Raw genomic sequence first — 57,259 nt, 5'->3', positions numbered from 1 at the left:
ACGTGGTCACCGCCGCCATCGCGGTGGTGGACCTGGCGATGGACCTCGTGGGCGGCCGGTCGTACTTCCGCCGCTCCCCGCTCGAACGCGCCTACCGCGACGTCCGGGCCGGGAAGTTCCACCCGCTCACCCCGGAGACGACTCTCACCTACGTCGGCAAACTGACGCTGGGCGATCCGGGTGTCACTCAGTGACGTCACATCTCAGGCGGGTGCGGCGATGTAGTCGGCGTGCCGTTGCCCGGGAGAGAGGCGTCCATGATCACTGTCGCCGAGAGTGTGTTCGCCGCCCAGTTCGATTCGCCGACTACGTTGGGACGCAGGCTCGCCGCGTTGGGGCGGGAGTTGCCGGTCGTGTTCGACCAGCGGATGGGGGCACCGCTGGTGTTGCGCCACAAGGACGTCTCCGCCGCGCTGCGCGACACCGGGACGTTCGGCACCCAGTTCTACGGGATGGGGCCGATGGCGGCTTCGATGATCGCGCATGACGGGGCCGAGCACACGCGGCAGCGGCGGATCCACAACCGGTTCTTCAGCCCCGGAGTCAGCAGGCGGTACGAGGAGCGGATCGTTCCCATCGCCGTGCGGACGTTCGGGTCATTGCGGGGGGATCGGGCCGAGCTGGTCGAGGACGCCATCGCCCGGTATCCGATGCAGGTGTTCCTGGAGTTGTTGGGGATTCCCGACGAGGTGGGCGACCAAGGGCTGGCGTGGGTGCGGACCATCGTGAGCTGGCTCGGCTCGCCGATGGAGGAAGCGCTTGCGGCACCGGGAACGCAGGCCTACCAGGAGCTCAGCGACTACACGCGGACGCTGGTCGAGGCCGAGCTGGCCGACCCGAGGGACAACCTGCTCGGCGAGATCATCCGGGCGCACCTGGACGAGGACCAGTTCTCCCTGGAGGCGTGTGTCGTCGCGGTGGTGGGACTGATCCTGGGCGGGTTCGAGACGACCATCCAGATGATGACGGCGACCATCAGCTCGCTGCTGCTCAACCCCGACGCCCTCGATCAGGTGCGCGCGGACCGGTCGCTGATCGAGCCCGCCATCGACGAGGCGTTCCGGTGGGCCAACCCGTCCGCGGGGCTGTATCGGTTGGTGCTCAAGGATGTCGAGATCGCGGGGACGCCGATCGCAGCCGGGAGCATGGCGTACTTCTGCATCGCCGCGGCGCACTACGACGAGGAGGCGTTCCCGGAGCCGGAGGTGTTCGACGTGCGCAGGCGGCCCGCGCAGCTCGGGTTCGGGTTGGGACCGCACTACTGCGTGGGCGCGCCGCTGGCCAGGATCGAGGTCCGGGCGGCCGTCGGCGCGTTGCTCGACGGCTGTCCCGGGTTGCGCCTCGACCCTGACCGGCCGATGTCGTTCCGTTACGGGGCAAGGGGATTCGTTCAGCACGGCACGGACGCCGTGCCGGTGGTGTGGTCACCCCGGAGCTGAGGTCACCGCTTCACGACCGGGACCGGGATCCGCAGCTGCCGCCATTGCAGCCCCAGCCGGGACGCCCCGGCGGGGGCTGAGCGGCGCAGCGCGATGGTCCGGGCGGCCTGGGCGGCGACCAGGGCGATCAGCAGGGCGGCCAGCACGATGGGGCCGTAGGACAGGCGGCGCGCGGTCTCGGTCAGCGGGACCGCGCTGCCCGTCGTCCGGTTGTCCGCGGCCGTGTCGCCCTGCCCCGCCAGGCCGAACTGCGGAACCGGGCTGTTGCCCGCCGGGGCGGTGAGGACGGCGACGGCCTCGGGTGGCAGGCCTAGGCCCGGCGCCCTGGTCTTCCACTCGACCGGGTACTCCAGCGCCTGGTTCGAGCCTCCCGGTGAGCCTGCGGCACGGTCTGGGGTGACACCGGGCGCAACGGCCGGGCCTGACTCGTGGTACGACGGCGGGGCACCGGGAGTACTTGGAGCGCCTGGCTTTCCGGGGGTGGGACGCGCTGTCGTCGTCGGCGCCGGGCCCGGGTTTCCGGGGGCGGGCGGTGGGGTTCCCGGACTGCCGCCGGTGGCGGTGCCCGCGACCTCGCCGACGACACCGCAGGTCTGGGCGATCGTGCTCCACACCGTCGGCAGCAGGGTCCCGATGACGGGGGAGAGGACCGGCAGTCCCAGCAGCTGTGTGGTGACCGCGTTGGCGATCACGTCGCCGTTGATCATCGCCTGGCCGGTGTCGGGCACCGCGCCGATCGGGATCGGCGGCAGGGTCGACCACGCCTGTCGGAACAGCACGCGGGTCACGCCAAGCGGATCCAACGGCGCCAGCGCGGCGAGGATCGGCGGTTCGACGGCTGAGGGCCGCAGCGCGATGGGCTGGCCGGGCGGGCCGACCACGCGCGCGGAGCAGCTCTCCAGCACGACAGTCTCGGCGGCTGACGAGACGCCCGCGCCCATCAGTAGACCGCCGGACACCATGGCGACGAGACTCAGCAGCACGCCGAACCGCCGGGCACGCGCGGGTACGGACGACGCGGCTGTCCCGGTGCGCGGGTCGGGCGACAGGTGAACTCCACCGCGTGAACGCGACAGGTACCGCATGTCCGTGCTCCCTTACTTCGGGTTGGGGCGGATCACCGCGGAGCAGGCCACATTGGAGTACTGGCCGGGCGCCACACCCTGGTTGACTACTTGGCCGTCGACGCTGACCGAGCAGGAGATCGAGTCCGCGTCGGCGTTGGCCGCGAGGAGCTGCGCGATGCCGATGCCGGGACCGACGGTGATCTGGACTTCCTTGCGCCACGGCAGGTCCACACCTTCGACCTTCTCGGTCTGCGCGGTCCCGTCGACGACATACCGGATCTCCGGGGACTTGCCGACGCCGCTGACCTCGTAGACGACCGTGTGCGTGCTCTTCGGCAGCACGGCCTGCCGGTCCCGGATCTGTTCCTCCGGTTCCGGGTCGCCGTCGAACGCGCCGGTAAGAACGAGCACGGCGACGAAAAGCGCGGCCACCCCCAACAGCCACGGGAGCCACCACGTCTTTTCCGCGAGCTTTCCCGATTTCGTCGTCGGTGGGCTCACCGCGGAATCCGATTCCACTGCTTTCGCCGCGGTGTCCTCGACTTTCTCGGCCGCTGCCGTTTCCTCGGTTTCCTTGCCCACTTCGTCCTCGGCGGCATCGGTTGCCTTCGCTTGGGTTTCACTCACGACTCGGGTCCTCCCTGGGCGACGGCCGAAACGACTGGTCGGATGGTGGCACGCGCGATCCGGGCTTGGCTAGAGGGGTGTATCTCACAAGGTTGTCGATTAACATTCCAGCAATCTTCGCGCGGTCGACCACGCGACCGGCGACCGGGCGGCGCATTTGCCCAGCTTAAGGCTCCTCTTAGGTTGCTCTTAGAGGTCTCTCAGGTGGCTCTCAGGTGAAACCGATGGCGGAAAACCGCATTGCCCGGTAGATAACCGCACGAGCAAATACCCGTCATCTGCTACCGATGAGTCACTTATCAAAGCGCCCTTGACCTGCCTGGATGGTGCCGACTCGCTTTGTTTTGACCCTAGGTGGGGTCGGGACGACAACTGTTCGATCAGGTGGAAAGTGGGCCGAAAATTCTTGCGCTCACCCGCCTGGTGGAGGCCGAGTGATCGGAAGATCGTCTCGTGTTAACAAACCAGAGATTAACCGGACATCCTTCATTGCGGTACTTGGTCCCACTTCTCCGGGATTCCTGAGAAGGCGGTACCGTCCACCCCTGGGAGCTCGCATTGGCAGACGCCCGCCCCGATGTCCGATCACTTCGCCGCCAGGATTCGCACGGCAAGGACCCGCCAATAGGCACCCCCGTGCCCTGGTGAGTTCTCGTCGGGTCTTTGTCGATCGGCAGAGGCAGCAATTCGCACCACCTCCCCGGTTCGGGTAGCGCGATCCCACCCTGCGCGGGATCGCGCTGCCCGAACCCGATAAGAAGGGAATGGCATGCGCTCGTCGCGTCATTATTCGCCGCGTATGTTCCCGTCCGGGAGAGGCGCTCCACGCCGCTCTCGGACGACACGGTTCATCGCCGCGTCGTCAGTCCTCGCGCTCGGTCTGCTGGGCGCCGCGGTCCCGTCCCCTGCCCTGGCGGCGACCTACTCGGTGACACTGCAGAACCTGCAGTACAACCCGGCGTCGATCACCGTCGCCGTCGGGGACACCGTCACCTGGTCCAACTCGGACTCGGTGATCCACAGCGTGACGGGCGGACCGCTCAACTCGCCGGACCTCGGTCCGGGAGCGTCCTACTCGTTCACCTTCACCGGCCCGGGCACCGTCGACTACCGGTGCAAGTTCCACCCCGACATGGTGGGACGGGTAGTCGTCGAGAGTGGTGGCCCCTCACCCACCACGACCACGGCGCCCCCGACCAGCTCGACGTCCACGCCGTCACCGACGGCCACTCAGCCCCCGACGGCCACCCCGCCGCCCGGTGGCGGCGGTGGCACCGCGACCAGCGCCCCTGGTGGCGCCCCGGTCGGGGTCGGTCCGCTGCCGGTGTCGTTCGACCTGACCGACGCCAACGGCTCCTGGTTCGACACCAACCTCAACCTGGGCCCGTCGATCGGCCAGTCGCTGGCCGTGGCGGTCCTGCCGCGCGTCAACCTCGGCTCCGTGCTCAACGGGGTCCCGTCGGTGAACCCGTCGGGCATCCCGCTGCTCGGTGGCGGCGGTCTGCCGGACGTGGGCGGCCTGCTGCCCGGTGCCGGTGGCGGCGCGCTCCCGGGTCTGCCCGACCTCGGCGCGGGCCTTCCGGGCCTGCCCGGTGGCGGCGGTGGTCTGCCGGGTCTGCCGGGTCTCCCCGGTGGCGGCGGCGGAGCCCTCCCCGACGTCGGTGGCCTGCTCCCGGGTCTCGGCGGCGGTCTCCCAGGCACAGGTGACATCCCGCTGCTCGGCGGCGGCAGCCTCCCGCTGCTGGACGGCACCACCGTCCCGCTGCTCGGCGGCGGCCTCCTGGCCGGTCTCGACGCGGCCAAGACGCTGAACCTGGACAACATCACCCAGGTCAACAGCGTGCTCGGCAAGGGCGGCCTGCCGCTGCTCGGCGACCTCGGGGTCGACCCGAACTCGCTGTTCAACCTCGACGCCATGCGGCAGGCGATCTTCCAGCTGCTCCCCACGGGCGACCAGCGGATCAGTAAGGCGAACTCGCTGCTCGACCAGCTGACCAGCCAGGTGAAGGCCCTCCCGGCCGACGCCCCGATCTCGCTGGACAGCCTCCCGGTCGGCCCCGAGCTGGAGGACCTGCTCGAAGACCTCCGGACCTTCGCCGAGAACGACGTCCAGCTGCCGGTCACGGTGAACTTCAACATCGAGAGCCCGGACGCCGAGTCGGCGCACACCCCCACGAGCCTCATCTGGCCCGAGGGCGCCAAGGGCTTCCCGGCGGACGTGCCGGGCGCCTTCGTCGGCGCGACGAGCTACCAGCTCACCGAGCCCGGCCTGTACGCGTTCACCTGCAAGATCCACCCGTACATGCTGGGTGCGATCGTGGTCGACGACCCGCTGACCCTGGGTCTGGACTTCGGCAAGAAGCTCGGCGTCAACGCTCGCGGTCTGAGCGTCCCGTCGAACGCCGACATCATCGCCCAGCTGGTGCAGAAGTTCTTCGTCATCACGGTGAAGGACAACTGGCAGACCTTCAGCGACACCGAGGAGCGGACCTGGAACCCGCAGTTCCCGCCCGCCCCGATCCTGATGTACGACGACAAGGGCAGGCCGGAACTGGTGCCCAGCCTCGACTCGTACCTCAAGAGCAAGTTCGGCTTCCCGAAGAAGCTGCCCGCCCTGGGCAAGAAGCCGTCCACGCCGGGAGTCGGTGACGTCTGGATCGCGACTCAGATGGAGGAGTACGCGGAGAAGTCCAAGACCGGCTCGATCACCAAGGTCGACACCGCGACCTGGAACGTCGAGCAGAAGATCTCCGCGCCGGAGATCAACCAGAACAACATCCACAACATGTGGACGGACAAGAACGAGACTGTCCTCTACGGCAATGAGTGGTTCGGCGACGAGATGAACACCTACGATCTCAAGACCGGCAAGTTCATCCGCCAGCTCGAAGTCGGCCCCGACCCGTCGCACGTGATGAGCCGGACCGACACCGACCAGCTCCACGTGGCCATCAACGGTGGTGGCTCCGTCCTGGAGATCGCGCCGGGCGGCACCCGGATCGATCGACGTCTTCCGGTGCAGGCGCCGGGCGGCAAGATCGCCCACCCGCACGCCCACTGGATGACCGGTGACGCCAAGATCATGGCGACGCCGAACGTCAACACCTACAACGCGACCCTGGTCGACATCCCGACCGGCAACATCAGGCACGAGAAGACCGGCGAGATGCCGATCGCCACGGGCATGACGCCGGACGGCAAGAAGACGTACATGGCCGACTTCCTCGGCGCGACCGTCTCCTGTATCTCCAACTACGAAGACGCTTGTGTCGACGGCAGTGCGAAGGCCAAGCACAAGAGCATCAACCTGTGGGGCAGCTACGACCCGGTGGCGGGTGGCACCGGACCGTTCGGTGGTCTGCCGATCCAGCTGCCGGTGGCACCGGACAACTCGGCTCTCCTGGTGGCGAACACGTTGACGTCCAACATCACCGTGATCGACCCCAAGACCGACGAGATCGTCAAGTGGCTGCCGTGTGACGCCGGATGTCACGGCATCAACTTCGGGGCGAAGAAGGGCGGCGGCTACTACGCCTACGTCTCCAGCAAGTTCGCCAACACCCTGTCCGTTGTGGACACCGACCCCAACGGCGATGGCAACCCCGAAGACGCCGCCGTGGTCGGAAAGATGGTGCTCGACGGCAACAAGGGCACCGTCAACGACGGAACCATCACCAAGTGGGCCGGTTTCGGCGGACAGGGCGTGCTGCCCATTCCGCTGGCCTACGAGGGCTGGGTCCAGAACGCGCCCAGCAACCCGGTCAACGACCAGTTGACCTGCCGCCAGCGGCACCCGGTCACCTACGCGACCGATTGTTCATAACCGCCGGATAGCGGGTCGGGGAGTCGTCGCCGGACGGCTCCCCGACCCACCGGCCGACGGAAGAGGAAAGCCATGAGTTCTCCGCAATCGCCGCGCGGGTTCGCCAGCAAGCCCGCTCTCACATTCGCTCTGGTCTCGGTGATCGCCCTTCTAGGCACGCTGATCTCGAGTTCCTCCGCGCCCACAGCCAAGGAGTCGCTTCCCGTCGACGTGTCCCCGGTCGCCGCGGCGGCGCAGGCGCAGTCCGGTGGCGGCGAGGACCTCGGTGACGGCACCCGTCTCGCCGAGTGGCGCATCGTCGACGGGGTCAAGGTGTTCGCCCTGAACATCGCACCCAAGCAGTGGGAGACCAAGCCGGGCGTGGTCAAAGCGGGCTATGCCATCAACGGTCTGATCCCGGGCCCGGTGATCCGGGTCAACGAGGGTGACCGGGTGCGCTTCGTGGTCAAGAACGACATGCCCGAGGAGACCGCGCTGCACTGGCACGGGATGGACCTGCCCAACGACCAGGACGGCGTGCCGATGCTCACGCAGCCGCCGATCGAGCCGGGGACGACCTACACCTACGAGTGGACCGCGATCAGCACCGGGAGCCACTGGTACCACTCGCATCACCACGGAGAGCAGGAAAGCAAGGGCGTGTACGGCTCACTGGAGGTCGTGCCGCGCCTCGGCGACATCCCCGCCGACCGCGACTACCGGATCATGACCGGCGACGGCGCGCTCGGGTTTGTCATCAACGGCAAGAGTTTCCCGGCGACGGCCCCGCTGCGCGCCCGGGTCGGGGAGCGGGTGCGGTTCCGGCTCATCGGCACCGGCCCGGAGATGATCCACCCGATGCACCTGCACGGCGGCTTCTTCGAACTCGTGGCCCAGGACGGGAAGCGGCTGCCGTTCCCGCAGCGGATGGACACCCTCCTGCTCGGCGTCGGGCAGACCTTCGACATCGTCTTCGTGCCCACCAAGCCGGGGAAGTGGATGCTGCACTGCCACATCTTCTCCCACTCCGAGACCCACGAAGGCATGAGCGGCCTGGTCTCGATCCTGCACGTGGACCCCGCCGCTGTGGCCCTCCCCGAACTCGGCAAGCTGCCGACGGCGGCGCCGAACCTGCCCGTGCCAAGGCTTCCGCTGCCCGCACTCCCGCTGCCCGCGCTGCCCGCATTGCCGCTTGTGCCAGGCGTTCCCGCGCCGGTGGAGCCCCTGGGCGGTCCGGCTCCCGCCCACGCCCACCCACAGAGCTGACCCGTTCGCCCGCGTAGGAAAGGGAGTCCCATGTCACGTTCCATATCGTCGGCGATCCGCGTTCTCGCCGTGGCGATCGTCGCGGGCGCCGCGATGCTCCTCGGCGCGCACACCGCGTTCGCCCACGTGTCCGTCTCCGCGGACGGCGCGGTGGCGGGTAAGTACACCAAGGCCACTTTTCGTGTCCCCAACGAGAAGGAGACCACGTCGACGGTCCGGCTGGAGGTGACCTTTCCGGCCGACCACCCGTTCGGCCGGGCGTCGGTCGCGCCACCCGCGGGCTGGACCGCGACGGTGAAGACCCGCAAACTCGATGTCCCGGTCAGCCACCACGGCGGCGCCAAGCTGACCGAGGGCGTCGAGTCCATCACCTGGGAGGGCGGGCAGATCAAGCCCGGCGAGTTCGCTGAGTTCCCGGTGTCCTTCGGCCCGCTGCCCGCCGACGCGGACCGGTTGGTGTTCAAGGCTTTGCAGACCTACTCCGACGGTGAGGTCGTGCGGTGGATCGAGACGCCGACCGGCGGCGCCCCGGAGCCGGAGTACCCGGCCCCGGTGCTGTCGCTGGCCGCCGCCCCCGCCGCGCCTGCCGACTCGGGCACCGACGTGCTCGCCCGGGTGCTCGGCCTGGTCGGCGCGGTGACCGCCTTCGGCGCGCTCGCCGCGTGTGTGGCGGTGCTGCCCGTCGTCCGACGCCGGACGGCCCCGCCGAGGTCGCAGATCCCGGCCGCCCGCGTTCCCGCCAAGGAGAAGGCGCAGGTCTGACCATTCCTGGAGTCGTGATGCCCGTGCTGTCGCCATCCCGTGTGCGGCTGGTGTTCGCCGCGTTCCTGACCGCCCTGTTCGCCATGCTCGTCAACCCGGCGCCCGCGTCGGCGCACGCCGTGCTTGTCTCGTCCACGCCCGGCGGGTGGCAGCTGCTGGGCGACTCGCCCAAGGAGGTGTCGCTGCGGTTCACCGAGTCGGTCGATGTCGGCCTGGCCACGATCCGGCTGATCAGCCCCCGCGGCAACGAGATCGCGGGACTCGGGGCGGCGACGCACCCCGAGGGTAAGCAGGACACGGTGTCCGTGGGGATACCGGAGACGCTCGCCAACGGCACGTACACCGTGTCGTGGCGGGTCGTCTCGGCCGACACACACCCGATCCAGGGCGCCTTCACCTTCAGCGTCCGCGAGGCCACCGCGCCCGCGTCGGCTGAGGCGACGGCGGCTGGGAACGGTGTGGCGGCGGTGTTCTACGGCGTTGCCCGGTGGCTGTCCACCGCCGGTTTCGCGCTGCTGGTCGGCACCGCGTTCGTCATCGCGGTGTGCTGGCCGGGAGCGCGGGCGCGACGCGGGGTCCGACGCCTGGCGGTGGTCGGCGCGGGAACGGCGACCGCCGCCTCTGTGGCGGCCCTGGGGCTCTACGGGCCGTACGCGAGCGGCGGGTCCCTCGGGGGGATTGTCGATCCGGCTGTCCTCGGCGCGACCGTGGACAGCCGGATCGGCCTCGGGCTGGTCACCCGGATCGTGCTGCTGGGTGTCGCTTCGGCGCTCCTGGTGCGTTTCCTGCGCCGCGACGAGACAGCGGACGACCTGCCCACCCGACAGCGGATGCGCCGCGGGATCCTGGTGTTCGCGGGTGCGGGAGTCCTCGCCGCGACCTGGAGTCTCGTGGCACACGGCGCCGCGGACACCCTCGCGCCGCTCACCGTGCCCATAGGACTGGTCCATCTCGCGGCCATCGGCGTCTGGCTCGGCGGGCTGCCCGCGATCGCGGTGCTGCTGCGCTCCGGTGACATCACGGCGATGCGGACCGCCGTCCCGAGGTTCTCCACGACCGCGGGGATCTGCGTTCTCGTGGTCGCGGTGACCGGGCTGTACCAGGGCTGGCGGCAGGTCGGCACGTTCGCAGCGCTGTTCGGCACCACCTATGGCTGGTGGCTGCTGGGGAAGCTCGCTCTCGTCGGCCTGCTGCTGGGTTCCGGCGCGGTCGCCCGTCGCTGGGTGCACCGGCATTACGGGTTCGAGGTCACCACGGTGACCGAGAAGCGACGGGCCAAGCGCGGACCGGAGACCGTCGAGGTGGGCCGGTTCCGCAAAGTGGTCCTCGCCGAGATGGCGCTCGCGGTGGCACTGCTCGGTGTCACCGCGACTCTGGCCGCCGCCGAGCCCGCGCGGGCTGAGCAGGAGCGGCTGACCAACCCACCCAAGGCGGCCGCGGGTCCGCTGTCGGTCGCGGTGCCGTTCGACGCGGGCGGGTTCCACGGCAAAGGGCAGGTGGCGATGGTGCTGACCCCGTCGAAGGTCGGCAAGAACGAACTGCACCTCGCGGTGCTCGACGCCGTCGGCAAACCCAAGACAGTGCCGGAGGTACGCGTCGAACTGCGGCTGGCCGAGGCGGGAATCGGGCCGATCGCGGTCAAGCTGGTCCCCGCGGGGCCCGCGCACTACGCCGCGCTCGACGTCGGCCTGCCGATGCCGGGGGAGTGGGAACTCGCTGTCGTGGTGCGCACGTCCCCGATTGACCAGACCACGGTTCGGGTTCCGGTCACCGCCAGGTGATCGGTAAACACCACGTGACTTGCCACCGACAGTACGAGACCCCCTGCCCGTGCCGTCGTTGACAGGTCATCCTCAAAGGAAGGCGGAGGCGGATGGGTTCGGTGCCACTGGTGACCGGAGATCCCCGGGCGTTGCCCGCCAACGTGCTCGCGGACCTGCGCAGACGGGTGGTCGCGGCGGTCGAAGCGGGGATGGCCCAGGTGGACGCCGCACGGCTGTTCGGGGTGTCCAGGCAGACCGTCGGGCTGTGGGTGCGCGAATACCGGGACCGCGGGGACAGCGCGTTCGTCCCCGGCAGGCGCGGCCGCAGGCCCGGCGAGCAACTCGCGCTGGGCCCGGCCCAGCAGCTGTGGGTCGCGCGGGCGATCATGCGCCACACCCCGGACGCGATCGGCCTGCGGTACCGGGTGTGGACCCGCCAGGCGGTGACCGAGCTGATCAACCGCGAGTTCATGGTGGTGCTCGGCGCGACGACGGTCGGCAGCTACCTCGTGCGGTGGGGTTTCCCCGCGCCGCAGGACCTGCTGCGCACGCTGCGCGGGCGCAACGCGGTGGCGGTCAGCCGGGCGACTCGGTACTGCGGCGGCGAGCGCCAGACCTGGCTGCCCGGCGCCGAGGTGATCTGGGTGGGACACGGCAGTCCGAAATGGACGACGGAGGCGTCGGGTGGCGGCTGGTTCGACCTGAGCATGCTGCAGGCGGTGTCCAACCGCGGCGCGATGTCGTTCCTGGCGTGCGAGGACCCGTATGACGCCGGGCAGGTGCGCGCGTTCCTCGAACGGCTCGCCGCGCACCTGCGGCGGCGGGCCAACGTGGTGGTGACCTGGCTGCCCGCCCGCGGCTACGACCAGGCCCAGAGCTGGGACCTCGGGGCCGCGGCCGTCCGTTTCGTCGACCTCACGGAAGACCGGTGACCGGTCAGCCCCGCGGCGGCCGCGCCAGCGCGAGCTGCGCGAGGATGTCGCGGCCCTGTTCGGCGGTCTTGGGCAGGCTGAGCACGTCGTAGCGGCGGGCGACGAGCTGGCTGTGCGAGACGAAGTCGCGCTTGCCCTTCGCCGGCCGGTACTTGAGTGCGGCCGAAACCATCCCGAAGGCGAGGCCGGTGACCAGGCCGATGAGGATCGGCGCGAGGGCGCCACCCTCGGTGACCAGGCTGAGCAGCAGGCCGACCATGAGGCCCAGCCACGCGCCGGACGCCGCGCCCGCGCCGAGGACGCGGGCCCACGTCAGCTTGCCGTCCACCCGCTCGACGAGCATCGGGTCGATGCCGACAATGGTCAGCGTCTCGACCGGGAAGTCTTTGCGCGCCAAGTGGTCGACGGCGCGCTGGGCCTCGTCGTAGGTGTCGTAGGAGCCGATCGGCCAGCCCTCTGGCAGCGTCGGAGTGGACACCTTGTTGGTGGGAGCGAACGCAGTCATTTTCTCACCTCTCGCATCCTCGACGGTACACCGTCGGCCATACACGAACGGCCCCCCGACCCATGACGGGTCGAGGGGCCGGTAGTCCGTGGGGATTGCTCAGACGATGCGCACGCCGACGGCCTGCGGGCCCTTGGGGCCCTGGGTGATCTCGAACTCGACGCGCGCGTTCTCGTCCAGGCTGCGGAAGCCGTTGGAGTCGATCTCGGAGTAGTGGACGAACACGTCCGGGCCACCCTCATGCGCGATGAAGCCGAAACCCTTTTCGGCGTTGAACCACTTCACGGTTCCCTGAGTCATTGAATTCTCCTACTTGTGGTGCTGGATCGGGTTCCGCGAACCGCGGTACCCGGGTCGGGTCAGACGACGACATCTCCAGCTTGTCCAACAAGAAGAGAGCGCCCGCAACCATCGTTTCCGCGAGCTTTGACACACGAACACAAACTTTGACGACCACCAGGCACAACCGCCGGCGTCGGCGGTTTGTTCCCGGGAGTGGCGCAGGTCACTGTCCGCCCGGGATCGGCCGTTCGTGCGGGTACTCGGCGGCGCGGCCCTGGAAGGCCAGGATGCTCGGGTTGCGGATGACGCCGTCGCGGATCTCGATGGCCCGGCCGATGGTGGGGTCGGACTCCCAGGCCTCCGGTCCCGACAGCACGGTCCGCAGGTGGGGGAGCAGCGCCTCGCTGATCTCCCAGGTGGCGGCGTCCCACAGGTGCGACGGGCTGTGGTCGACGGCGTAGTACCGGACCCGGTCGCCCACGGTGAACATCGGCTCGGTGAACGTCGTCGGCACGGCCCAGCTGAAGCCCATGCCCTCGTCGCAGGAGACATCGATGATGAGGCTGCGCGGGGGGAACCGGTCGAGGTCCTCCTCCATCAGGAACATCAGCGGCGCGTCGGTGTCCTGCAGCACGCAGTTGACGACGATGTCGTGCTCGGCGAGGAAGTCGGCCAACGGCTTGCGGCCGCTGTCGGTCATCGCGTGGCTGCCGCGCGGGTCGGTGTCGTCGCTCTCCAGGTGCACGATGTTCGCCGAGTGGATCGGCGAGCTGACCGCGGTGACGCCCCGGCCGGTGAGGATGTGCACGTCGTGCACGCCGTGGGCGTTGAGCGCGGTGACCGCGCCGCGGGCGGTGGCGCCGAAGCCGATGACGACCGCGCGCAGCCTGCGGCCGTAGTCGCCTGTGCTCCCGGTGAGCTGCAGCGCGTGCATCACCGAGCAGTAGCCCGCGAGTTCGTTGTTCTTGTGGAACACGTGCAGGTTGAACCGGCCGTCGCTGGTCCAGTGGTTCATCGCCTCGAACGCGATCAGGGTCAGCTTGCCGTCGATCGCCGACTGGGTGACCGCCGCGTCCTGCACGCAGTGCGGCCAGCCCCAGAGCACCTGTCCGTCGCGCAGGGTGTCGACGTCCTTGGCCAGCGGCTTCGGGTTGAGGATGACGTCGCACTCGGCGAGCAGCCATTCGCGCGGGCGGATGCCCGCCACGAGCGGGGCGAGCTCCTCGTCGGGGACGTCGAAGCGCTCGCCGTACCCGGTCTCGAGGTACATCTGGGCGCGCAGGTCGGCGTCGATCCGGTCGAAGTGCAACGGGTGGATCGGCCGCCGGTGTTCGTTCTCCTTGCTGGACTGGGAAAGGATGCCGAGAGTGAGTAGAGCCATCGAGAAGGACTTCCGTTCAGAATGGGGAAATAGCGGTAAGAATGAGGGCTGCGTCGGCGACACAGTCGGCGGCGGCCACCGTGTCCAGCGCCGTGTTCGCGGGGTCCGCGGCGGCGTGCGCGGGCACGACCAGCAGCGTGACCCGGCGGAGATTCGGTCCGATGAGGACGATCGTGTGCGCGTTCATGCCGCGGAAACCTTGCAGCCGCACGGTGTTCTGGCCCACGAGGAGCCGGTCGGGCGCGGTGTCCCATGACCCGCGGCTGTAGCCGATCCGGTCGACCGGGCCGAACCGCTCGGCGAGACTGGAGATCAGCGTGGAGAACTCCGCGACAGGTTCGCGGGACCGGGGCCACCAGCCGCCGTCGAAGAACCCCTTTGTCGCGCCCGCTGGTTTGAGGCTGACCCGGGCGTCGGTGCGCTCGGTGAACGCTCTTGCCGTGGCGCGGTGGTCGAATTGGCCGGACGTCATGCCGGCGCTCCTGTCCCCGGGCTTGCGACCGGCTGGCGCTGCGGCTGGGTTGCCAAGCGTCACTGCGGTGTCATCGCAGTGGCCGACGTGCGCGAGGCACCGGCCCACTCAGTTTACGCTGGTTATCCGAGAAAAGGGTGTCGCCGTGGTCACCGACCGTGCACGGCGTCGTCGCCGTAGCGCGGGACCACCGAGAACACCTCCAGATCGCGGGGTGTGCCCTTCGCGCGGAAGCGGCGGCGGCGCCGGATGGTGTAGCGGTCGGTGTCGACGTTGGCCAGCGCCGGTCCGGACACGAGCACCTCGCCGCCGCCCGCCGCGGCGGCCACCCGGGCGGCCACGTTGACGTCGACGCCGAGGTAGTCGGAGCCGACCCGGCGGGGCCTGCCGGAGTGCAGGCCGGTGCGCAGCTGCGGACGGTAGCCCTCGATGGTGATGGCGCTGATGGCGGTGCACGCCTCGTAGGCGGCGTCGATGGCGGGCCCGGTGTCGCGGAAGACGGCCATCACCCCGTCCCCGAGAGACTTGACGACTGTGCCGCCATGCTGGGTGATGACCTTGTCGCTGGCCTGGCCGACCTCGCCGAGCAGCCGCAGCACCTGGTCGTCGCCCGCCTCCAGCGCCCAGCTGGAGAAGCCGACGAGGTCGGTGAACAGGATGGTGACCTCCGTGCCGTGGGCGGCGGGACCGGAGCCGCTGAGCGCCTGCCACACCTGCACCGCGGTCAGGCCGAGTTCGCGCACGGCGCTGGGCTGGTCGGCCCTGGCCTGGCTGATGAGCCGGGCGATGCGGTCCGATGGCCGGTCGCCGATCGCCGGGGCCATGTGGCCGGGGGCGAGCCGTCGGACCGTCCGCACCGTCTTGAGGACACCCTCGTGCTGGTCCGACGCGCGCAGCAGGCGCCGCAACCGGGTCCACCGGCGTTCGTCGGCCCGCTCGTCTGGTGCGTCGCTCACAGCGAAACCCTACGGGTTCGCGGCGGTTCGGCGATGTGATCCTTACCGGGCCGAGGCGCGCCGGTTGCCGGATACTCGAACCCATGGCTGACGACGACAACCGGGACTTCGCCATCTACCAGGCGCTCAAGGCGGTCGACGAGGTCGCCGCCGCCCTGCAGACCTTCCTGGTCGAGGGACATGGCGCCGATCTTGACCGCGAGGCGGTCCAGAGCACCTCCACCAACTCGCTCACGCTGCTGCGCCAGGCCCGTGAGCGCCTGGGGGAGGGTCTGCGCGCGATCGGCGCCGACCGCATCTCCGACTCGGACGGGATTTCCCTGCGGAATGTCCGCCCGAAGTGACTTGCGGACCGAACCTGTCCGCAAGGGTCGGTAGCTTGGATATGTCAACGAGCGCGACCGAAAGAGGACAGACCATGGACTGCAAGCTGGAACTGGTGGCGGTGCCCGTGTCCGACGTGGACCGGGCGAAGGCGTTCTACACCGAGCAGGTCGGCTTCGTCGCCGACCACGACCACCGGGTCAGCGACGACATCCGCTTCGTCCAACTCACTCCGCGCGGGTCGGCGTGCTCCATCGCCATCGGCAACGGCGTCACCAAGGCGGCGCCGGGTTCGGTCGAAGGGCTTCAGGTCGTGGTGTCCGACATCGAGGCGGCGCGGGCCGACCTGGTCGCGAACGGGGTCGAGGCGAGCGAGATCCAGGACTTCCCGTGGGGCCGCTTCGTGTTCTTCAGCGACCCCGACGGCAACGGCTGGGCGGTGCAGCAGATCGTCAAGCCGCAGGGGTGACGGTGCCGGTTGGTGGCAGCCCGCCCGCGCGAGGGCTATCGGAGATGCGGGCGGGCGCCGGCGCGCCGGCTACCCCCTGCCGGTAGCCGCCGCGCTGCGCCCCGCGAAACGGGCGCACCTCGACTGTAGGACCGATTCGGCGACTTTCACAGTCCGTTACCGGACGATGTCGTGAACAGGACACGGATTGTGGACAGCCGACCGGGGCCGTTTCTCCTACGGTGTGCGCATGGCGTATCTGCTCGAACCGGTCGGGCTCAGCGAGTCCGACAACTCGGTGTACCTGGCCCTGGTCGGGAACCTTGGTGTCCACTGAGGACTGGTTACCCGCATCACCGCCATGTTCCGGATGTACGACCTCGACCCGCACTTCCGTGACTCGACCCTGCACTTCGCCTCGGTGGACGCCGACGGCAAGATCACCCGACGGATCTGTGCTCCGCCGCCATCCACCTCCACCCGTCGGCCGACCCGGACTGGCTGCTCGACGACGCGCCGCCGCCATCCGGCCCGCGGTCGAGCGCCTTGGTCACACACGACTCGCGCAAGGCCGACTTGCTCGCCTGGGCCAGGCGGCGCTCCGCCGAACTGTCCGGATTCCGCTCGTACGGCACCGGAACCACCGGCAGGCTGCTCACCGACCAGCTCGGCCTGCCGGTCACCGCCCGGCGCGGCGCCACCGCCGACGCCATGCTCGCGCAGGTCCCTGCCCCCGTTCCGCCTGACGAAATCAGGTCCGGACCTGCGTTCGGCAGGTCCGGACCTGGTTGCCAGGACTAGGAAGCGCAGCCCGCGACCTCGGGGTAGTCGCACCGCGACTTCGCCGGGTCCGGTCCCGAATCCTGAACGTAGTGCAGACGTTGTCCGTCGTGTCCCATCGCGCACGGCATCTCATAGGCGTGCGTACCCGCGACACAGGCGATGTAATGGTCGCACTTGGTGGGGTGCGGGTAGTTGCCGTCCACCTTGCCTGAGCAGTCGTAGGTGAAGCTCGCGGGGACCACCGCGATCATGCCGCCGTCGCGGGTGGCGCCGGAGCGGTAGCGCCCGGTCGCCGGGGTGAGCGCCTGGTGGGCGGTGAAACCGGGGAATGCCATGGTTCTCCTTGCTCAGCGGTCGTAGTACGGGGCGAGCGGGCTTGCCAGGAACGGGAACTGCTCGGTGACGTCCACCCGCGCCGCGTGCTTCTCCGTGACCGCGGTGGTGCGGTGCGTGTAGGTGAAGACCACGTTGACCAGCGTGCGCACACCGGAGAGCCGCGACGGGGTGACCTCGACACCGGTCAGCGACAGGCTGCGCGCGAACTGCTCGGTGGCGTGGGCGTAGATGGCCGGGTAGCGCATCGCCAGGTAGTTGACCGCGCGGTGCTCGTCGGTGGCGCCCGCGTTGTCCGCCAGCTGCTGGATCCGGGCGAACAGCTCGCGGGCGGCCGCCTGGAAGTCGTTCTCCGCCAGGGCTTGCGGCCTCGGGATCGCCGCGATGAAGGACTCGGTGTCGAACGAGTACACCTGGTCGAAGGCGAGCATCGGCACGATGAGGCCGTTGCACATGTCGGCGGGGGCGAGCCCGGCGGCGGCGCCGATGATCACGTCGATGTCACCGGACACGGGGGCCGGGCGGATCGCCTCGATCACCATGTCCAGGTCGTTGGCGTCGCGGGGGAGCAGCAGGTAGCACTCCTGGCCCTCGATGGAGAACACCCAGCACAGCTGCCGTGCCAGGTAGCGGTTCGCCGGGTCGGAGAGCACCGCGTGGACGGTCTCGCGGTCGGTCAGGCCCGCGGTGTCGGCGCGGCCGGTGGCCTGGGCGAACTCCTTCTCCAAACCCAGGCTGGGGAAGCGGGGTTCGATCCGGCCGATCGCGTACACGTAGCGGACGTTCACCGACGTGGGCCCACCCGCGGCGCGGACTCCGGGTGCGGGCACCGCGGCGGGCACGACCGAGGCCGGGCCGGGGGTGGGATCGAGAAGCTCGGTCATCTGTCCTTCACTCATCTATTTGGTGGTGCGGGGTGCGAACGACACCCAGCGGTTGAGGGCGGCGGCGCGTTTGGCGCAGCCGCCGCAGGGCTTGATCCCGGCCGACGAGGTGGCGTGTTTGATGACGTCGCCGAGTCCGATCTCCTCTTCGACCAGGAACCCGGGCAGTCGGATCTTGCGCGGCGCGCGCTCTTGGCTCATGTCAGCTCCGTGTCACGGCGTCGTGGATGGCGACGGCGTCCAGCAGTGGTGGCACCAGGCCGCGCCCCGCCCGCCCGCGCACCGCCGCCCGCACGGTGGCGGCTTCGACATGCGGCGCGAGGGACCAGGCCAACGCGATCGCGCCGGTGACCACGGGCGCGGCGGCGCTGGTTCCGCCGAACGCGGCGAACCCGCCGGAGCTGCTCAGGCTCACGAGCCGGGCGCCCGGCGCGCGGACTCCGGTGCGGGCGATCGACCCGCCCAGGTTCGACGCGGCCAGCGGCACGCCCGAGTCGTCGCAGGCGGTCACGGGGATGACCCAGGGGTGGGTGGTGAGCGGTGACCCGCCGAGCCGGGCTTCGTTGCCGGTCGCGGCGACCACGAGCACCCCGTTGCGCGCGGCGTGGTCCAGGGCCTCGGTGAGCAGGTGGGCTCCGGTTGGCGCGGCGCCGGTGAAGGCGGCGCTGACATTGATGATCCTGGCGCCCGCCGCGACACACTCGACGATGCCGTCGGCGAGCACGGCCGGGACCGTCGGGGCGCCGTCCTCGGTGAAGATCGGCCGCAGCAGCAGCGGACAGCGCGGCGCCAGCCCGGGGGCCTCGGTTCCCCGCCGGGCGCCCAGCACACCCGCGACCAGGGTGCCGTGTCCGCAGGCGGCGCTGGTCGCGACCGCGCAGGCGCCGGGGCGGATCTCGGTGATCGGGGCCGCGAGGTCGGGGTGGTCGAGCACGGCGGGTCCGTCGAGGACACCGATGCCGATGGCCGGGTCGCCGACGGAGCGGGCCATGAGCCGGTCCAACCCGGTCAGGACGAGCGCGCGCGTGCCTGTGTCAACCCCCGACACGCTGATTGCCTCCCCCTCGGCTGAGTGCCGCGGTGATCGTGCAGCAGCCAGGGGTCGCCGAGCAAGATCGGGTGCGCAAATACGCCTGGACGGCCTAGGACGGTCGCTCATTCGTGAAGGGGGTGGTCGGATTGGCCGAGATGGAGTGCCCGACTTCGTGTGGCCGGACGGCTACCCGGGTAGCCGTCCGGTATGGCGATGCGGCGACCGAACCCTCTGCAGTGGGTCTACTACGCGTATGGCGGCAGGCTGCCCGACGACTACCGGGACTGGGTCCTGCACGACGCGACCACCCGGACCTGGCTGCTGCGCTACGCAAGCCGCATCGTGGTCCAGGCGCTGCCCTGGCTGGTCGCCGGTTTCCTGCTGCTGACCTGGCTGACCCCGGTGCCGGTGCTCCCGACACTGGGCGCACTTGGGCTCGGTCTGCTGTTGAGCCTGTATTTCACCGTGACCAGCGCCGACGAGCTGAGCGAGGCCCGGCTCACCCAACATGGCTTTCCGCCCGGTACCGGCAAGGAGTCGCGTCGGCGCGACACCGGGTCGAGTTGGGGGCGATGGCGGAAGTCCTAGTGGACGTGCTCGCGGAACCAGTCCGCGGCCAGTTCCGCGACTCGGTCGAGGGTGCCTGGTTCCTCGAACAGGTGAGTCGCGCCGGGGATGACTTCGATGCGGTTGGGCGCGGCGAGTGCCCGACTTGCCTGTTCGTTGAGGTTGAGGACCTGGGTGTCGAGTGCGCCGACGATGAGCAGGGTGGGTGCCTGGACTTGGGCGAGGGCGTCCCCGGCCAGGTCGGGTCTGCCTCCCCGGGACACAACGGCGCGCACTGAGTGGTCGTCGGCGGCCGCGACCAGGGCCGCCGCCGCGCCGGTGCTCGCGCCGAAGAGACCCACCGGGAGGCCGCGCACCGCCAGTTGCCCCCGGATCTGTTCCACCGCCGTCGAGATCCTCGAGGCGAGCAGGTCGATGTCGAATCGGAGTTCCCTGGTCCGCAGGTCGACCTGTTCCTCCTCCTCGGTCAGCAGGTCCATGAGCAGGGTGGCGAATCCGCTGTCACGCAGCACTTTCGCCACCGCCCGGTTGCGGCTGCTGTGCCGGGAACTCCCGGATCCGTGGGCGAACACGACGATGCCGCGCGCCTCGGCGGGCACCGCCAAGTCACCGGGCAGCTCACCGCCCGAGGACTCGATGACGACCGGAACTGACATCCCGCCTCCTTCCACGCTGGGTAACCGGTGGCGGCCTCGCCGAAACGCGGCGATTGGCGCCGCGTGGTTCGGGTAATCCACCTCAACCGGAAGGAGGTTCCACCATGCCGCAACCCGGCAGCCACAAGTACGACGTGAAACGCACTCGCCTCCGGGCGGACCGCGAACGGCAGGGTGTGCCCGACGACCAGGCCGACGAGGCCGCCAACGAGGAGTTGCAGCAGGACGACGCGCCTGCCGAACTGGCTCCGACGTCGCTGAGCAAGGGCACCCGGTCGATGGACGATCCGCTACCGGAGAACGTCATCGAGCTCCGCAGTGCCGCGTTCACCGACCACACGCTGATTCCGAACCGGTTCGCGCACGACGGGGACAACGCCTCGCCGCCGCTGCAGTGGACACCGCCGCCAGAGGGCACCCAGGAGCTGGTGCTCGTCTGCGAGGACAAGGACGCGCCGGACGGCACCTTCGTGCACTGGGTCGCGACCGGGATTTCGCCGGACGTCAACGAACTCCCCGAGGGAAAGCTGCCCGACGGCGTCACCCAGGGCCGCAACAGCTGGGGCGGCACCGGCTGGGACGGCCCCGCGCCCCCTGTGGGCGACGACCCGCACCGGTACTTCTTCCGCCTCTACGCCGTCGACGAGCCGCTCGGCCTCGGCGCGGACGCGACGGCGGAACAGGTGCACGACGCGGTTCGCGGCCACAAGCTGGCGGCCGCCACCCTCGTCGGCCTGTTCGGCCGGTGACCGGACTCGATCGGAGGCTCAACGATGGCGACTGACCGGCACCGGCTGCACGAAGCCCTGTCCCAGGCGGACTTCCCGGCCGAGAAGGACTACCTGCTGCGCTGCGCGGAGGAGGCCGACGCCGACCGGGAGACCCTGCGGGAGCTGCGGTCCATCCCGCCGGACACCTACGCGAACCTGGACGAGATCCTGCGCTCGGTGACCACCGAATAGGGGTGACGACCGAATAGGCTTGAAACCCGCGCTCGGCGATCAGCCACTTCGTCAGCTCCGCGTCCGAGCCCGCGCTCAGCTGACGAGAGCTCAGGGGACCGTGACGGCGCCTGACCACGGTTGCCCCGCGTCCGAAGTCGTGGCCGGGGCGGAGTGCTACTGCCGGGAGATGGTGCGCGGCGACCGGCGGTCGTGGAACGTGCGCGACACGCGCACGGCCGACACGCTCGACCGGCTGATGACCGGCTACGGGAAGGGTGCCAAAGCGGTGGTCTGGGCCCACAACACCCATGTGGGTGACGCGCGGGCCACGGGCATGGCGTCGGAGGGGCTGGTGAACCCCGGCCAACTGGTCCGGTAGCGGCGCCCCACCGCGAGGTGGCCATTGTCGGATTCGGCAGCTACCCGGGCGGCGTGATCGCGTCGGACTTCTGGGGCGGCCCGGTCCGGAGCCTGCCCGTGCCACCTGCCCGCGCGGACGGCGTGGAGGCCGTCGCGCACGCGGCGGTTCCCGCGGCGGACAGCGTGTTCACGGCCGGCCCGGACGACGACTGGGCCGACGAGGTTCGGGCGCACCGCGCGATCGGGGTGGTCTACCGGCCGGGCGCTGAGCGGATCGGCAACTACGTCCCAACCCTGCTCCGCCGTCGCTACGACGTCTTCATCCACTGCGATGAGACGGGTCAGCGAGCGCGCGGCTGGTGTTGGCTCTGGAACGCCGGCCGTCCCAGCGCCCGCGGTCGCGGGGACTCGGCCAGTTCCTTCAGTGGCGCGCTGGAGGTACCGGTGCCCGCGCGCATTCCCATGACCAGGTCCCGCAACGCCGATCGCGCGTCCCAGGTCGGGGTCCAGTCCAGTTCGGACCGGGCCCGGGTGGACGCCATGAGCGGCGCGCCGTCGGCCAGCCGCAGCCAGCCAGGGTGCATGGGCTGCAGCCCGGCCTTCCAGGCCGCGGCGGCGAGGGCGCTCAGCAGGGCTCTCGGGAGGGTGACCTCGAAGCCGCCGAGGACGGCGGCCAAGTCGGTGGTGCGCAGGACGGGGTCGGCGGCCAGGTTGAACGCCCCGGTCGCGCCGAGCGTCACCATACGGCGGATCGCGTCGGCCACGTCGTCTGAGTGGACGACCTGCATCCGCAGGTCCGGCCACAGCGGCACCGGCAGCAGCCGGTTGCCCAGGATCCGGCGCGGCACCAGCGGGCTCAGCGCCCAGCGCGCGAGTTGGGCGCCCGCGTCGCGCTGGGCGACGGCGCAGGGGCGGATGCGGGCCACTCGCAAACCCGGGTGGGTCGCTTCGAACTCGTCGAGCAAGGTCTCCACGGCGGCTTTGTCCGCGCTGTACGCGCTTCCCGGGACTCCGCCGATCTGATGGTCCTCGGTGACGCTGTCCCACCGCGGGGCGAGAGAATACGCCGCGACCGACGACGCCGACACCACCTGAGGCACCCCCGCCTGGGCGACCGCCCGAAGGACGGCCGCGGTGCCCGCGCGGTTCGTGCGCGCCATCGCCGGGTCGTGCCGCGGCGGCTGGATCGCCCACGCCAGGTGCACGACCGCGTCGGCGCCCGCGCAGGCGGTGGCGAGCACGCTGTGCGCGCCGGGATCGCCGAGATCGCAGGAGATCCAGCGGGCTCGCTGGTACGGCCGCAGCGGCGGCGGCACCCGCCTGGCCACGGCCTCCCATTGCGGCACCGCGCGCAGCAGCGCGGTTCCGACGTTCCCGCTCGCCCCGGTCACCACGACCTTCACCCGGACACTCCCTCTCTCGGCGTCCACCAGGGATGCCCGCACTCCGGCGTCACCACACACGGGGTTAGTCCCAGCGGGCCAGGGGTACCCACCCGACAGTGTCCGCACGGCGCAGGAGGATTCGATGGCAGTCGTGAGCAAGGAGATCGAAGCCCCCCGGGCCGACGTCTTCGCGGTCCTGGCCGACGGCTGGCTCTACGCGAGCTGGGTTGTCGGCGCGGCGCACATCCGGGCGGTCGACAAGAACTGGCCGGACATCGGCTCGCGTATCCACCACAACATCGCCCCGTGGCCGTTGCGCCTGTCCGACGCCACCGTCGTCCGCCAGATCGACGCGCCCCGGCTGCTCGAACTCGACGCCTGGGCGTGGCCCTTCGGCGCCGCCCTGGTTCGGCTCGAACTCGAAGACCTCGGTCCCGCCCGCACGAGGGTCACCATGACCGAACACGTCTCGGCGGGACCCGCGAAAATCGTTCCCGGTGTCGTGCAGGACCTGCTGCTCACTCCGCGCAACAACGAAGCGCTTGACCGGCTCGCCGACCTGGCCACCGGCCGCGCCGCCGCCGACGTCCCCGGGTCGCGGTGACGGTCGCCGACGCCGTGGTGGTCGGCGCCGGACCCAACGGCCTTGTGGCGGCCAACCTGCTCGCCGACGCCGGGTGGGACGTGCTGGTGCTGGAAGCCGCGGAGGAACCCGGCGGTGCGGTGCGCAGCGCCGAGATCACCGTTGCAGGGTTCCAAAGCGACCTGTGCAGCGCGTTCTACCCGCTCGCCGCCGCGTCGCCGGTCTTCGCCCAGCTCGACCTGGAGCGCCATGGCCTGCGCTGGACGCACGCCCCGGCCGTGCTCGCACATGTGCTGCCCGACGACCGGCACGTCCTGCTCTCCCGCGACGTCGACCGGACCGCGGCTTCCGTCGAGACCTTCGCCCCCGGCGACGGGGCCGCGTGGCGTAGGGAATTCGACTACTGGCAGCGCATCCGCGGCGACCTGCTGCCCGCCCTGCTCGGCCCGTTCCCACCGGTGCGGGCGGCGGGAAGGCTCGCGCGCGCACTCGGCACGGCCGAACTGCTCCGCCTGGCCCGGATGTTCACCCTGTCGGCCCGCCGGCTGAGCCAGGAGCGGTTCGGCGGCGAAGGAGCGGCGCTGCTGTTCGCGGGCAGCGCCCAGCACACCGACCTCGGACCGGACAGCGCGGGCAGCGGCGCGTTCGGCTGGCTGCTCGCCATGCTCGGCCAGGACAACGGATTCCCCGTCCCGGAGGGCGGGGCGCACCGCATCACCGACGCGCTGGTGCGCAGGCTCATGGACCGCGGCGGCGAAGTCCACTGTGGACGCACGGTGTCCGAGGTGCTGGTCGCCGGTGGCCGCGCGATGGGGGTGCGGGCGGGTGAGCCGGTCCGGGCCCGGCGCGCGGTCCTGGCCGACGTGCCCGCGCCGATCCTCTACCGGGACCTGGTCGGCGAGGAGCACCTGCCCGCCCGGCTCGTCGACGACCTGGCCAACTTCCACTGGGACGACAGCACAGTGAAGATCGACTGGGCGCTGTCCGGCCCGGTCCCGTGGACCGCCGCGGCGGTGGGCGGGGCCGGAACCGTCCACTTGGGCGCCGACCTCGACGGACTCGCGCGGGCGCACGCCGACCTGGCGGGCAACCGCCCACCCGAGGCGCCGTTCCTGCTCCTGGGCCAGATGACCACCGCCGACCCGAGCCGCTCGCCGCCAGGGACGGAGAGCCTCTGGGCCTACACCCACGTCCCCCGCGACCGGACCTGGTCCGATGACGACCTGCGGCGGCTCGCCGACCTGGCTGAAAAGACAATCGAACGACACGCGCCCGGGTTCACCGCCCGCGTGCTCGGCCGGGCCGTCCAGGGACCGGCGGAACTGCGCCGACACAGCCTCAGCGTCGTCGACGGTGCCATCAACGCGGGCACCGCGGCCATCCACCAGCAGCTCATCTTCCGACCCGTGCCCGGCCTCGGCCGACCCGACACCCCGGTCGACCGCCTGTTCCTCGCGGGTGGCTCGGCCCATCCGGGTGGCGGCGTGCACGGCGCCGCCGGAGCCAACGCCGCCCGAGCCGCGCTGGCGCGGGCGGGCTGGGCCGGTTCGGCGTACCGACGGGTGATCGGTGGCCTGCACCGGTTGGTTTACCGCTGAGGGTGGGTGCCCCCGGGCGGTGGGCTTGCTCGCGCCCCGTGGCTGCCCGTGCCACCTCCGGGCTACGTCGGCACGGAATCGTTCCTGGACCGGTTGGCTCGGGGCTCGACAAGCAGGGCCACGACGTCATGCTGTTCACCACCGGCGACAGCGAGGCCGTCGTGCCGAACCTGTTCGCCCTCGAACACGCGACGATGAAGCAGTTCCACCACGGGGTCGATCCGGAGCGGTTCCCCTCCGGCGACGGGAGCGGCGGCCACCTGCTTTTCTCGGCCGGATGACCGAGGAGAAGGGCGCCCACGAGGCCGTCAAGGTGGCTCGCGAGGCCGGGCAGCCGCTCAAGATCGCCGCGAAGATGCGCGAGCCCCGCGAGCACGCCTACTTCAAAGAACGGATCGAGCCGCTGCTCGGCGGGGACGTCGAGTACGTCGGCGAGGCGCGCGTGAGCGAGGCGATGGACCTGCCTGCGGGCGCGCGGGCATTGCTCAACCCCATCCAGTGGCCGGAGCCGTTCGGGCTGGTCATGATCGAGGCACCGGCCTGCGGAACCCTCGTCGTGGCCTTGCGGTCGGGCGCCGCGCCGGAGATCGTGGAGGACGGCGCCACCGCGGGCAGGCTCCGGCCCGCTGAGCGCCATGACAGCGGTCACAGCCCGAGGGGAGCGTGACGGCACCGGACCACGGTGACCGACCATCCGCACGGTGGCTGGGGCGGTACCAACAGCTGAAATTCCGGGAGGCGGACGAGTTGACGGCATGGGCCTCGAGTGCCGCACCACCCTTGTCCTCAGTCGGCGGCGTGGGCACCACGACGCTCGTCGACGGCTCGACCTTCTGTCAGTCCGCGATGGACGGCGATATCCACCCGGACCGGCCACACGGCCTGTTCGTCTGCGACACGAGAGTGCTCTCCGGCTGGCGGCTCACCCTCGACGGGCAGGCTGTCGAGTCGCTGGGAACCAGTTCCCAGCAGCCGTTCTCCGCCGAGTTCGTCGGCCGCGCCGCGCCGCGCGGCGGGCTGGCGGACAGCACGCTGCTCGTCGTGCGTGAGCGGTCGCTGGAAGGCGGGATGCGCGAGGATCTGGTCCTGCACAACCTGTCCGGTGAGCCCGCCGGGGTCGCGGTGTGCCTCACCGTGGAAGCGGACTTCGCGGATCTGTTCGAGGTCAAGGAAGGCCGCGTCCAGGCGCAGCCAGGGGTCGAGGTCGAGGCGGGCGCCGACACGCTCACCTACACCTGGTCGGCCGACGACCACACCATGCGGATGGCGCTGAGCGCCACGGGCGGCCCGCAGATCGCGGCGGGCCAGATCAGCTTCCGGGCGGTCGTCCCGGCACGCGGCAGGTGGTCGACCCGGTTCACTGTGCGCACCTCCAGCGGCGCGGACGCGGTCGCCTCCCCGGCGAGCAGGCTCTACGCCTGGCAGATCGCCATCCCGCGAATCGCCACGAGCGACCCCGCGCTGGCCACCACACTGCGCACCAGCGCCGTGGACCTCGGGGCCCTGCAGATCCACGACCCGGACCACCCGGGGCGGCTCGTGGTGGCCGCGGGCGCGCCGTGGTTCATGGCCCTGTTCGGCCGGGACTCGCTGCTGACCAGCTGGATGGCGCTGCCCCTTGACCAGCGGCTCGCGCTCGGCACGCTGCAGACCCTCGCCGACCACCAGGGCACGAAAGTCGACCCGCTGACCGAGGAGGAGCCGGGCCGCATCCTGCACGAGGTGCGTCTCGGCCGGGAGGCCGCGCTCACCCTGGGCGGCGGCAACGCCTACTACGGGACCGCCGACGCCACCCCGCTGTTCGTCGCGCTGCTGGGCGAACTGCACCGCTGGGGGTTGCCGGAAGCCGACCTCACCGCCCTGCTGCCCGCCGCCGACCGAGCCCTGGCCTGGGTCGAGGAGTACGGGGACCGCGACGGCGACCTGTTCGTCGAATACCAGCGCGCCACCGACCGGGGCCTGCGCAACCAGGGCTGGAAGGACTCGTTCGACGGCGTGAACGACGCCGCGGGCAGGCTCTCCGTCGCGCCCATCGCCCTGGCCGAGGTCCAGGCCTACGTCTTCGCCGCCTACACCGCCCGCGCCCGCATCGCCGCGGCCTTCGGCGACTCGGCGACGGCGGCGACGTGCGAAGCCAAGGCGGCGCGGCTCAAGGAGGCGTTCAACGATCGGTTCTGGCTGCCCGAACAGGGCTGGTTCGCCATCGGCCTCGACGCGGACAAACGCCCCATCGACGCGCTGACGTCGAACCTCGGCCACTGCCTGTGGTGCGGCATCGTCGAGGACGACAAGGCGGCCTCCGTCGCCGGACACCTGACCGGGCCGTCGATGTGGACCGGGTTCGGCGTCCGCACCCTGGCCACGACCATGGGCGCCTACAACCCGATGAGCTACCACAACGGCTCGGTCTGGCCACACGACAGCGCGATCGCCGCCGCGGGCCTGATGCGGTACGGGTTCGTGGAGGAGGCGCAGAAGGTCGCGAAGGGCATCCTTGACGCGGCCCGCCATTTCGGCGGCCGACTGCCGGAACTGTTCTGTGGTTTCGATCGGTCGGAGTTTCCCTCGCCGATTCCTTATCCCACTTCGTGTTCGCCGCAGGCTTGGGCGGCGGCGGCGCCGATTTTGCTCGCGCAGACGTTGTTGCGGTTCCAGCCGGATCTGCCTGATGGGACTGTGCGGTTCGCGCCGGTGCTGCCGGAGCGGATGATCCCGCTGCGGATTGAGTCGCTGCCGTTGGCGGGGTTTCGGTTGACGTTGGAGGTGGGGGATGAGTCGTCGGTCGACGGGCTGCCGGACAACCTGACCTTGACCGGAGCCGAGACGGCTCGTTAGCGCTCGTTGTCGAGCACCGTCCATTGTGGATCTACTGCGGCTGTGGCGGCTCGTCGCCGTCTTCCAGAAGTCCGGCTTCGTGGGCGAGGATGGCGGCTTGGACCCGGTTGGCGCAGGCGAGCTTGGTCAGTATCCGGCTCACGTGGACCTTGACCGTGCCCGCGGACAATCCCAGCCGGGTGCCGATGTCGGCGTTGGCCAGGCCGTGTCCGATCCACACCAGCACTTCGCGTTCGCGGGGGCTTAGCGCGACGAGCCGTTCCGTGGCTTGGGTGGCGCGAACCCCAGGTGCGGCAAGGGAACGGTCGATGACCTGGCGGGCGACGCCGGGCGAGAGGACCGCGTCGCCCGCCGCGGCGGCGCGGACCGCGTGGAGGATTTGGGCCGGTTCGGTGTCCTTGAGCAGGAAGCCTGCGGCTCCGGCCCTCAGGGCGCGGGTGACGTAGTCCTCTTCGTCGAACGTGGTCAGCATGATGACCCGCACCGCGGGGGCGATCCGGGTGATCTCCTCGACCGCCGCCAGCCCGTCCACCTTCGGCATCCTGATGTCCACCAATGCCACGTCGATGTGCAGCCGCCTGACCGCATCGATGGCCTCGGCTCCGTCTGCCGCTTCGGCTGCGACCTCGATGTCGGGGGCCTGGCTCAAAAGCAGCCCGGTGGCGGCGCGGAGCATGGGTTCGTCGTCGGCCAGGAGAACACGGATCATGGGGTCAGTCCTCGTAGACGGGGATTTCGAACCAGGTCTTCTCGACCAGCTCGTCCTCGGCGAAACAGAATCGGAAGATGGCCGCGGTCTTCGCGTCCGGCGGGTCGTCGGCGGGCACGTACGAACACCAGGTGTCGTCCGGCCACGGAGGCTCGTGGTCCAAGGCGGCGGCTTCCGCGGAGACGATGTTCGGGCCGAACCAGCCTTCGACGTCCTCCGGCGTCATGCCGAGCTTGATGTCCTCCAACGGATCCTCGTGGTCGGCGGGCGCGGGCGGCGGGACGAACGCCAGGGTGGTGAGCACCATCGCGGCCACCGCGGCCAGGCCCGCGACCGGTAGCAGCGCCGCGGCCAGCCGGACGGTGCGGCGCGGGGTCGGGATGGCGCCCGCGGCGCGCTCGTCCGCCTCGGCTTCGGCGACCGGGCCCTCGCCGGTCAGCGGAATGACGGCGGTGACCGCGAACCCGCCGTCCGCGGTGGGGCCTGCCGTCAGCCCGCCCGCGACCAGCCGGACCCGTTCGCGCAGGCCCACCAGGCCGCTGCCCGTGCCCGCCAGGCGCGGCACGCCGTCGGGGCCGTTGCCGACCTCGACCACGAGCCGCTCGGGCCCGGACTCGACGGTGACCGTGACCGGTGCGCCCGCCGCGTGCTTGTGCACGTTCGTCAGCGCCTCCCGCACCACCCGGTGCACGGCCTGGCGCACCGGCACCCGGGCGTCGGTCAGGTCCGGCCCGCGCCAGTCCAGGGAGACGCTGACGCCCGCGGCCCGGGAGGCCTCCACCAGGCCGGTGACGTCCGCCCGGGTCCCGGTGGCCTCGGTGGACTCCGCCTGCTGTCCGGCGGGCCGCAGCACGCCGAGCGACTGGCGCAGCTCGTTGAGGGCGGTGCGGGCGGTCGAGCGCACCAGGTGCGCGGCCTTCACCAGCTCCGGGTCCTGGTCGGTCGCGGCCACCTCCAGGGCGCCCGAGTACATGGCGATGAGGCTGAGCCGGTGGCCGAGGTGGTCGTGCGTCTCCTCGGCGATCCGGGACCGCTCCCGCTGCCGCGCCTCGGAACGTTCGAGGTCGCGGGTCCTGGCGAGGAACTCGGCCCGCTCGCGCAGCGCGGCGACCAGCCGGGCCTGCTGCGCCTGCAGCGCGCCGACCAGGGCGGGCACCGCGAGGCACAGCACTGTCAGGGTGGTGATCACGATGGTCACGTACTGCCAGCGGTAGGCGGGCTGGGTGATCAGCACGACGCCCAACGGCAGCAGTGCCGCGACGCCGAAGAGCGGGCCCCGCAGAGGTGGCCCGCAGCGCCCGCCCGCGGTGTGGGCGACCACCGCGAGCGCGACGCCGGTCGCCGGGAACACCCCGAACAGGACCGCCGCCCCGAGCAGCGCCACCCACGCCGACCAACGCCGCAGCAGCACCACGACGGCCGTGAGGGCGACCACGGCGGTCAGCACCGGGCCCGTCGCGAACACCACGCCCGGCCAGCCCCACACCGGCAGCACGTCGGCCAGGTACGCCGTCACCGCGGCCACGCAGGCCACGAGGAGCAGTTCGCCGACCACCGCGGGCAGGCGCCACCGCCCAAGGACGTCCCGCATGGCTGAGCTCTCCCGTTCGTCCGACTGACCGACCGGGAGACAGCATCACATGTCAGCTGCCCGCCTTGGTGGCGCACCGGGCGGGTGCGGGCGGCGGGGTCAGGTCGATGAGGTAGCGGTTGACCGCCTCGTCGACGCACGACGACGTGCCGCCGTAGACGGAGTGCCCGACGTCCTCGTTGGTCAGCAGCGCCGCCGAGGGCATGCTCGCCGCCAGGGCCTGCGCCCACCGGTACGGGGTCGCCGCGTCCACCGTGGTCGCGACCAGCAGGATCGTCGGCGCCCCCTCGGCGCGGACCACCTTCGGCTTGCTCGTGGCCGGGGGCAGGAACGCGCAGCTGAGAAGCTCGGTGCCGTCGGCGAGCCGGGAGACATCGCGGAGGCGCTTCGCGGCTTCCTCATACGCGGCGAGGTCGGTCGGGTGCGGTCGGTCGAGGCAGTTCACCACGGACAGCGCGTCGGTCGTGTCGTCCGACGCGGTTTCCTCGGTTTCCTCGGTTTCCTCGGTCGGCTCCTCTTCCTGAGGCTCCGCGGGCCGGTCGGCGTCGATGAGGATCTCCGACAGCTCGTCCCACTCCTCCGGAAAGGTGACCTTGCTTGAGATGTCCCCTCGGATGTCGCCGTCGCCGGACTTGTCGCCCTTGTCGATCACCCGGTTCACCGTGGCGATGATCTCGGCCTCGGTGCGGCCCGGGCACGGTTCGCGGGTGCGGGCCGCGCAGTCGCGGGCATAGGCGTGCAGGGCCTGCTCGATGCTTTCGGCCTGCTGGATCGGGTCGTCGCGCCAGTCAAGGGAGACGTTGTCGACGCCGTCGAGCACCATCGCGCGGATCTTCTTCGGGAACCGGTCGGCGTAGAGCTGCCCGATCCGGGTGCCGTAGGAGTAGCCGACGTAGGTGAGCTTCTCCTGGCCCGTCACGACCCGCAGCACGTCGAGGTCCTGGACCACCTCGGCCGTGCCGAAGTGGCTCAGGATGCTCGCGTCGGTGTGCTTGAGGCAGGCCTCGGCGTACTGCTTGCTCCCCGCGACCATGTCGCCGACCAGCGGCAGGTCCGGGCGCTTCTCGGCGGGCGGCTCACCCTGGGTCTCGCACTTGAGCCTCGGTTCGCTGCCCCCGACGCCCCGCGGGTCGAAGCTGACGACGTCGAAGCGCTCCCGCACCGCGGCGGGCCAGCTTTGCGCGAGGTCCTTCACCATCGTCACCCCGGACTGACCGGGCCCGCCCGCACCCGCGACCAGGACCCCGATCCGCTGCTCCGGTTTCATCGCCGCGGCCTTGATCAGCGGCAGGGTGAACTTCCGGCCGTCGTCGGGCTTCGCGTAGTCCACCGGCACGGTCAGCTTGGCGCACTCGAACTTGCCGCAGGGCTCCCACTTCACCGGCTGCTTGTAGAACGCCGCCAGCCTGCTGTCGGCCTCGGGCTCCGGGGCGGTCGACGGCATCGGGACAGCCTCGCCCGCCGTCCACTGGCACCCGGCCAGCAGCGCCACCACCGCGACCGACATGACCGACACGACAGCCGCGCGGCCCGGCCGGGGTGGACCTCCCGTGCTCGGCCCCTGTCCCCGCGGTGTGCCCATCGTCGCTCCTTGTGCTCGGTGAAACTGTCGGCACAAGGCAACCGTGCGGCGGTCGTCGGGCGCCACCGCCGCCGGTCTTGACTATCCGGCGGGTGTCAGCCTGGGGGACTACCCCGAAAGACATACTCGCCCGGTCAGAGCCAGCCGCGCCGCTGGGCCTGCAGTGCCATCTGGAAGCGGGTCGTGGCGCCGAGGCGGGTCATCAGCAGTTCCACCCGGCGGAACAGGGTTCGTCTGCTGATCCCGATCTCCCGGGCGATGTCGTCGTCGGACACGCCGCCCGCGAGCAGGGCGAGCACCCTGCGGTCGGCGGGCAGCAGCCGCTGCGGCTGCGGTTCGCGGCCGTAGAACGGCAGCGCGTGGAGCCACGACTCCTCGAACAGCGCCACCAGCGCGGAGAACAGCCCGCACGGCTGCACGATCAGCATCGAGTTGTGCACGTCGGCCTCCTTGACCGACAGCGACACCAGGGCGTACGCGTCGTCGATGATCACGAGCTTCACCGGGACCGACGGCAGCACCCTGGCCTGCTCACCCGCCTCGACGCACGGTTCGATGCTGTCGGCCAGGTAGCCCGGGTACTCCAGTGATTCGCGGGAGTACACGACTCGCTGCGTGACGCCGCGGGCGAGGGTGGTGAGCGAGTCGTTGGTGGCGCCCTCGATCGGGAAGTACGGCGGCGAGTCGAACTGGCGGATCTCGGTGCGGGCGCTGGCCCAGGCCTGCCGCATCCGCGGGCCGATGGCGTCGCCGGTGACGACTTCGACGAGGTTGTCGTTGTACTCGGCGAGCCGCAGCCGCCGGAACGACTCGAACGCCCCTGCGATGGCGATCTTCGACTCGTCGAGTTCGGCCGCCCGGTGCCTGCCCAGGATCTCCAGGCCCGCCGCGGGCGGCAGGGGAGCGGCGGTGTCGGAGTCGTCGGCGACGGCCGTGGCCAGCCCGGCGTCGACCAGTTCGGCGTAGGCCGGACCCAGCCGCTCGCGGGCGACGTCCGCGTCCTGCTCGACGGCGATCAGCGGTGTCGGGCCGAGGTCCAGCAGTGCGAGGTAGATCCGGGCCGCCTCGTCACCGATTCCCAGCCGCCGCAGTGCTTCGCCGACCTTCGGGTTCGCCATGGTGTCCAAAGTTAACAGCTCCAGGCGGGCGCATCCCCGGCTCGCGGGAATGCGCCCGCCGTTGTCGCTAGTGCCGATAATCGATCGTGTTGTGGTAGAGGCAGGCCTGCGCCGCGGCCCCGACGTCGTAGCCGTCAGCGGCTCGCTGGGCCCAGAACTGTTGGAAGGTACCGGAGACGTGGTTCAGGAACGTCGTCCACTGTGGACCAAGCGGGTCTTCGGAACAGGTGTCGCCCGGCTCGTTCGCGGTGTCCGCCAAGTCGATCATGGCGCCGAGGACGCGGCCCTCGACGACGTCGCCGTCGTCCCACTCGGGGGTGCCCCAGGTCGGGCCCTCCAGGTCGCGGGTCCGACCGTCGGGCCAGCGGAACGTCGGGTCGTCGAGGATCATCACGCCGTACCAGGTGGCGAATCCCTCGGTCCACGCACAGCCCTGGGAACTGGTGCGGTGGATGTAGTGCGGGCTGCAGTCCGGGGCGGGCGGGAAGTCGTCCTCGTAGACGTCGTCCATGATCGCGTGGCCGAACTCGTGCAGCACCAGGATGTTCGAGTCGGGGTCGGCCGCGGCGAGGTGCACCGCGTTCTCCCGCAGCGAGTAGTAGGTGCCGTCGGTGGAGTCGGGCGCCCAGTTGATCCGGCCCTTGCGGCAGGTGGTGTCGCGGGCGTCCCAGCAGGTGCCGGGCGTCCAGTTCCACGCGGTGTTCATGACGTCGAAGGCCTCCACCCCGCGCATCAGCGCCGGGTCGGCGGGCTTCACCGCACCGAAGTCGGCGGTCGCGCCCGCGGCCAGGTCGGCGCGCACCGGGCTGTCGAAGCGGTAGGACTTCCTGGTGCGGCCGTGCTGGATCATCCAGTGCGCGTTCTCGGTGGCGAACTGCGCGTAGACGTCCTGGCCGGTGCCGTCCTCGTCGGTGTTGTCGAAGCACAGCCGGAAGCGGCCGGTGGCATCGGTGAGGCCGGTGGCGAGCAGGTCGTGCCTGCCGGTGGCGTCGGCGTCATACACCGCCACCTGCGCGTTCGCGGAGACCCGGGTGGCGCCGGTGTGGTCGACGTAGCCCCAGGTGCCGGTGGCGCACGCGGTGCCCGCGCTCGCCCCGGTCGGCCCGGCGGGCTTGTGCGCGAGGTGCGCGTGGGCTCGGGTCCCCTGGTCGGCGGGCGCCGTCGCGTTGGTGTCGCGGGCGGTGATGCCGAAGGTCGAGCGCTGGGCGCCGACGGTGAGGAAGGCGCTGCCCGTGTCGGCGTCCGTCGCGGTGCTCGCCGCCGCCCGGATCTCCGCGGCCCCCTCGGCGACCGCGCGGACCGTGCCGCTCAGCCGCAGCGGTCGGACCCGGTCGGCCCGTCCCGCGCCGACCGCCCGGTGCACCTTGCCGTTGTCGGCGGGAACCTGGGACACGCTCGACTCGGCCCGCAGTCCGGCGGGGGTCTGGACCCATTCCAGCCCGGCGGGCAGGCGCACGTCGAGGGCCAGGTCGGACCGCTCCGCCGTGGTGCGCACCTCGATGTCGACCCTGGCCTGCTTGCCGACCGCGGGCGCTTCGGACAGCCGCACGGCGACGTCGAGGCAGCTGGCCCACTCGCCGGTGCGGTCGGCCTGGGTCGCGCCGAAGGGGCTGCACGCCGCGCCTTGTGGTGTCTCCGAAACCGCGAGGCCGGGAGTCACCAAGGCGAGTAACGCGCCGCATAAGGCGGCCCGCCGCGCGATTCTTGGAACCTGCATCGGGGAGTTCCTTTCGAGCCGGTGAATGCCGAATCGGAAGGAGGGGTCTACCAGACCGGAATGCTCGCGACGGCTGATCTTTGCCAGTGACCGATTTCGGTCACAGCAGAACCCCGAGCCGGACTGGCGTCGGACTCGGGGTTCTTGTGGATCTTGTGGGGCTCAGACTGTGGGCGGCCGGTCGACCGTCTGCGCGAGGTAGAGCTGCTCGCCGAGGCGGTCCATCAGCTCCAGCTGCGTCTCTAGGTAGTCGATGTGGTGCTCCTCGTCGGCGAGGATCTTCTCGAACAGGGCCGCTGTCGTCGCGTCGCCCTTCGAGCGGCACATCGGGATGCCCTTGCGGAGCCGCTCGACGACCTCGACCTCGATGGCCAGGTCGGCGGTGAACTGCTCGCGCAGCGTCTGTCCGATGCGCAGCGGCAGCAACTTCTGGTAGTTCGGCAGACCCTCGAGGAACAGGATGCGGTCGGTGATGATCTCCGCGTGGGTCATCTCCTCGATGGACTCCGCGCGCGTGTGCTCGGCGAGTTTGGTCAGGCCCCAGTTCGCCTGCATCTTGGCGTGCAGGAAGTATTGGTTGATCGCGGTGAGCTCGCTGGTCAGCTGCTCATTGAGCAACGCGATGACTTCTTCGTCGCCACGCACGGGGGGCACCTCCGGTCGAACGGGTTGACGCCCGACCGTAAACCCAGACCTGTGACCTCGCATTGCGGAAGCGGAGCGGTCACCCTTAAGCGGCGTTTGTCGCCGCCATCGTGTGATCTTCGAGCATGTCGTCGATGCGATCGAGGCAGCTGCCGCAGCCGGTTCCCGCCTGGCAGCGGTCGCCGACCTCCTCCGCCGTGCGGGCGCCGGCGAGGATGCAGGCGTGCACCCGGGCCTCGCTGACCGCGGCGCAGATGCAGACGTACATGGCTCTCCTCGATCATTTTATTAGGTGAGCCTATGCTAAACAAACGTCAGTGAATTGGGAAGGGGTGCCGCGCCACATTCCGTGGTTCGTGGTGCCGCCCGATGGGGATGACCAGGGGCGTTCCGCTCACCGGGTCGGTCACCACGCAGCAGCGGACGTCGAAGACCTCGTCCACCAGCTCCGCGGTGAGCAGGTCGGCGGGTGGGCCCTGGGCGACGATCCGGCCGGACTTCATCGCGACGATGTGGTCGGCGTAGCGGCAGGCCTGGTTGAGGTCGTGCAGCACCATCATCACCGTCCGGCCGCGGGTGCGGTTGAGGTCCATGACCAGGTCGAGCACCTCGATCTGGTGGGCCATGTCGAGGAACGTGGTGGGTTCGTCGAGCAGCAGGATGTCGGTGTCCTGGGCCAGGGCCATCGCGATCCAGGCCCGCTGGCGCTGGCCGCCCGACAGCTCGTCGACCGGGCGTTCGGCCAGGTCGAGCATCGAGGTGAGCTCCAGCGCGTGCCGCACGGTCTCCTCGTCGCTGTGCGACCACTGCCGCCACCAGCTCTGGTGCGGCGCACGACCGCGGCCGACGAGGTCGATGACCGTCATCCCCTCGGGGGCCACCGGCGACTGCGGCAGCAGGCCGACCATCCGGGCGAGCTCGCGGGTCGGCATGGCGTGGATCGACTCGCCGTCCAGGCAGACCTGACCCGCGGCCGGGGACAGCAGCCGGGCCAGCGAGCGCAGCAGCGTCGACTTGCCCGACGCGTTGGCGCCGACGATCACGCTGATCTTGCCGGGCGGGACCACCAGGTCGAGGTCGGTGATGATGGAGCGGTCGCCATAGGACACCGCGAGCCCCTCGGCCCGCAGTGTCGGCGCGATCTCGGGTCGCATTCGGTCAGCCTCCAGACCCGACCCGGTTCGCGCGGGTCAACAGCCACAACAGGAACAGTCCGCCGAACGCGCCGGTCACCACGCCGATGGGCAGCAGGGTGCCGGGAATGACGCGCTGGGCGATGAGGTCGGACCCCAGCACCAGGAACGAGCCGGTCAGCCCGGAGGCCACCAGCGGCGGCCAGGCGCAGCCGGTGAGCCGCTGGGCGATCTGCGGGGCGGTCAACGCGACGAAGACGATCGGCCCGGTCGCGGCGGTGGCGAAGGAGACCAGCGCGGCGGCGGTGACGATCAGCGCGGGCTGGGCGAACCGCACCGGCACCCCGAGCGCGGTGGCCACGTCGGTGCCCAACTGCAGGAGGCGCAGCCACCGGGAGAGCAGCAGCACGGCGATGCCGAGGACCAGTACCGCCCAGGCCAGCGGGGTGACGTGCACCCAGTCGGCGCCGTTGAGGCTGCCGATGATCCAGCGCAGGACCTGCTGGGCTTCCCACATGTCGGCCTTGACCAGCAGGTAGCTGGTGAGGCTGGTGCACATCCAGGAGATCCCGATGCCGACGAGGACGATGCGGTAGCCGGTGGTCCCGCCCTTCCAGGCGAGCCCGTAGATCAGCACCGCGGTGGCGATCCCCCCGAACAACCCGAGCGCCTGCGTGCCGAGACCTGCGCCGAACCCGAGCACCATTGCGGCGACCACGGCGGTGGCGGAGCCGGAGCTCAGGCCGATCATGTCCGGACTGGCCAGCGGGTTGCGGGTGAGCGTCTGGAACAGGGCGCCGGAAACCCCGAAGGCGCAACCGACGAGGAGCCCGACCAGGGCCCGGGGAAGACGCAACTCTTCGATGACGAAGAGCGTGGCGCGATCCCCGACCCCGAAGAGAGCGCGGACTACGTCGAGGAGGGGAATGGGGTAGTCGCCGAAGGACAGCTCAACGGCAAACGCCAGCGCGGAGGCGACGGCCAGGCCCAGGCAGACGGCCAGCATGCGGGGCCGGATGACAGCGGAGGTAGGGCCCAGGCGGACGGCGATCCGGCCAGGTTGGCGGGTGAGTTCGAGGAGGGCCATCACAACTCCGCGAGTCGACGACGCCGAATCAGGGCGATGAAGAACGGCGCCCCAAGGAAGGCTGTGATCACACCGACGCCGATTTCCCCAGGTCGCGCCACGACCCGCCCGAGGATGTCGGCGGCCAGGACGAGACACGGTGCCAGGACCATCGTGTACGGCAAGATCCACCGGTAATCCGGCCCAGTGATCGCCCGTGCCACATGCGGGATCACCAACCCGATGAACACGATCGGCCCCACCACCGCCGACACCGTCCCCGCCAGCAGGGTCACCGCGACAACCCCGCCGAGCCGGATCAGGCCGATCCTGCGCCCCAATGCCGACGCCACGTCATCACCCAGGGCGAGGCTGTTCAGGGCGGGGGCCACGGACAGCGCCAATGCCGTCCCGGTCAGCAGGAACGGCACCATCTGGGCCACTATCGCGGTGTCCTGCCCGGTCAGCGAACCCACCGCCCACGAGCGGTACACGTACAGCGCGTTCGGGTCCAGCAGCAGAACGCCGCTGGTCAGCGAGGTCAGCAGGGCCAGCATCGCCACCCCGGCCAGCGCCAGTTTCACCGGGGTCGCGCCACCGCGGCCGAAGCCGCCGAGTGCGTAGACGACCACGCTGGCGATGGCGGCTCCGGCGAAGGCGAACCACACGTAGGAGTAGAACGACGACAGGCCGAACGCCAGGACCGCCAGCGACACGGCGAACCCCGCGCCCGCGCTGACGCCGAGGATTCCCGGGTCGGCCAACGGGTTGCGGGTCACGCCCTGGATGAGCGCGCCGGACAGGCCCAGCGCCACCCCGGCGAACAGGCCCAGCAGGGTCCGCGGCAGCCGCAGCCCGCGCACGATGGCTTCCGTCTCGCCGCCCCGCGGGTCGATGAGGACGCTGAACACCTCGCCGAACGGGATTGTCTTGCTGCCGATCGCCAGCGACGCGACGCACAGGCCCGCGAGCAGGAAGGTGGCCAGCAGCAGGACGAGCGGGCGGGTCGCGGGACGGATGCCGGTGGTCGCCGAACGGACGGTCTGATCCACGAGGCTCCCGTCCCGTCCGCGTCGTCTTAGGTTAGCCATACTTTAGTACGAGGCCGGTCGGGCTCGGAAGACTAGGCCGCTCCGCTCAGCAGCTTCGACCAGTGGGCGGCCGTCGGGTTCTCGGCCAGGTCGACGAACGGCACCTCGACGCCGTGTCGCTGCCAGCGGCTGGCCAGGCCCATCAGCTTGATCGAGTCGACGCCCAGCATGAGCAGGTTGTCCTCCGGTCCGACGCGGTCCACGTCGATGGCCAGCAGCTCCGCGACCGACGCGCGGATTCCGTCCACGGTCAGCTCGTCCGGGGTCGTCATGGCTTTCTCCTCATCGGTCAGCTGGTCGATCACGGTCTTGATCACCTGGCCGCGCAGCGGCTCCAGGTAGAAGTGGCCGCCGGGGAACACTTCCAGGCCGAACCCGGCGTCGGTCGCCTCGGCCCAGTCCGCCGCCTGCGCCACGGTCATCCGCGGGTCGTCCGCGCCCGCCAGCGCCAGGATCGGGATCGGCAGCGGCGCGGCGACGGCGGGACGGTACGTCTCGATCAGCCGGAAGTCGTTGCGGACCATGGGAAGCACGAGCTCGCGCAGCTCGGGCTGGTCGAGTACGGCGAGGCCCGACCCGCGCAGCGTCGCCAGTTCCGCGACGATCCCGTCGTCGTCACACAGGTACACCTCGGTCCGGGTGGCCCGCTGGTGCGAGGGTGACGGCCGGGCGGACACGAACAGCCGCTCCACAGGAGCCCCGCCGCCCAACAGCCTGCGGGTGACCTCGTATCCGACGGCCGCGCCCATGCTGTGCCCGAACAACGCCGTCGGCAGGTCGAGCGCGGGCGCCAGCGCGTCGGCGACCAAGTCGGCCAGCGTCTCCATGTCCGGCACGCACGGCTCGGTGAAGCGGTCCTCGCGGCCCGGGTACTGCACCGCCCACAGTTCGATGTCGGCGGGCAGGGTGTCCACCCACTGCCGGTAGAACCCCGCCGCGCCCGCCGCGTGCGGGAAGCAGACCAGCCGCCGGGTCGCGTACGGCCGCGGTCTGTAGCAGCGGACCCAGTCGCCGCGGAAGATCGTCATCGGCCCATCAGCTCCGCGGCGACTTCAGCCTCCGGCATCCGCGAGATCTCCAGGTACAGCTCGGCGACCTGTTCGATCCGGCCCGGCTGCTCCTGATCGACGACCATCGCGGCGGCGAGTTGGCGGACGGTCACGGTGGACAGCACCGACAGCAGGCCGAGACCCGGCGTGTCCAGCGCCTCGCGCAGTCGGGCGACGATCCGGGTGGCGAGCAGCGAATCCCCGCCCAGGGCGAAGAAGTCGTCGGTGACGCCGACCCGCTCGACCTCCAGTACCTCCGCCCACACCCCGGCGATGACCTCTTCGAGCGGACTCACGTCGCCATCGACCACGGGGTCCACCGGCTCCGCGTCAGCCGACGCGAGCGCGGCCCGGTCGACCTTCCCGTTGCGGGTCAGCGGGAACCGGTCGAGCACCGCCACCGTCGCGGGCACCATGTGCGCGGGCAGCCGCGCCGACAGCGCTCGGCGGATCTCCTCCACGTCGAGCGACTCGCCGACGACGTGCGCGGCGAGCGCCCGGTATCCGGGTCGGTCCGTGTGCGGCACGGCGGTGACGACGGCGTCGCGCACGCCGGGGACCGCGGCGAGCGCCGCCTCGATCTCGCCGAGTTCGATGCGCTGCCCGCGGATCTTCACCTGCGTGTCCTCGCGCCCGGCGAACTCGATCACCCCGTCCGGCAGCAGCCGCCCGCGGTCGCCGGTGCGGTAGAGCCGTTCCCCGTCGTGTTCCACAAAGGACTGCGAGGTGCGCTCGGGGTCGCCGAGGTAGCCGCGGGCGACACCGGGACCGGCGCAGTACAGCTCACCGGTCACGCCCGCGGGTCGAGCACGCCGCCACGGGTCGAGGACGTGGTAGCGCGTGTTCGCGATCGGCGCGCCATAAGGGACGCTGCGCCACGACTCGTCGAACTCCTCGACCGGGTACCAGATGTTCCATAGCGTCGTCTCGGTCGGTCCGCCCACCGACACCAGGCGCAGGCTCGACGTCACCTCGGCGGCCAGCCGCAGCGGAATCCAGTCGCCGCCAAGGAAAGCCAGCCGAAGCGACGACGGCGCCTGCCCCGTCTGCAGGAGCATCTCCATCATGGCGGGCACCGAGTTCCACACCGTGACACCGTGTTCGGCGATCAGGTCGGCCCAGTGCTCGGCGTCGCGGGCGCGCACCGCGTCCGGGATCACGATCGCGCCGCCCGCACCCAGGACGCCGAAGACGTCGAACGTCGACATGTCGTGGTGCAGGGCGGTCACGGCCAGGGCGCGGTCGCCCGGACCGATGCCGAACGTGTCGATGGTGTCGCGCAGGCAGTTGACCATGCCCGCGTGCTCGATCATCGCGCCCTTGGGCGTGCCGGTGGAGCCGGAGGTGAACAGCACGTAGGCGAGGTCCGACGGGGTCTGGACGGTGTCGAGCGGTGTGTCCGGCAGGTCGCTCGCGTCGTCGACGCACAGCACCTGTCGTGCCCCGACACTGTCCACAAGGGACTCGTAGAGCGCACTTCTGGTCAGCACGAGCGAGACACCGGCCGCGTCGAGCAGCGCGGCGATCCGTGCGGGCGGCAGCGCGGCGTCCACGGGCAGGTAGGGCGACCCGGCGAACAGCGAGCCGTAGGCCGCCACCACCTGTTCCCAGCCCTTGTCCAGCACGACCGCCACCGGGGTCTCGGCGCACGCGCCGTGCTCGCACAGCCAGTGGGCGACCTGCCAGGCGCGCGAGCACACGTCCCGGTAGGTCAGCGAGCCGCCGGAGGTGATCACGGCGACATCGTCGGGCCGCTGCTCGGCCTGGTCGAGGAAAAGCTGCTGCACCAACGTCTCGGGCACCGGGCGCTCCGCGCCGGAGAGCGGACCGGCGGACGCGAGCGCGAAGTCGGTGGCCGACCAGCTCTGCGGGTCGGTGGCCAGGCGTGACAGCAGCGCGCCGAACGCGGCGAAGGCGTCGGCGATCAGGTCGGCCGGGAAGATCTCGTCGACGCTGTCCCAGTTGTAGGTCATCGCGCCGGACGGGGACTCCTCGACCTGCACGTCGAGGTAGACCTGCGGGGTCTGCGAGATCGCGAACACCCGCTCGATCTGCCCGCCGAGCAGCGGAGCGGGCCCGGCGTCGAAGCCGAGCGTGCTGGTCAGCACCACGGGCATGGCCGCGCGGTGGACGCCGCCGCGGACCCGGCTCAGCTCGCGCAGCACCTGCACCCCGCTGACCTGCTGGTGCGCCAGATCGGTCCACAGCTGCCGCTGTACGGCCTTGGCCCGCTGGGTGAAGGGCGCCGAGCCGTCGTGGTCGACGGCCAGCAGCGAGAACGACGCGAACTCGCCGAGGATCTCGTTGGCCTGCGGGTGCAGCGCAAGCCGGTTCATCCGCGGCACATTGACGGTGAACCGCGGCTCCTCGGACCACACCGCGAGCACCTCGGCGAACGCGGCGAGCACGAGGGCGGTCGGGGTGAGCCCGGCCCGACCGGCCAGCGCCTTGAGGGCGCGCCACGGTTCGGCGTCGAGAGTGCCCGCCCGGCTGGTCCAGCGCGGGTGGGAGATGGTCGCGGGGTCGGTGCGGATCGGCAGCCTCGGCGACTCCGGCAGGTCCTCGACCCGGCCGCGCCAGTACTCCTCGGCGCGGCGGTAGGACTCGGTGTCCTTCAACGCCCGCTGGGTGTGCACGTAGTCGCGGAAGGTCAGGTCGAGCGGGTCGATCTTCAGGTCCGGGTCGGCGTAGAACCGGGTCAGGTCGGCGACGAGCAACTGCCAGCTCAGGTAGTCGAGGGTGAGCCCGTCGAAGCTGATGTGCGCCCGGGCGCGCTCGTCGGTGAGCCTGCTGACCACGACACCGAACAGTGGGTACCGGTCGGCGGGCCGCACCTCGTGCGACATCCGGTCGCGGATTTCCGTCAGCCGGGCGGAAACCTCGTCCGTGCCCAGGCCTCGCAGGTCGACGACCTCGGGCGCGAAGGGCGGTACGTCAGCGAGGATCACCTGTTGCTCGCTGTCGGGCAGCAGGACGGCGCGCAGCATGTCGTGCCGATCGACGATCCGCTGCCACGCGCGGGTGAACCGGTCCAGGTCGAGTTCGCCCTCGTACTCGTAGTACGCGTGGGTGGACACGTTGCCCAGCTCGAACTCACCGGTCCGGCCGACGAGGTAGGCGTGCTGCTGGTCGGTGACGGGGAACGGCTCGAACCGCGCGTTCGGCGCGGGCTCGACCGTCGGGAATGCGTCAAACACCTGCTGCTGCTCCGTTTTCCTGGGTGGACTCCTGGGCGGCGCCCTGAGCGACACTGCCGAGCATGAACTCGCCGACCGCGCCCTCGGTGAAGTAGTCCCGGCCGGTCGCCGCGGTGAACACCTCGGCGTGGCCGCCCCCGATCGCGCACGCGGCCAGGCCCATCGCCGTGGCCACGGAGTACATGACGTGGTAGAGCACACCGACGTCCTTGAGGATCGCCGCGTAGCCCATCGCCTCGTACTTCCACAGCAGCCTGCCGAAGCGGGCGGCGACGACGAAGACCAGCTGCGGGTCCTTGGCGCCGGTGGCCAGTTCGGCGGCCATGATCAGCGTCTTGGTCGCGTCGTTCTCCCCGCACACCGGCTGAAGCTGGTGGGTGTGCCCGTCGTAGTGGTACATCCCGGGCTCAAGGCCGTCGACGTACCGGACGACCGGGTAGATCTCCAGCTCGTGCAGCGCGCCGCCGGAGGGGTACGGGCGGTCGACGTGCTCGATGCCGTCGAGCAGGTGGGTGCCGCGCACTCGCGTGCAGCGGAACAGGAACTCGCCGAGCTGGTCGACGGTCAGCGGGTTGCCATGATCGTGCTCGCGGATCGAGCGTCGGTCTTCGAGCACGGTGGTAAGGCTGGGATCGTCGCGGCGCAGCGCTTCCAGGTCCGGCCGGAACAAGTCCATCGGTGTGCCGGGGTAGGGCTCGGGGCGCGCGGGCAGCGGCCGGAAAGTCCCGTCGGCCCATGCGGTCAGGCCCCAGGAGGCGTTGAAGCCGCCGGACTCGCCGAGCCTGCTGCGGTTGTGCAGCCACAGTTCGAACGGACTCCACTGGCGCAGGCGTAGCTCGGTTTCCTCCTCCGCGCCGTACGCCACGACCAGCCGGGCCCGCCACAGGTCGGCGATCAGCAGTTCGGTCGCCTCGGCGGGCAGGACCTCCGGCAGCGCCGAGAACCGCAGCGGCGTGGAAAGCGCGCCGATGACCGCCAGCACGGCCGGGTCGTGCACCCGCACGTCACACCAGGCGCGCGGCGACTCGAGGAGCAGTGCGGTGCCCTCGCGGTGGATCACCGCGAACCGGGACAGCACCAGCCCGGCGCCCTCTGGCAGCGGGCCCGGGTCCTCGCCGCGGCGCGCGGGGTAGAGCGCGTAGAGCGGACGCCCGTCGACCGACCGTTCGAGGGGCGTGTCCGCCAGTTCGGCGGTGTTCATTCGCCCATCGCCTCGATCAGGCTCTTGGGCCGCATGTCGGTCCAGTTCGCGCTGATGTGGTCCAGGCAGGCCTGCCGGGTGTCCGGGCCGAACGCGACCGTCCAGCCCGCGGGCACGTCGGCGAACTCCGGCCACAGCGAGTGCTGGCCCTCGTCGTTGACCAGCGCCAGGTACGTGCCGTCGGGGTTCTCGAACGGGTTGGTCACGGTTCGTTCCTTTCCATGATGGCGGCTAGCAGTTCGGGTGTCGGGTTGGCGAACAGGGCGGCGACCGGGACCGGCCTGCCGAATTCCTCGGTGACGCGGGTGCGGAGCGCGACGATCAGCAGCGAGTGCCCGCCGAGGGCGAAGAAGTCGTCGTCGACCGCCACGGACGGCACTTCGAGGACGTCGGCGAACAGGCCGCAGAGGATCTTCTCGGTGAGCGTGCGTGGTTCCCGGCCCACGGTCGTGGTGAGTTCCGGTGCGGGCAACGCCGCCCGGTCGACCTTGCCGTGCGGGGTCAGCGGCAAGGCGTCCAGGACCACGAACGCGGCAGGCACCATGTAATCCGGCAGCCGTTCGCCGAGGAACTCTCGCAGGCCAACCGGTCTGTCCACTGTGGATGGGAAAACGTGCGCGACGAGTCTGCCCGCCAGCTCGGTGACCACGGCCTGGGCCACCTGAGGATGCGCCGAGAGGGTCGCGGCGATCTCGCCCAGTTCGACCCGGAAGCCGCGCACTTTGACCTGCTCGTCGACCCGGCCCAGGTAGTCGATCTTCCCGTTCCCGGTCCACCGCACCAGGTCCCCGGTGCGGTACATCCGCGATCCGGCCGGGCCGAACGGGTCGGCGACGAACCGCTCTGCGGTGAGGCTCTCCCGGCGCAGGTAGCCCCGGGCCAGCCCCGCGCCGCCGAGGTACAGCTCACCGGCCACTCCCGGCGCGACCGGCCGCAGCGAGGCGTCGAGGACGTACGCGCTGGTGTTGGCGGTGGGCGTGCCGACCAGCGGGGTCTCGCTGTCCGCCGCACGTGCCGCGAGAGCGTCCACTGTGGTCTCGGTGGGGCCGTAGAGGTTGTAGCACTGGGTGTTCCGCAGCGTCCGCATCGTGCGCCAGAACGCCGGTGGAACAGCCTCGCCGCCGACACCGAGCGCCAGCAGCGGGCATTCGCCGTCGCCGATCAGGCCCGCGTCGGCGAGCGCGACGGCCAGCGACGGGCTGACCTCGATGAAGTCGAGCCTCTCGACGCGCACCTGCTCGGTGAGCAGCGCCGGGTCGCGCAGTGTCTCCTCGGTGACAAGGTGCAGGGCGTGCCCGTCGAGCAGCCACAGTTGCGGCTGCCAGGAGGCGTCGAACGCGAACGACCAGGTGTGCCCGACTCGCAGCGTCCGACCGCCCGCGGCGGCGACGGTGGGCTTGTACAGCGTCTCCCGGTGGCTGTGGAACAGGTTGACCACGCTGGCGTGCGTGACCACCACACCCTTGGGCACCCCGGTCGAGCCGGACGTGTAGATCACGTACGCCGGGTGCCGGGGTTGCAGGCCGACGTCGGGAGCCGTCTCCCGGAAGGCCTCGAAGGTCTGCTCGTCGAGCAGCATCCGAGGCATGTCCCCGAGTACGTCGGCGACGGCGGTCATGCTGATCACCAGGTGCGGGTCGGCGTCGGCGATCGTGGCCGTGATGCGCGCGGCCGGGTAGGCGGGGTCGATCGGCAGGTACGCGCCGCCCGCCTTGAGCACCGCGAGCATCGCCACCACGAACTCGGCGGTCCGCGGCAGCAGCAGCGCGACGATCCGCTCCGGCCCGACCCCCTGGGCGACAAGGGCGTTGGCGAGCCGGTTGGCCGCGGCGTCCAGCTCGGCGAAGGTCAGCTCGTTGCCTCCGCACACCAGCGCGCTGCCGTCGGGATCGTTGGCGACCGCGTCGGCGAACAGGCTCGGGAGGGTGGCCGCGGGTGGCACGTGCAGCGTGGTGTCGTTCCATGCCCGGAGCACCTGGTGGCGCTCGTCGTCGGTCAGCGGATCCACCGCGGCGACCCGGATCGACGGGTCCGTGAGCAGCCCGTCGAGGACTCGCACGAACCGGTCGAGGACCCGCTGCGTGCCCGCGCGGTCGAAACACTCCGGGTGGTACTCCAGGTGCAGGTCCAGTTCGGCGCCCGGCAGCACGGCCAGGGTCAGCGGGTAGTGCGTCGCGTCGATGCCCTCGGCGGCGGTGACCCGCAGGCCCGGCGCGGGCTCGATCCGGGTCTGCTCGTCGACCGGGAAGTTCTCGAACACCACCAGTGAGTCGAACAGCTGCCCGGAGCCCGCCGCGCGCTGGATGTCGGCCAGCCCGACGTGGTGGTGCGCCATGAGCGCGGCCTGCTCGTCGGCGACCCGACCGAGCAGCCCTTCGACGCTTTCGCTGGGCCGCAAGGCGATCCGCACGGGAACCGTGTTGATCATCAGGCCGACCATGGCCTCCGCGCCGGGCAGCTCGGCGGGCCTGCCGGACACGGTCTGGCCGAACACGACGTCGTCGCGCCCGGTGAGCTGGGCGAGCACCAGCCCCCAGGCCGCCTGCAGCACGGTGTTCTGTGTGACGCCGGTCGTCCGCGCCACCTCCGCGAGCCGTGCGGTCAGGGTGGCCGAGAGGCGGGTGCTGACCCGGGTCCGCTCGATGGAGCCGCCGCGCACGGTCTTGGCGACCAGGCGGGTCGGCTGCTGCAGTCCGGCGAGTGCCTGTCGCCACGCTTCGCGGCCCGCGTCGGCGTCCTGGGCGCTGAGCCACGCCAGGTAGTCGCGGTACGGCGCGGCGGCGGGCATCGGCCCACCCTGATAGAGCGCGAACAGGTCCTGGGCCAGCAACTGGGTGGACCAGCCGTCGAGCAGGACGTGGTGACAGGTGAACACGAGCCGGTGCCGCTCGGATCCCAGGCGCAGCACCAGGAACCGCAGCAGCGGCGGCGCGGTGACGTCGAAGCGGCGGTCGCGCTCCTCGGCGGCAAGCCGGTCGGACTCCGCCCGCTGCGCGCCAGGGTCGAGGTGCGAGAGGTCGATTTCTTGCCACGGCAGGTCCGCGGCGACCGGGATGACCTGCACCAGCTGACCGGCCTGACGGAAACCCGCACGCAGGGTGGGATGCCGGGTCAGCAGCCCCTCGGCCGCACCCCGCAACCTGTCCAGGTCGAGTGGGCCCGCCAGGTCGATGAGGTTCTGCACGGTGTAGATGTCGACGCCGTCGGACTCGCCCGCGGCCATCGAGTGGAACAGCAGGCCCGCCTGCAGCGGCGTCGCGGGCAGCACGTCCGCCGCCGGGCCGATCGCGTCGAGTTGCTCCTGGGTCAAGGAGACCAGCGGGACATCCGATGGGGCAGGCCCACCGGCTTCGGTGTGGACCAGCGCGTCGAGCGCGGCGATCCAGCCGTCGGCGAGGCCGGTCGCCTCGGCTTCGGTGAGCACGCCGGACGCCCAGGTCCAGTGCGCGAGTAGTTCCGGACCATCCGCGGTGTCGCGGACCGCCGCGTTGACCGCGAGCGCGTGCGACAGGGGCGCGGCGCCGACGGACGCGCCACCCAGCAGCGCACCTGTGTCGGCGGGCGCGAACGGGCCGGTCCCGGCGCCGCCGAGCCTGCCCAGGTAGTTGAACTCGACCTGCGGCTTGGCGAGGTCGGCCAGCGCCGGCGCGGTCCGCGGGTTGAGGTGGCGCAGCACGCCAAAGCTCAGGCCGTTGTGCGGTACCGCCCGCAGGGCTTCCTTGACCTGCCGGACAACCTGACCCGGGTCGCCCGCCGCGTCGAGCCGGACCGGGTACCGGCTGGTGAACCAGCCGACGGTCCGGGACAGGTCGACGGGCTCGCCGACGAACTCCTCCTCGCGGCCGTGCCCTTCGAGGTCGACCAGCAGCGACGACCGGCCGAGGCTGAGCGCGAGCGCGGCGAGCAGCAGTTCGGGAACCGAGGCGAGGTGGCGGTTCGCGGTCTCGCCGAGAAGCTCGACGGTGAGCCGTGTCGGCAGAGCACGGATGAGGAGACCGGCGGTGTCGAGGGTGTCGCGAGCCGGGTCGAGCGGCCGTGAACCGAGCGGCTCCTCGGGCTGCGCAAGCGTTTGCTGCCAGTGCGGCAGGTCGGCAGGCACGGCGGGCGCGCTCGCCTGGGTGTTGAGCAATTGCGCCCAGCGGCGGAACGACGTGGTCCGCCGCGGCTCGGCCGTGCCGTGCCCGCACGCGGCGGCCAGTTCGGGCACGAGGATTCGCCAGGACACCCCGTCGACGACGAGATGGTGGGCGAGGACGAGCAGCCTGCCGTCGAGCTCAGGTCCCCGGTCGAACCACACGAACCGGACCATCACGCCGTTCGCGGGCGCCAGCAGGGCAGCCTGCTCCGCCGCGACCTTCGCGACCAGCGCGTCCAGGTCCGACCCGGTGGCGTCCACCCGCGTCACCGCAGGCTTCACCCCGCGCGGCGGGACCTGCAGGGTCCACTGGCCGACGATGTCGCGGCGCAGCTTGGCGCGCAGCACGTCGTGTCGGTCGAGCAGCTCGCTCGCGGCGGTGGTCAGCGTGGACAGGGTCAGGTCGGCGGGCGTGTGCAGCGCGACCGACTGGTGCACCTGGTCGATCGAGCCGGGCATAGCGAGCAGCGCGTGCATGATCGGCGTCAGCGGGACCGCGCCGATGCCCGCGTCGGGGTCCTCGGAGCGCTGCGCGTCGGGGGCGTCGGCGGAGCGGGCGACCGCGGCCAGCGCGCGGGGCGTGCGCTGCCCGAAGACGTCGCGCGGCCGGATCAGCAGGCCCGCGGCCCGGGCCCGGCTGACCACCTGGATGGACAGGATGCTGTCGCCGCCGAGGGTGAAGAAGTTGTCGTCGACGCTCACAGTCCGAATGCCGAGGACGTCCGCGTAGACCTCGCACAGGACCCGCTCGGCGTCGGTGCTCGGCTCCTCGCGGGTGCCGTCCTCGGGATCGGGCAGCGCGGTGGTGTCGCGTTTCCCGTTGACGGTCAACGGAAGCGCGTCCAGCACAACGAACGCCGCTGGGACCAGGTAGTCGGGAAGCCGCTCCGCGAGGTACGCGCGTACCGCCTCGATGTCGATGACGCCGTTGGGAACCAGGTACCCGACCAGTCGGGGGCCGCGGGCGGCGACGGCCGACCGCGCGACGCTGGGGTGGGCGTCGAGCGCGGCCTCGACCTCGCCGGGCTCTATCCGGAACTCGCCGATCTTGAGCTGCTCGTCGGACCGGCCGACGTAGTCGAGCGCGCCGTTCTCCTGCCACCGCGCGAGGTCCCCGGTGCGGTACATCCGTTCCCCGGGTCGCCCGAACGGGTCGGCGACGAACCGCTGGGCGGTGTGTCCGGGCAGGTCGGCGTAGCCGCGGGCCAGCGGAGTCCCGGCCAGGTACAGCTCGCCCACCGTGCCCGGCGGGACCGGGCGCAGCCAGCTGTCGAGGACGTAGGCGCGGGTGTTCGTCAGCGGCCTGCCGACGATCGGGGTCTCGGCGTCGGCGAGCGCGCAGGCCAGAGTGTCCACGGTGCACTCGGTGGGTCCGTAGTAGTTGTAGGCGACCGTGTCCGGCGCGTCGCGGAGCTCGGTCCACAGCGCGGGTCCGACCGCCTCGCCGCCGAGCATGAGCACCCGGGGGCGGTGGCGGGTGTCGGTGAGCAGTCCCGCCGCGACGACTTCCTGGGCGAACGACGGGGTGAGGTCGAGCAAGTCGATCCGCTCGGCCGCGACGTAGTCGACGAGTGCGTGTGGGTCGCCGCGGGTGTCATCGTTGATCAGGTGCACCTCGTGGCCCGCGGCCAGTGCCAGCAGGCCTTCCCACGACGTGTCGAACGACAGGGCCGCGGTCAGCGCGACCCGCAGGCGTCCGCCCACTTCGCTTGCGTGCGGGGAGAACAGCCTGCGCACGTGGTCGCGGTGGAGATTAGCCAGCGACCGGTGCTCGACCACCACGCCGCGCGGGGCGCCGGTGGAACCGGAGGTGTAGAGCAGGTACGCCGGGTTCGCCGGGTCGAGGCCGAGCGGGGGAGCGGTGTCGGGGTACTGGTGCGCGCGGGTCAGCGTGAGTTCGTTCAGCACGAACGCCGGGCGGGTGCTGCCGAGCAGGAAGCTGATGCGCTCGGCGGGCAGGCCGGGCTCGATCGGCACGTACGCGCCGCCCGCCTTGAGCACCGCGAGCAGGGCGACGACGAGGTCGGCCGAGCGCGCCACCAGCAGGGCGACCAGCTTCTCCGGCCCGACACCGGCTTCCACCAGCAGGTTCGCCAGTTGGTTGGCCCGCCGGTCGACCTCGGCGAACGTCCAGCGGACCGGTCCGGCCACCAGCGCGGTCGCGGTGGGCGTGCGCTGCGCCTGCCTGGCGAAGATCTCCGGCAGCAGCGGGCCGGCTGTGTTGTCCGCTGTGTCGCCCACTGTGTTGTCTGCTGTGTCGTTCCACTCGTCCAGCAGCAGGCGCCGCTCGTTCGCGCCCAGCGCGTCGAGCCTGCTGACCGGCTGGTCCGGGTCGGCCAGGAGTGCGTCGACGAACCGCTCCAGCCGCCGGGCGAGGGCGTGGATGTCCGGTTCGGCGCACACGTCGGGGCGGTAGCCCAGGTCGAAGCGCAGCCGCTCGCCCGGCAGGACCGTCAGCGTGAGCGGGTAGTGCGTGGCGTCGCCGCCCGCGACGTCGACCAGCTTCAGGCCAGGTGCGGGCTCGAAGACGCCGTCGGCGTCGAACGGGTAGTTCTCGAAGATGGTGAGGGTGTCGAACAGGTCGCCCACACCGGCGAGCTTCTGGACGGCCGAGAGGCCCAAGTGCTGGTGTGCCAGCAGGTCCGCCTGCTCGCCCTGCACCCGCTTGAGCAGGTCGGCGAACGTCTCGTCCGGGCGCAGCCGCAGCCGCACGGGGACGGTGTTGATGAACAGGCCGATCATCGACTCGACGCCGGGCAGGTCGTGCGGGCGCCCGGAAACGGTGGTGCCGAAAACGAGGTCGTCGCGGCCGGTCAGGGTGTTGAGCAGCAACCCCCACGCCGTGGCGACGACCGTGTTCAGGGTCAGGCCCCGGGCGCGGGCGAACGCGGTCAGCTCGGCCGTGCGCTCCGCCGACAGCTCGACCTTGATCCTGCGTGGGGCGATCGCGATCGGTCCCGCGTGCGGCGCGACCCGCGTCGGGCCGTCGAGACCGGCCAACGCGGCGCGCCAGGCCGACTCGGCGGCGCCGCGGTCCTGACGGGCGATCCAGGCCAGGTAGTCCCGGTACGGGGTCGCCGCGGGCAGCGGGGTCTGGGCGTAGAGGGCGAACAGCTCGGAGACGAGCAGCGGCATGGACCAACCGTCGAGCACGATGTGGTGGTTGGTGATCACCAGCCGGTGCCGGTCCGGGGATTCGGCGAGCAGGGCGAAGCGGACCAGCTTCGGCTGCCCGAGGTCGAACGGCTCACCGCGCTCCTCGGCGGCCACGCGGGCGACGGCAGCCTCCCGCCCGGCCGCGCTCCCGGTCAGGTTCTCCTCGCGCCACACGGGTTCGGCCGCGTGCGGGATGAGGGCGACCGGGGTTCCGTTGGCCCGGTAGCGGAACGCCGCGCGCAGGTTCGGATGCCGCGTCAGCAGCGACCGAGCCGCCCCGCGTAGAGCCTTCCCGTCCAGGGCGCCGTCGAGCGTCAGGATCGTCTGCACGACGTAGACGTCCGACCCCGGCTCCTCCAGCTGGGACTGGACGAGCAGCCCTTCCTGCAGCGGGGACAGCGGCAGGATGTCCGCCAGGCCCGACTTTTTCGTGGTGCTCAAAGGAAGTCCGCCTCGAACTCGTCGATCTCGTCCTGGCTCAGCGAGACCAGGGTCAGGTCGGCTGGGGTGTGCCCGCCCGCGTCCGGCGCGTCCGCGTGGGCCGCCAGCGCTTCCAGGTAGCCGAACCAGCGCTCGGCGAAGCCGGCCACGACCGCCGCCGACAGCACCCCACTCGGCCACGACCAGGTGGCCCGCAGTACCGGACCGTCGGTTTGGTCGAGTGTGACCACGTTGAGCTCCACCGGGTACGCCACGCCGGCGCGGTCGTCGACGCCCGCGGGCAGCGGGCGCAGGTCGACGGCCCAGTCCGCGGTCGGCGCCTGCTCGGCGGTGAGCCTGCCGAGGTAGTTGAACAGCAGCTGCGGCCGGGGCAGTTCCGCGAGGTACGCGCCGGTGTCCGGGTTGAGGTAGCGCAGCCTGCCGAACCCGGCGGTGTCCTCGGGCAGCTCGGCGAGCCGCTGCTTGACCCGCTTGATCGCCTCGCCCGCGGCCCGCCCGCCGACGGCGGCGTCGGGCAGGTCGATCCCGGTCACGTCGAGCCGGGCCGGGTAGACGCTGGTGAACCAGCCGACCGTGCGCGACAGGTCGAGCCGGTCGTCGTCGCGGCCGTGGCCCTCCAGGTCGACCAGGAACTCGGTGTGTCCCAGTCGATCCGCGAGCGCGAGGCCGAGTCCGGTCAGCAGGACCTCGGTCACGCCGGTGTGGAACAGCTCCGGCAGCCGGGTCAGCAGGGCCGTGGTCGGCTCGCTCGCCAGACGCACGGTCAGTCGCTCCACTGTGGACGCGACGTCGACGGTCGGGTCGAGCGGCCGCTCGCCCAGGGGCGGTGTCGGACCGTCCAGGACCGCGGCCCAGGCCGCGAGATCCGTTGGCCGCGCCGCCTCCTCGTGGGCGTGCTCGGCCCAGCGTCGCACCGACGTGCGCACCTCGGGCAACGTGGCGCCGCGCCAGGCGTCGACGAGGTCCGGCCGCAGGACCCGCCAGGACACGCCGTCCACCACGAGGTGGTGGATGACCAGCAGAAGCCTGCCGTGCGGGCCACGGCCCGCGTCGAACCAGACCGCCTGGACCATGACACCCTCGGTCGGGCGCAGCCTGCCGATCGCCGCCGCGGTCTCCGTCTCGATCAGCGCGGCCGACGTGGCTTCGTCCATAGTGGACACGTCGTGCCGGGTCAGGATGTCCGCCGCGGCGACCGATCCGGGTGCGCCGATGTCGAGGGACCAGTCGGCGTCGAGCCGGGCCCGCAGCGCGTCGTGCCGGTCCAGCACCGCCTGCAGCGCCGCGCGGAGCCCGGCTTCGTCCAGGTCGCCAGGGGTGCGCAGCAGCAGCGACTGGCTGAACTTCCCGATCGGGCCACCACGCTCGCGAAGCCAGTGCGCCACCGGGCTCGCGGGCGCCTTGCCGACGCCGTACCCGGCGGGCTCGGTGTCGCGGTCGGCGCTCTCCACCACCGAGGCGGCCGCGGCCAGCGCGGCGGGACTCTGGTGGGCGAACACGTCGCGCGGGGTGATGCCCAGGCCCGCTGCCCGGGCCCGGCTGACCAGCTGGATCGACAGGATGCTGTCGCCGCCGAGGGCGAAGAACCCGTCGTGCGCGCCGACCTTGGGCAGGCCGAGCAGGTCGGCGAACAACTCGCAGAGCAACTGCTCACGCGGGGTCTCGGCCTCGTTGTTCCCGGCCCGGGCGGCGAAGTCGGGTGCGGGCAGCTTCGCCCGGTCGAGCTTGCCGCTGGGGCTGATCGGCAGCGCGTCGAGCGTGACGAACGCGGCGGGCACCATGTGCTCGGGCAGCAGCCGCGCCGCGTGCGCGCGTAGATCGGTCGCATCGCCCACGACATAGCCGACGAGCCGGTCGTCGCGCACCACGACAGCGGACTGGCTGATCGCCGGGTGGCCCAGCAGGGCCTGTTCGATCTCGCCGAGTTCGATGCGGAAGCCGCGCAGCTTGACCTGGCTGTCGACCCGGCCGAGGTACTCGACCGCGCCGTCGCGGTTCCAGCGGGCCAGGTCGCCCGTGCGGTACATCCGGGAGCCCGCCGGGCCGAACGGGTCCGGCACGAACCGTTGCGCGGTCAGGCCGGGCCTGCCGAGGTAGCCCCGGGCCAGCTGGACGCCGGTCAGGTACAGCTCGCCCGCGACCCCCGGTGCGACCGGACGCAGCCCGGAGTCGAGGATGCGTAGCCCGGTGTTCCAGACCGGGCGGCCGATGGGGACAGTCGCCGACGGTTCGGTGCACGCCCACGCGGTCACGTCGACCGCCGCTTCGGTAGGCCCGTAGAGATTGTGCAGGGTCGCCCCGGGCAGGACCTCCGCGCAGAGCGCCACCGCGTCGGCGGATAGCGCCTCGCCGCTGCAGACGACCCGGGTGACCGACGAGCACTCCGCGGCCTTCGGCTCGGTCAGGAAGGCGCGCAGCATCGTGGGGACGAAGTGGACGGTCGTGACGCCCTCGGACTGGATGAGCCCGGCGAGGTACTCGGGGTCCTTGTGGCCCTCGGGTGCGGCGACCACCAGCGTGGCCCCGGTCAGCAGCGGCCAGAAGAACTCCCACACCGAGACGTCGAAGCTCGACGGCGTCTTCTGCAGGACCCGGTCCGCCTCGGTGAGGTGGTAGGTGTCCTGCATCCACAGCAGCCGGTTGACGATGGCGGCGTGGGAGACCACGACCCCCTTCGGCCTGCCGGTGGAGCCGGAGGTGTAGATCACGTACGCGGCGCACTTCGGGTCCACCGCGACCGTGGGCGCGGTGTCCGGATAGGACTGGACCGCCGCGACGATGTCGCCGTCGTCGAGCACCACGGGGGCGTCGATCTCGGGCAGGACGTGCGCGAGGTCGGCGGTGGTGATCACGACGGCCGGGTCGGCGTCGTCGAGCATGTACGCGATCCGGTCGGCCGGGTAGTCCGGGTCGACCGGCAGGTACGCGCCACCGGCCTTGTGCACCGCGTAGAGCGCGACGATCAGCTCCACCGACCGGGGAACCGCGATCGCGACGACCCGCTCCGGGGTGACGCCGCGCTCGATCAGCAGGTGCGCCAGGCGGTTCGCCGCCGCGTCCACGTTCGCGTAGCTCACTCGCCTGCCCTCGAACACCACGGCCGTGGCGTCCGGGGTGCGCGCGGCCCGCGCCGCGAACAGCTCCGGCAGGGTCGTCGCGGGCACCGGGTGAGCGGTGTCGTTCCAGCCTCGCAGCACGGCGTGCCGCTCGGCGGCGGTCAGGAGGTCCGCGCCGCCGATGCGGGTCTCGGGGGCGCGCACCAACTCGGCGAGCAGCCGGACGTAGCGGTCGGCGATGCCCGCGGCGGTCTCCCGGTCGAACAGGTCGGTGCTGTACTCGACGAAACCTTCGATGGCCTCGCCGTCGAGCCCCTCGACGACCGTGACCGTCAGGTCCATCTTCGCGACACCGCTGTCGACCACGACCGGCCGCGCGTCGATCCCGGTGAGCTTCGGACTGGTCGCGGCGGCGTCGTTGTGCACCAGCATGACCTGGAACAGCGGGTGCCGGGCCTGCGAACGCCGCGGGCTGAGCAGCTCGACGAGCCGCTCGAACGGTAGGTCCGCGTGGTCGAACGCGGCGAGGTCCGCGGCCCGGACCCGGCCCAGCAGCTCGGTGAACGTCGGGTCGCCGGAGGTGTCGGCGCGCAGGACCAGGGTGTTGACGAAGAACCCGACCAGCTCGCGCAGCGCCTCGTCGGTGCGCCCGGCGACCGGGGTGCCGATCGGCAGGTCGGTGCCCGCGCCAAGGCGGGTCAGCAGGGCGGCGAGACCGGCGTGGAAGACCATGAACGGGCTGACCCCGGTCGCCTTGGCCAGTTCCCGCACCGCGCGGGCGGCGTCGGTGTCGAGCCGGAACCCGACCAGGTCGCCCGCGTGGGTCGCGACGGCCGGTCGCGGCCGGTCGGTGGGCAGTGCCAGCTCGGTCGGCGCGTCCGCGAGGGTCTCCGCCCAGAACGCGGTCTGCCGGGACTGCTCACTGTGCGGGTACTCGGCGTCGCCGAGCAGTTCGCGCTGCCAGACGGCGTAGTCGGTGTACTCGACCGGCAGGGGAGTCCACTGAGGACTCGCGCCTGCCAGTCGGGCGGCGTAAGCGGTGGACAGGTCCCGGGTCAGCACCTCGATCGAGGCACCGTCACCGGCGATGTGGTGCACCAGCAGCGCCAGCACGTGCTCGTCGGCATCGAGGGTGAACAGGCTGGCCCGCAGCGGGATCTCCGCGGCCAGGTCGAACGGACGGCGGGCCGCGGCGGTCAACAGCGCGTCCACAGTGGACTCGGTGGCGTCGGTGACCTCCAGAGCCGGTCGGACGTCGGTCAGCACCACGCGCTCGGCGTGGCCGCCGGACTCGCCGAACAGCGTTCGCAGCACCTCGTGCCGGTCGGCGACATCGGCCAGCGCCGACCGCAGCGCGCCGACGTCGAGCGTGCCGGACAGCCGGAACGCGGCGGCGATGTTGTAGGTGGGGGTGGGACCTTCGAGCTGGTGCAGGAACCACTGCCGCTGCTGGGCGAACGACAGCGGCGCGGCCTGACCCGCGTCCCGGGCGACCAGCGGCGGCCGGACGGCGACACCGGCCACCTCGGCGAGCTGGGCGACTGTCGGGGTCTCGAACAGCGCGCGCAGCGGCAACTCCATGCCCAGGGCGGCCCGAACCCGGCTGACGAGCTTCGTGGCGAGCAACGAATGGCCGCCGAGGGCGAAGAAGTCGTCGTCGATCCCGACCCGCTCGACCCCGAGCACGTCGGCGAACAGGTCGCACAGCACCTCTTCGCGCGGCGAGCGCGGGCCGCGACCGGCCGGTGCCGAATAGTCCGGCGCGGGCAGGACGCCGCGGTCGATCTTGCCGTTGGGCAGCAGCGGCAACGCGTCCAACACGACGAACGCGGCGGGCACCATGTAGTCCGGCAGCACGGCCGCGAGATGCCCGCGCAGGTGCGAGGCCTCCGGCGCTGAACCAGGTTCGGCCGACAGGTAGGCCACCAGCCGCTTGTCGCCGGGACGGTCCTCACGGGCGATGACCACGGCGGCGGCCACCTGCGGGTGGCCGACCAGCACGGCCGCGATCTCGCCGGGCTCGATGCGGAACCCGCGGATCTTGACCTGGTCGTCGGCGCGGCCGAGGAAGTCGATGCGGCCGTCCGGCGTCCAGCGGGCGAGGTCGCCCGTGCGGTACATGCGCGAACCCGGTGCACCGTACGGGTTCGCGACGAAGCGCTGCGAGGTCAACGCGCCTTGGCCGTGGTAGCCGCGAGCGACACCGCGGCCTGCCAGGTAGAGCTCACCGACGACGCCGACGGGCACCGGCCGCAGACCGGCGTCGAGCACGTAGCCGAACATCCCGGGATCGGGCCTGCCGATCGGCACCGACGCCGCCGCGGCGATCGCGTCGAGGTCGCACTCGCCGAGGGTGGCGTTGACCGTGGTCTCCGTCGGCCCGTA

General features: G+C 71.2%; 49 protein-coding genes and 1 pseudogene (2 of these 50 only partly in view). 20 read left to right on the top strand and 30 right to left on the bottom strand.

The genetic code is table 11. The features are described 5' to 3' along the window. Positions 1–194 carry the 3' end of an acyl-CoA dehydrogenase family protein gene (locus GPZ80_RS12835; RefSeq protein ID WP_187220555.1) on the top strand. It extends 952 nt beyond the left edge of the window, so only the last 194 of its 1,146 coding nucleotides appear in the window; the start codon falls outside the window, past its left edge; it ends in the stop codon at positions 192–194. A gap of 63 nt (positions 195–257) precedes the next feature. Continuing rightward, positions 258–1,439 (top strand): cytochrome P450, encoded by a 1,182-nt coding sequence (locus GPZ80_RS12830; RefSeq protein ID WP_187220554.1) that lies wholly within the window; start codon positions 258–260, stop codon positions 1,437–1,439. 2 nt (positions 1,440–1,441) lie between these two features. Here the strand turns inward: GPZ80_RS12830 and GPZ80_RS12825 are convergent, their stop codons facing one another. Both GPZ80_RS12825 and GPZ80_RS12820 read right to left on the bottom strand, forming a co-directional pair. Beyond that, a complete protein-coding gene (locus GPZ80_RS12825) occupies positions 1,442–2,524 on the bottom strand; it encodes a hypothetical protein (protein ID WP_187220553.1) in 1,083 nt (360 codons plus the stop codon). Positions 2,525–2,536: 12 nt separating this feature from the next. Further along, entirely contained in the window at positions 2,537–3,133 is a 597-nt protein-coding gene (locus GPZ80_RS12820; protein ID WP_312880285.1) for an MmpS family transport accessory protein, read from the bottom strand. Between the two features lie 799 nt (positions 3,134–3,932). On the opposite strand from GPZ80_RS12820, the gene GPZ80_RS12815 reads away from it, so the two are divergent. The 5 genes from GPZ80_RS12815 (at position 3,933) to GPZ80_RS12795 (ending at position 11,658) form a co-directional block, all read left to right on the top strand. After that, positions 3,933–6,956, top strand: coding sequence for a cupredoxin domain-containing protein (locus GPZ80_RS12815; RefSeq protein ID WP_187220552.1), 3,024 nt, complete (start codon positions 3,933–3,935; stop codon positions 6,954–6,956). Between the two features lie 72 nt (positions 6,957–7,028). Further along, entirely contained in the window at positions 7,029–8,201 is a 1,173-nt protein-coding gene (locus tag GPZ80_RS12810; RefSeq protein WP_187220551.1) for a multicopper oxidase family protein, read from the top strand. Positions 8,202–8,231: 30 nt separating this feature from the next. Next, on the top strand, positions 8,232–8,963 hold the full coding sequence (locus GPZ80_RS12805; protein ID WP_187220550.1) for a YcnI family protein: 732 nt from the start codon (positions 8,232–8,234) through the stop codon (positions 8,961–8,963). 17 nt (positions 8,964–8,980) lie between these two features. Then, a complete protein-coding gene (locus GPZ80_RS12800) occupies positions 8,981–10,744 on the top strand; it encodes a copper resistance protein CopC (RefSeq protein ID WP_187220549.1) in 1,764 nt (587 codons plus the stop codon). A gap of 92 nt (positions 10,745–10,836) precedes the next feature. Further along, on the top strand, positions 10,837–11,658 hold the full coding sequence (locus GPZ80_RS12795; protein ID WP_187220548.1) for a helix-turn-helix domain-containing protein: 822 nt from the start codon (positions 10,837–10,839) through the stop codon (positions 11,656–11,658). A gap of 4 nt (positions 11,659–11,662) precedes the next feature. Here GPZ80_RS12795 and GPZ80_RS12790 read toward each other — a convergent pair whose 3' ends face one another. The 5 genes from GPZ80_RS12790 to GPZ80_RS12770 all read right to left on the bottom strand — a co-directional run bounded on the left by GPZ80_RS12790 (position 11,663) and on the right by GPZ80_RS12770 (position 15,254). Continuing rightward, a complete protein-coding gene (locus tag GPZ80_RS12790; protein ID WP_187220547.1) occupies positions 11,663–12,163 on the bottom strand; it encodes a YflT domain-containing protein in 501 nt (166 codons plus the stop codon). 99 nt (positions 12,164–12,262) lie between these two features. Further along, a complete protein-coding gene (locus tag GPZ80_RS12785) occupies positions 12,263–12,463 on the bottom strand; it encodes a cold-shock protein (protein WP_187220546.1) in 201 nt (66 codons plus the stop codon). Positions 12,464–12,668: 205 nt separating this feature from the next. Then, on the bottom strand, positions 12,669–13,826 hold the full coding sequence (locus GPZ80_RS12780; RefSeq protein ID WP_187220545.1) for a N(5)-(carboxyethyl)ornithine synthase: 1,158 nt from the start codon (positions 13,824–13,826) through the stop codon (positions 12,669–12,671). A 16-nt stretch (positions 13,827–13,842) separates the two neighbouring features. Further along, complete coding sequence (locus GPZ80_RS12775; RefSeq protein ID WP_187220544.1) at positions 13,843–14,298, bottom strand: DUF5994 family protein; 456 nt, start codon at positions 14,296–14,298, stop codon at positions 13,843–13,845. 149 nt (positions 14,299–14,447) lie between these two features. Next, on the bottom strand, positions 14,448–15,254 hold the full coding sequence (locus GPZ80_RS12770) for an adenylate/guanylate cyclase domain-containing protein (RefSeq protein WP_312880284.1): 807 nt from the start codon (positions 15,252–15,254) through the stop codon (positions 14,448–14,450). A gap of 83 nt (positions 15,255–15,337) precedes the next feature. Between GPZ80_RS12770 and GPZ80_RS12765 the strand changes: the two genes are divergently transcribed. The 3 genes from GPZ80_RS12765 to GPZ80_RS33350 all read left to right on the top strand — a co-directional run bounded on the left by GPZ80_RS12765 (position 15,338) and on the right by GPZ80_RS33350 (position 16,363). Beyond that, positions 15,338–15,598: a hypothetical protein gene (locus tag GPZ80_RS12765; protein WP_187220543.1), complete on the top strand. Its 261-nt coding sequence runs from the start codon at positions 15,338–15,340 to the stop codon at positions 15,596–15,598. A 74-nt stretch (positions 15,599–15,672) separates the two neighbouring features. Then, complete coding sequence (locus tag GPZ80_RS12760; RefSeq protein WP_187220542.1) at positions 15,673–16,047, top strand: glyoxalase superfamily protein; 375 nt, start codon at positions 15,673–15,675, stop codon at positions 16,045–16,047. 187 nt (positions 16,048–16,234) lie between these two features. Next, a complete protein-coding gene (locus tag GPZ80_RS33350) occupies positions 16,235–16,363 on the top strand; it encodes a hypothetical protein (protein ID WP_281401233.1) in 129 nt (42 codons plus the stop codon). 103 nt (positions 16,364–16,466) lie between these two features. Here GPZ80_RS33350 and GPZ80_RS12755 read toward each other — a convergent pair whose 3' ends face one another. The 5 genes from GPZ80_RS12755 to GPZ80_RS12735 form a co-directional block, all read right to left on the bottom strand. Beyond that, complete coding sequence (locus GPZ80_RS12755) at positions 16,467–16,739, bottom strand: hypothetical protein (protein ID WP_187220541.1); 273 nt, start codon at positions 16,737–16,739, stop codon at positions 16,467–16,469. Positions 16,740–16,823: 84 nt separating this feature from the next. Then, positions 16,824–17,144 carry a chitin binding peritrophin-A domain-containing protein gene (locus GPZ80_RS12750; RefSeq protein ID WP_187220540.1) on the bottom strand — a complete coding sequence of 107 codons (321 nt, stop codon included), beginning with the start codon at positions 17,142–17,144 and terminating at the stop codon, positions 16,824–16,826. 12 nt (positions 17,145–17,156) lie between these two features. After that, positions 17,157–18,026 (bottom strand): cyanobactin maturation protease PatG family protein, encoded by an 870-nt coding sequence (locus tag GPZ80_RS12745; RefSeq protein ID WP_187220539.1) that lies wholly within the window; start codon positions 18,024–18,026, stop codon positions 17,157–17,159. 15 nt (positions 18,027–18,041) lie between these two features. Continuing rightward, positions 18,042–18,227, bottom strand: coding sequence for a hypothetical protein (locus GPZ80_RS12740; RefSeq protein ID WP_187220538.1), 186 nt, complete (start codon positions 18,225–18,227; stop codon positions 18,042–18,044). Between the two features lies 1 nt (position 18,228). Beyond that, entirely contained in the window at positions 18,229–19,074 is an 846-nt protein-coding gene (locus GPZ80_RS12735; RefSeq protein ID WP_187220537.1) for a S8 family serine peptidase, read from the bottom strand. Positions 19,075–19,272: 198 nt separating this feature from the next. On the opposite strand from GPZ80_RS12735, the gene GPZ80_RS12730 reads away from it, so the two are divergent. Then, positions 19,273–19,647, top strand: coding sequence for a DUF5313 family protein (locus GPZ80_RS12730; RefSeq protein WP_187220536.1), 375 nt, complete (start codon positions 19,273–19,275; stop codon positions 19,645–19,647). Here GPZ80_RS12730 and GPZ80_RS12725 read toward each other — a convergent pair. Next, the gene (locus GPZ80_RS12725; protein ID WP_187220535.1) at positions 19,644–20,282 is read right to left on the bottom strand and encodes a dienelactone hydrolase family protein; all 639 of its coding nucleotides are present in this window, start codon (positions 20,280–20,282) and stop codon (positions 19,644–19,646) included. The two genes, GPZ80_RS12730 and GPZ80_RS12725, sit on opposite strands and share 4 nt — an antisense overlap. Positions 20,283–20,386: 104 nt before the next feature. On the opposite strand from GPZ80_RS12725, the gene GPZ80_RS12720 reads away from it, so the two are divergent. The 4 genes and pseudogenes from GPZ80_RS12720 to GPZ80_RS34015 all read left to right on the top strand — a co-directional run. Then, complete coding sequence (locus tag GPZ80_RS12720; RefSeq protein WP_312880283.1) at positions 20,387–21,031, top strand: YbhB/YbcL family Raf kinase inhibitor-like protein; 645 nt, start codon at positions 20,387–20,389, stop codon at positions 21,029–21,031. A gap of 24 nt (positions 21,032–21,055) precedes the next feature. Then, positions 21,056–21,244: a DUF2795 domain-containing protein gene (locus tag GPZ80_RS12715; RefSeq protein WP_187220534.1), complete on the top strand. Its 189-nt coding sequence runs from the start codon at positions 21,056–21,058 to the stop codon at positions 21,242–21,244. A gap of 100 nt (positions 21,245–21,344) precedes the next feature. Beyond that, complete coding sequence (locus tag GPZ80_RS33345) at positions 21,345–21,605, top strand: erythromycin esterase family protein (RefSeq protein ID WP_187220533.1); 261 nt, start codon at positions 21,345–21,347, stop codon at positions 21,603–21,605. Between the two features lie 17 nt (positions 21,606–21,622). Next, positions 21,623–21,913 (top strand): annotated as a pseudogene (locus GPZ80_RS34015) (erythromycin esterase family protein); the annotation flags it as partial. Positions 21,914–21,927: 14 nt separating this feature from the next. On the opposite strand, the gene GPZ80_RS12700 reads toward GPZ80_RS34015, so the two are convergent. Next, entirely contained in the window at positions 21,928–22,989 is a 1,062-nt protein-coding gene (locus tag GPZ80_RS12700) for an NAD-dependent epimerase/dehydratase family protein (RefSeq protein ID WP_187220532.1), read from the bottom strand. 124 nt (positions 22,990–23,113) lie between these two features. Here GPZ80_RS12700 and GPZ80_RS12695 point away from each other — a divergent pair, with 124 nt between their 5' ends. The 5 genes from GPZ80_RS12695 to GPZ80_RS12680 all read left to right on the top strand — a co-directional run bounded on the left by GPZ80_RS12695 (position 23,114) and on the right by GPZ80_RS12680 (position 27,987). After that, positions 23,114–23,575 (top strand): SRPBCC family protein, encoded by a 462-nt coding sequence (locus GPZ80_RS12695; protein WP_187220531.1) that lies wholly within the window; start codon positions 23,114–23,116, stop codon positions 23,573–23,575. Further along, a complete protein-coding gene (locus GPZ80_RS12690) occupies positions 23,572–25,152 on the top strand; it encodes a phytoene desaturase family protein (RefSeq protein ID WP_187220530.1) in 1,581 nt (526 codons plus the stop codon). Before GPZ80_RS12695 ends, GPZ80_RS12690 begins: the two co-directional genes overlap by 4 nt. A gap of 128 nt (positions 25,153–25,280) precedes the next feature. Continuing rightward, positions 25,281–25,433 (top strand): hypothetical protein, encoded by a 153-nt coding sequence (locus GPZ80_RS32100; RefSeq protein WP_222719226.1) that lies wholly within the window; start codon positions 25,281–25,283, stop codon positions 25,431–25,433. Continuing rightward, a complete protein-coding gene (locus tag GPZ80_RS12685; RefSeq protein ID WP_222719225.1) occupies positions 25,430–25,819 on the top strand; it encodes a glycosyltransferase in 390 nt (129 codons plus the stop codon). Before GPZ80_RS32100 ends, GPZ80_RS12685 begins: the two co-directional genes overlap by 4 nt. 131 nt (positions 25,820–25,950) lie before the next feature. Beyond that, positions 25,951–27,987, top strand: a complete 2,037-nt coding sequence (locus tag GPZ80_RS12680) for an amylo-alpha-1,6-glucosidase (RefSeq protein WP_312880282.1) — start codon at positions 25,951–25,953, stop codon at positions 27,985–27,987. Between the two features lie 31 nt (positions 27,988–28,018). Here the strand turns inward: GPZ80_RS12680 and GPZ80_RS12675 are convergent, their stop codons facing one another. From GPZ80_RS12675 to GPZ80_RS12600, 16 genes are all read right to left on the bottom strand, one after another. Continuing rightward, the gene (locus tag GPZ80_RS12675; protein WP_187220529.1) at positions 28,019–28,696 is read right to left on the bottom strand and encodes a response regulator; all 678 of its coding nucleotides are present in this window, start codon (positions 28,694–28,696) and stop codon (positions 28,019–28,021) included. 4 nt (positions 28,697–28,700) lie between these two features. Further along, complete coding sequence (locus tag GPZ80_RS12670) at positions 28,701–30,287, bottom strand: sensor histidine kinase (RefSeq protein ID WP_187220528.1); 1,587 nt, start codon at positions 30,285–30,287, stop codon at positions 28,701–28,703. A gap of 52 nt (positions 30,288–30,339) precedes the next feature. Next, positions 30,340–31,869 (bottom strand): alpha/beta hydrolase, encoded by a 1,530-nt coding sequence (locus tag GPZ80_RS12665; protein ID WP_187220527.1) that lies wholly within the window; start codon positions 31,867–31,869, stop codon positions 30,340–30,342. Between the two features lie 134 nt (positions 31,870–32,003). Then, positions 32,004–32,987, bottom strand: coding sequence for a helix-turn-helix transcriptional regulator (locus GPZ80_RS12660; RefSeq protein WP_187220526.1), 984 nt, complete (start codon positions 32,985–32,987; stop codon positions 32,004–32,006). A gap of 67 nt (positions 32,988–33,054) precedes the next feature. Further along, a complete protein-coding gene (locus GPZ80_RS12655) occupies positions 33,055–34,704 on the bottom strand; it encodes a hypothetical protein (RefSeq protein WP_187220525.1) in 1,650 nt (549 codons plus the stop codon). Between the two features lie 162 nt (positions 34,705–34,866). Continuing rightward, the gene (gene bfr, locus GPZ80_RS12650; protein ID WP_091382980.1) at positions 34,867–35,349 is read right to left on the bottom strand and encodes a bacterioferritin; all 483 of its coding nucleotides are present in this window, start codon (positions 35,347–35,349) and stop codon (positions 34,867–34,869) included. An 85-nt stretch (positions 35,350–35,434) separates the two neighbouring features. Beyond that, positions 35,435–35,617, bottom strand: a complete 183-nt coding sequence (locus GPZ80_RS12645) for a (2Fe-2S)-binding protein (RefSeq protein ID WP_091382978.1) — start codon at positions 35,615–35,617, stop codon at positions 35,435–35,437. A gap of 46 nt (positions 35,618–35,663) precedes the next feature. Then, a complete protein-coding gene (locus GPZ80_RS12640; RefSeq protein ID WP_187220524.1) occupies positions 35,664–36,503 on the bottom strand; it encodes an ABC transporter ATP-binding protein in 840 nt (279 codons plus the stop codon). 4 nt (positions 36,504–36,507) lie between these two features. Next, on the bottom strand, positions 36,508–37,569 hold the full coding sequence (locus GPZ80_RS12635) for a FecCD family ABC transporter permease (RefSeq protein ID WP_187220523.1): 1,062 nt from the start codon (positions 37,567–37,569) through the stop codon (positions 36,508–36,510). Further along, positions 37,569–38,600 carry a FecCD family ABC transporter permease gene (locus GPZ80_RS12630; RefSeq protein WP_312880281.1) on the bottom strand — a complete coding sequence of 344 codons (1,032 nt, stop codon included), beginning with the start codon at positions 38,598–38,600 and terminating at the stop codon, positions 37,569–37,571. Before GPZ80_RS12630 ends, GPZ80_RS12635 begins: the two co-directional genes overlap by 1 nt. 71 nt (positions 38,601–38,671) lie before the next feature. Continuing rightward, the gene (locus GPZ80_RS12625) at positions 38,672–39,667 is read right to left on the bottom strand and encodes an alpha/beta fold hydrolase (RefSeq protein ID WP_187220521.1); all 996 of its coding nucleotides are present in this window, start codon (positions 39,665–39,667) and stop codon (positions 38,672–38,674) included. Next, entirely contained in the window at positions 39,664–42,885 is a 3,222-nt protein-coding gene (locus GPZ80_RS12620) for a non-ribosomal peptide synthetase (RefSeq protein ID WP_187220520.1), read from the bottom strand. Before GPZ80_RS12620 ends, GPZ80_RS12625 begins: the two co-directional genes overlap by 4 nt. Further along, complete coding sequence (locus tag GPZ80_RS12615) at positions 42,878–44,086, bottom strand: SagB family peptide dehydrogenase (RefSeq protein WP_187220519.1); 1,209 nt, start codon at positions 44,084–44,086, stop codon at positions 42,878–42,880. The genes GPZ80_RS12620 and GPZ80_RS12615 overlap by 8 nt, the downstream gene beginning before the upstream one ends. Next, positions 44,083–44,292 (bottom strand): MbtH family protein, encoded by a 210-nt coding sequence (locus GPZ80_RS12610; protein ID WP_091382967.1) that lies wholly within the window; start codon positions 44,290–44,292, stop codon positions 44,083–44,085. Before GPZ80_RS12610 ends, GPZ80_RS12615 begins: the two co-directional genes overlap by 4 nt. Beyond that, positions 44,289–51,818 carry a non-ribosomal peptide synthetase gene (locus GPZ80_RS12605; RefSeq protein WP_187220518.1) on the bottom strand — a complete coding sequence of 2,510 codons (7,530 nt, stop codon included), beginning with the start codon at positions 51,816–51,818 and terminating at the stop codon, positions 44,289–44,291. The genes GPZ80_RS12610 and GPZ80_RS12605 overlap by 4 nt, the downstream gene beginning before the upstream one ends. After that, a protein-coding gene (locus tag GPZ80_RS12600; RefSeq protein WP_187220517.1) for a non-ribosomal peptide synthetase crosses the window boundary here: on the bottom strand, positions 51,815–57,259 show its 3' portion. Its footprint extends 5,361 nt past the window's final position; 5,445 of the gene's 10,806 nt are visible here — the last part of the coding sequence; its start codon lies off the right edge, out of view — the gene reads right to left on this strand; the stop codon is at positions 51,815–51,817. The genes GPZ80_RS12605 and GPZ80_RS12600 overlap by 4 nt, the downstream gene beginning before the upstream one ends.

It is taken from the genome of Actinokineospora xionganensis (assembly GCF_014323725.1).
GTDB classification, from domain to species: Bacteria; Actinomycetota; Actinomycetes; order Mycobacteriales; family Pseudonocardiaceae; genus Actinokineospora; species Actinokineospora xionganensis.
The sequence above is the reverse complement of the archived record's forward strand: the minus strand, read 5'-3'. Positions and strand labels throughout refer to the sequence as shown.

Coding starts and splice junctions, on each gene's coding strand:
- GPZ80_RS32100 (WP_222719226.1), top strand. CDS start 25,281: ATGCTGTTCACCACCGGCGACAGCGAGGCCGTCGTGCCGAACCTGTTC.
- GPZ80_RS12760 (WP_187220542.1), top strand. CDS start 15,673: ATGGACTGCAAGCTGGAACTGGTGGCGGTGCCCGTGTCCGACGTGGAC.
- GPZ80_RS12635 (WP_187220523.1), bottom strand. CDS start 37,569: ATGGCCCTCCTCGAACTCACCCGCCAACCTGGCCGGATCGCCGTCCGC.
- GPZ80_RS12810 (WP_187220551.1), top strand. CDS start 7,029: ATGAGTTCTCCGCAATCGCCGCGCGGGTTCGCCAGCAAGCCCGCTCTC.
- GPZ80_RS12825 (WP_187220553.1), bottom strand. CDS start 2,524: ATGCGGTACCTGTCGCGTTCACGCGGTGGAGTTCACCTGTCGCCCGAC.
- GPZ80_RS12725 (WP_187220535.1), bottom strand. CDS start 20,282: ATGTCAGTTCCGGTCGTCATCGAGTCCTCGGGCGGTGAGCTGCCCGGT.
- GPZ80_RS12715 (WP_187220534.1), top strand. CDS start 21,056: ATGGCGACTGACCGGCACCGGCTGCACGAAGCCCTGTCCCAGGCGGAC.
- GPZ80_RS12695 (WP_187220531.1), top strand. CDS start 23,114: ATGGCAGTCGTGAGCAAGGAGATCGAAGCCCCCCGGGCCGACGTCTTC.
- GPZ80_RS12645 (WP_091382978.1), bottom strand. CDS start 35,617: ATGTACGTCTGCATCTGCGCCGCGGTCAGCGAGGCCCGGGTGCACGCC.
- GPZ80_RS12795 (WP_187220548.1), top strand. CDS start 10,837: ATGGGTTCGGTGCCACTGGTGACCGGAGATCCCCGGGCGTTGCCCGCC.
- GPZ80_RS12670 (WP_187220528.1), bottom strand. CDS start 30,287: ATGCGGGACGTCCTTGGGCGGTGGCGCCTGCCCGCGGTGGTCGGCGAA.
- GPZ80_RS12800 (WP_187220549.1), top strand. CDS start 8,981: ATGCCCGTGCTGTCGCCATCCCGTGTGCGGCTGGTGTTCGCCGCGTTC.
- GPZ80_RS12615 (WP_187220519.1), bottom strand. CDS start 44,086: ATGAACACCGCCGAACTGGCGGACACGCCCCTCGAACGGTCGGTCGAC.
- GPZ80_RS12625 (WP_187220521.1), bottom strand. CDS start 39,667: ATGACGATCTTCCGCGGCGACTGGGTCCGCTGCTACAGACCGCGGCCG.
- GPZ80_RS12785 (WP_187220546.1), bottom strand. CDS start 12,463: ATGACTCAGGGAACCGTGAAGTGGTTCAACGCCGAAAAGGGTTTCGGC.
- GPZ80_RS12730 (WP_187220536.1), top strand. CDS start 19,273: ATGCGGCGACCGAACCCTCTGCAGTGGGTCTACTACGCGTATGGCGGC.
- GPZ80_RS12745 (WP_187220539.1), bottom strand. CDS start 18,026: ATGACCGAGCTTCTCGATCCCACCCCCGGCCCGGCCTCGGTCGTGCCC.
- GPZ80_RS12765 (WP_187220543.1), top strand. CDS start 15,338: ATGGCTGACGACGACAACCGGGACTTCGCCATCTACCAGGCGCTCAAG.
- GPZ80_RS12790 (WP_187220547.1), bottom strand. CDS start 12,163: ATGACTGCGTTCGCTCCCACCAACAAGGTGTCCACTCCGACGCTGCCA.
- GPZ80_RS12675 (WP_187220529.1), bottom strand. CDS start 28,696: ATGATCCGTGTTCTCCTGGCCGACGACGAACCCATGCTCCGCGCCGCC.
- GPZ80_RS12805 (WP_187220550.1), top strand. CDS start 8,232: ATGTCACGTTCCATATCGTCGGCGATCCGCGTTCTCGCCGTGGCGATC.
- GPZ80_RS12720 (WP_312880283.1), top strand. CDS start 20,387: ATGCCGCAACCCGGCAGCCACAAGTACGACGTGAAACGCACTCGCCTC.
- GPZ80_RS12750 (WP_187220540.1), bottom strand. CDS start 17,144: ATGGCATTCCCCGGTTTCACCGCCCACCAGGCGCTCACCCCGGCGACC.
- GPZ80_RS12740 (WP_187220538.1), bottom strand. CDS start 18,227: ATGAGCCAAGAGCGCGCGCCGCGCAAGATCCGACTGCCCGGGTTCCTG.
- GPZ80_RS12685 (WP_222719225.1), top strand. CDS start 25,430: ATGACCGAGGAGAAGGGCGCCCACGAGGCCGTCAAGGTGGCTCGCGAG.
- GPZ80_RS12830 (WP_187220554.1), top strand. CDS start 258: ATGATCACTGTCGCCGAGAGTGTGTTCGCCGCCCAGTTCGATTCGCCG.
- GPZ80_RS12815 (WP_187220552.1), top strand. CDS start 3,933: ATGTTCCCGTCCGGGAGAGGCGCTCCACGCCGCTCTCGGACGACACGG.
- GPZ80_RS12665 (WP_187220527.1), bottom strand. CDS start 31,869: ATGGGCACACCGCGGGGACAGGGGCCGAGCACGGGAGGTCCACCCCGG.
- GPZ80_RS12755 (WP_187220541.1), bottom strand. CDS start 16,739: ATGGCGTCGGCGGTGGCGCCGCGCCGGGCGGTGACCGGCAGGCCGAGC.
- GPZ80_RS12655 (WP_187220525.1), bottom strand. CDS start 34,704: ATGCAGGTTCCAAGAATCGCGCGGCGGGCCGCCTTATGCGGCGCGTTA.
- GPZ80_RS12660 (WP_187220526.1), bottom strand. CDS start 32,987: ATGGCGAACCCGAAGGTCGGCGAAGCACTGCGGCGGCTGGGAATCGGT.
- GPZ80_RS12640 (WP_187220524.1), bottom strand. CDS start 36,503: ATGCGACCCGAGATCGCGCCGACACTGCGGGCCGAGGGGCTCGCGGTG.
- GPZ80_RS12775 (WP_187220544.1), bottom strand. CDS start 14,298: ATGACGTCCGGCCAATTCGACCACCGCGCCACGGCAAGAGCGTTCACC.
- GPZ80_RS12780 (WP_187220545.1), bottom strand. CDS start 13,826: ATGGCTCTACTCACTCTCGGCATCCTTTCCCAGTCCAGCAAGGAGAAC.